The organism is Blautia acetigignens (genome assembly GCF_025566865.1).
In the GTDB taxonomy this organism is placed as follows: Bacteria; Bacillota; Clostridia; order Lachnospirales; family Lachnospiraceae; genus Blautia_A; species Blautia_A acetigignens.
Map to the genome: position 1 here is coordinate 203,369 of NZ_JAOQJM010000001.1, position 57,671 is coordinate 261,039.

43 protein-coding genes (1 of these 43 cut by a window edge) are annotated in these 57,671 nt (G+C 45.1%); 3 read left to right on the top strand and 40 right to left on the bottom strand.

The window, feature by feature from the left end:
• Window positions 1-246: 246 nt before the first annotated feature.
• From OCV70_RS00945 to OCV70_RS01040, 20 genes are all read right to left on the bottom strand, one after another.
• The gene (locus OCV70_RS00945; protein WP_173767287.1) at window positions 247-1,251 is read right to left on the bottom strand and encodes an ABC transporter ATP-binding protein; all 1,005 of its coding nucleotides are present in this window, start codon (window positions 1,249-1,251) and stop codon (window positions 247-249) included.
• On the bottom strand, window positions 1,244-2,440 hold the full coding sequence (locus tag OCV70_RS00950; protein ID WP_173767285.1) for an ABC transporter ATP-binding protein: 1,197 nt from the start codon (window positions 2,438-2,440) through the stop codon (window positions 1,244-1,246). The genes OCV70_RS00945 and OCV70_RS00950 overlap by 8 nt, the downstream gene beginning before the upstream one ends.
• An 8-nt stretch (window positions 2,441-2,448) precedes the next feature.
• Window positions 2,449-4,191, bottom strand: a complete 1,743-nt coding sequence (locus tag OCV70_RS00955; RefSeq protein ID WP_243176586.1) for an ABC transporter permease — start codon at window positions 4,189-4,191, stop codon at window positions 2,449-2,451.
• Between the two features lie 10 nt (window positions 4,192-4,201).
• On the bottom strand, window positions 4,202-5,188 hold the full coding sequence (locus tag OCV70_RS00960) for an ABC transporter permease (RefSeq protein ID WP_173767283.1): 987 nt from the start codon (window positions 5,186-5,188) through the stop codon (window positions 4,202-4,204).
• Between the two features lie 252 nt (window positions 5,189-5,440).
• Window positions 5,441-7,702, bottom strand: a complete 2,262-nt coding sequence (locus OCV70_RS00965) for an ABC transporter substrate-binding protein (RefSeq protein WP_173767281.1) — start codon at window positions 7,700-7,702, stop codon at window positions 5,441-5,443.
• Window positions 7,703-7,868: 166 nt separating this feature from the next.
• Window positions 7,869-8,441 carry a hypothetical protein gene (locus tag OCV70_RS00970; RefSeq protein ID WP_262579004.1) on the bottom strand — a complete coding sequence of 191 codons (573 nt, stop codon included), beginning with the start codon at window positions 8,439-8,441 and terminating at the stop codon, window positions 7,869-7,871.
• A 75-nt stretch (window positions 8,442-8,516) separates the two neighbouring features.
• On the bottom strand, window positions 8,517-10,196 hold the full coding sequence (locus OCV70_RS00975; RefSeq protein WP_173767279.1) for a M3 family oligoendopeptidase: 1,680 nt from the start codon (window positions 10,194-10,196) through the stop codon (window positions 8,517-8,519).
• A gap of 196 nt (window positions 10,197-10,392) precedes the next feature.
• Window positions 10,393-11,691 (bottom strand): trigger factor, encoded by a 1,299-nt coding sequence (locus OCV70_RS00980; RefSeq protein ID WP_173767277.1) that lies wholly within the window; start codon window positions 11,689-11,691, stop codon window positions 10,393-10,395.
• Window positions 11,692-11,913: 222 nt separating this feature from the next.
• A complete protein-coding gene (locus tag OCV70_RS00985; protein WP_021925727.1) occupies window positions 11,914-12,906 on the bottom strand; it encodes an ABC transporter permease in 993 nt (330 codons plus the stop codon).
• Window positions 12,907-14,004 (bottom strand): ABC transporter permease, encoded by a 1,098-nt coding sequence (locus OCV70_RS00990; protein WP_021925726.1) that lies wholly within the window; start codon window positions 14,002-14,004, stop codon window positions 12,907-12,909. It lies immediately after the preceding gene.
• Window positions 14,005-15,537: an ABC transporter ATP-binding protein gene (locus OCV70_RS00995; RefSeq protein WP_117850666.1), complete on the bottom strand. Its 1,533-nt coding sequence runs from the start codon at window positions 15,535-15,537 to the stop codon at window positions 14,005-14,007.
• 118 nt (window positions 15,538-15,655) lie between these two features.
• Entirely contained in the window at window positions 15,656-16,960 is a 1,305-nt protein-coding gene (locus OCV70_RS01000; RefSeq protein WP_244096248.1) for a BMP family ABC transporter substrate-binding protein, read from the bottom strand.
• 121 nt (window positions 16,961-17,081) lie between these two features.
• Window positions 17,082-18,065, bottom strand: a complete 984-nt coding sequence (locus OCV70_RS01005) for an AraC family transcriptional regulator (protein WP_117850671.1) — start codon at window positions 18,063-18,065, stop codon at window positions 17,082-17,084.
• Between the two features lie 150 nt (window positions 18,066-18,215).
• A complete protein-coding gene (locus OCV70_RS01010; RefSeq protein ID WP_173767273.1) occupies window positions 18,216-20,240 on the bottom strand; it encodes a beta-galactosidase in 2,025 nt (674 codons plus the stop codon).
• Between the two features lie 13 nt (window positions 20,241-20,253).
• Window positions 20,254-23,385 (bottom strand): beta-galactosidase, LacZ type, encoded by a 3,132-nt coding sequence (gene lacZ / locus OCV70_RS01015; RefSeq protein ID WP_173767271.1) that lies wholly within the window; start codon window positions 23,383-23,385, stop codon window positions 20,254-20,256.
• Between the two features lie 162 nt (window positions 23,386-23,547).
• A complete protein-coding gene (locus OCV70_RS01020) occupies window positions 23,548-24,375 on the bottom strand; it encodes a carbohydrate ABC transporter permease (protein ID WP_021925720.1) in 828 nt (275 codons plus the stop codon).
• The gene (locus OCV70_RS01025) at window positions 24,368-25,267 is read right to left on the bottom strand and encodes a carbohydrate ABC transporter permease (RefSeq protein ID WP_173767269.1); all 900 of its coding nucleotides are present in this window, start codon (window positions 25,265-25,267) and stop codon (window positions 24,368-24,370) included. Before OCV70_RS01025 ends, OCV70_RS01020 begins: the two co-directional genes overlap by 8 nt.
• A 171-nt stretch (window positions 25,268-25,438) precedes the next feature.
• Window positions 25,439-26,725 carry an ABC transporter substrate-binding protein gene (locus OCV70_RS01030; RefSeq protein WP_262579012.1) on the bottom strand — a complete coding sequence of 429 codons (1,287 nt, stop codon included), beginning with the start codon at window positions 26,723-26,725 and terminating at the stop codon, window positions 25,439-25,441.
• Between the two features lie 288 nt (window positions 26,726-27,013).
• Window positions 27,014-27,526: a hypothetical protein gene (locus OCV70_RS01035; protein WP_021925718.1), complete on the bottom strand. Its 513-nt coding sequence runs from the start codon at window positions 27,524-27,526 to the stop codon at window positions 27,014-27,016.
• Window position 27,527: 1 nt separating this feature from the next.
• A complete protein-coding gene (locus OCV70_RS01040; protein WP_262579015.1) occupies window positions 27,528-28,460 on the bottom strand; it encodes an AraC family transcriptional regulator in 933 nt (310 codons plus the stop codon).
• A gap of 129 nt (window positions 28,461-28,589) precedes the next feature.
• On the opposite strand from OCV70_RS01040, the gene OCV70_RS01045 reads away from it, so the two are divergent.
• Window positions 28,590-28,970 carry a DUF3783 domain-containing protein gene (locus OCV70_RS01045; RefSeq protein WP_173767264.1) on the top strand — a complete coding sequence of 127 codons (381 nt, stop codon included), beginning with the start codon at window positions 28,590-28,592 and terminating at the stop codon, window positions 28,968-28,970.
• A gap of 104 nt (window positions 28,971-29,074) precedes the next feature.
• Here the strand turns inward: OCV70_RS01045 and OCV70_RS01050 are convergent, their stop codons facing one another.
• The 4 genes from OCV70_RS01050 to OCV70_RS01065 form a co-directional block, all read right to left on the bottom strand.
• Window positions 29,075-30,097 (bottom strand): substrate-binding domain-containing protein, encoded by a 1,023-nt coding sequence (locus OCV70_RS01050; protein ID WP_117850689.1) that lies wholly within the window; start codon window positions 30,095-30,097, stop codon window positions 29,075-29,077.
• Window positions 30,098-30,257: 160 nt separating this feature from the next.
• Window positions 30,258-31,262, bottom strand: a complete 1,005-nt coding sequence (locus tag OCV70_RS01055) for an ABC transporter permease (RefSeq protein ID WP_117850691.1) — start codon at window positions 31,260-31,262, stop codon at window positions 30,258-30,260.
• A gap of 2 nt (window positions 31,263-31,264) precedes the next feature.
• Window positions 31,265-32,260 (bottom strand): ABC transporter permease, encoded by a 996-nt coding sequence (locus OCV70_RS01060; RefSeq protein WP_117850694.1) that lies wholly within the window; start codon window positions 32,258-32,260, stop codon window positions 31,265-31,267.
• The gene (locus tag OCV70_RS01065; protein WP_117850696.1) at window positions 32,260-33,771 is read right to left on the bottom strand and encodes a sugar ABC transporter ATP-binding protein; all 1,512 of its coding nucleotides are present in this window, start codon (window positions 33,769-33,771) and stop codon (window positions 32,260-32,262) included. Before OCV70_RS01065 ends, OCV70_RS01060 begins: the two co-directional genes overlap by 1 nt.
• A 226-nt stretch (window positions 33,772-33,997) precedes the next feature.
• On the opposite strand from OCV70_RS01065, the gene OCV70_RS01070 reads away from it, so the two are divergent.
• Entirely contained in the window at window positions 33,998-35,545 is a 1,548-nt protein-coding gene (locus OCV70_RS01070) for a response regulator transcription factor (RefSeq protein WP_021924773.1), read from the top strand.
• Window positions 35,546-35,563: 18 nt separating this feature from the next.
• The gene (locus OCV70_RS01075) at window positions 35,564-37,417 is read left to right on the top strand and encodes a sensor histidine kinase (RefSeq protein ID WP_021924772.1); all 1,854 of its coding nucleotides are present in this window, start codon (window positions 35,564-35,566) and stop codon (window positions 37,415-37,417) included.
• Window positions 37,418-37,547: 130 nt separating this feature from the next.
• On the opposite strand, the gene OCV70_RS01080 is transcribed toward OCV70_RS01075, so the two are convergent.
• The 16 genes from OCV70_RS01080 to OCV70_RS01155 all read right to left on the bottom strand — a co-directional run.
• Window positions 37,548-38,966, bottom strand: coding sequence for an arabinose isomerase (locus OCV70_RS01080; protein ID WP_117850701.1), 1,419 nt, complete (start codon window positions 38,964-38,966; stop codon window positions 37,548-37,550).
• A gap of 138 nt (window positions 38,967-39,104) precedes the next feature.
• On the bottom strand, window positions 39,105-40,508 hold the full coding sequence (gene rhaB, locus OCV70_RS01085) for a rhamnulokinase (RefSeq protein ID WP_173767261.1): 1,404 nt from the start codon (window positions 40,506-40,508) through the stop codon (window positions 39,105-39,107).
• A 338-nt stretch (window positions 40,509-40,846) separates the two neighbouring features.
• Window positions 40,847-41,959, bottom strand: a complete 1,113-nt coding sequence (locus OCV70_RS01090) for a substrate-binding domain-containing protein (RefSeq protein ID WP_186900730.1) — start codon at window positions 41,957-41,959, stop codon at window positions 40,847-40,849.
• Window positions 41,960-42,093: 134 nt separating this feature from the next.
• On the bottom strand, window positions 42,094-43,071 hold the full coding sequence (locus tag OCV70_RS01095) for an ABC transporter permease (RefSeq protein ID WP_117850709.1): 978 nt from the start codon (window positions 43,069-43,071) through the stop codon (window positions 42,094-42,096).
• A gap of 10 nt (window positions 43,072-43,081) precedes the next feature.
• The gene (locus OCV70_RS01100) at window positions 43,082-44,593 is read right to left on the bottom strand and encodes a sugar ABC transporter ATP-binding protein (RefSeq protein ID WP_117850711.1); all 1,512 of its coding nucleotides are present in this window, start codon (window positions 44,591-44,593) and stop codon (window positions 43,082-43,084) included.
• 20 nt (window positions 44,594-44,613) lie between these two features.
• On the bottom strand, window positions 44,614-45,591 hold the full coding sequence (locus OCV70_RS01105; RefSeq protein WP_262579022.1) for an ABC transporter permease: 978 nt from the start codon (window positions 45,589-45,591) through the stop codon (window positions 44,614-44,616).
• 218 nt (window positions 45,592-45,809) lie between these two features.
• Window positions 45,810-46,802: a substrate-binding domain-containing protein gene (locus tag OCV70_RS01110; protein WP_021926672.1), complete on the bottom strand. Its 993-nt coding sequence runs from the start codon at window positions 46,800-46,802 to the stop codon at window positions 45,810-45,812.
• Window positions 46,789-48,600, bottom strand: a complete 1,812-nt coding sequence (locus OCV70_RS01115; protein WP_021926671.1) for a sensor histidine kinase — start codon at window positions 48,598-48,600, stop codon at window positions 46,789-46,791. Before OCV70_RS01115 ends, OCV70_RS01110 begins: the two co-directional genes overlap by 14 nt.
• Window positions 48,601-48,614: 14 nt before the next feature.
• Window positions 48,615-49,634 (bottom strand): FAD:protein FMN transferase, encoded by a 1,020-nt coding sequence (locus OCV70_RS01120; protein ID WP_186900728.1) that lies wholly within the window; start codon window positions 49,632-49,634, stop codon window positions 48,615-48,617.
• Window positions 49,631-51,253 (bottom strand): response regulator, encoded by a 1,623-nt coding sequence (locus tag OCV70_RS01125; protein ID WP_195587185.1) that lies wholly within the window; start codon window positions 51,251-51,253, stop codon window positions 49,631-49,633. The genes OCV70_RS01120 and OCV70_RS01125 overlap by 4 nt, the downstream gene beginning before the upstream one ends.
• 365 nt (window positions 51,254-51,618) lie before the next feature.
• The gene (locus tag OCV70_RS01130) at window positions 51,619-52,629 is read right to left on the bottom strand and encodes an aldo/keto reductase (protein ID WP_021926668.1); all 1,011 of its coding nucleotides are present in this window, start codon (window positions 52,627-52,629) and stop codon (window positions 51,619-51,621) included.
• A gap of 44 nt (window positions 52,630-52,673) precedes the next feature.
• Window positions 52,674-53,603, bottom strand: coding sequence for a 1-phosphofructokinase (pfkB, locus tag OCV70_RS01135; RefSeq protein WP_021926667.1), 930 nt, complete (start codon window positions 53,601-53,603; stop codon window positions 52,674-52,676).
• 4 nt (window positions 53,604-53,607) lie between these two features.
• The gene (locus OCV70_RS01140) at window positions 53,608-54,657 is read right to left on the bottom strand and encodes a galactitol-1-phosphate 5-dehydrogenase (RefSeq protein WP_117850720.1); all 1,050 of its coding nucleotides are present in this window, start codon (window positions 54,655-54,657) and stop codon (window positions 53,608-53,610) included.
• 14 nt (window positions 54,658-54,671) lie between these two features.
• Window positions 54,672-56,186 carry a xylulokinase gene (gene xylB, locus OCV70_RS01145; protein ID WP_262579026.1) on the bottom strand — a complete coding sequence of 505 codons (1,515 nt, stop codon included), beginning with the start codon at window positions 56,184-56,186 and terminating at the stop codon, window positions 54,672-54,674.
• The gene (locus tag OCV70_RS01150; protein WP_173767253.1) at window positions 56,183-57,190 is read right to left on the bottom strand and encodes a LacI family DNA-binding transcriptional regulator; all 1,008 of its coding nucleotides are present in this window, start codon (window positions 57,188-57,190) and stop codon (window positions 56,183-56,185) included. The genes xylB and OCV70_RS01150 overlap by 4 nt, the downstream gene beginning before the upstream one ends.
• 11 nt (window positions 57,191-57,201) lie before the next feature.
• On the bottom strand, window positions 57,202-57,671 hold the 3' portion of the coding sequence (locus tag OCV70_RS01155) for a class II fructose-bisphosphate aldolase (protein WP_021926663.1). Its footprint extends 379 nt past the window's final position; only the last 470 of its 849 coding nucleotides appear in the window; the start codon falls outside the window, past its right edge — the gene reads right to left on this strand; its stop codon occupies window positions 57,202-57,204.

The window sequence follows — 57,671 nt, forward strand, 5'->3', positions numbered from 1 at the left end:
ACACCTGTTACTCCTAAGCAGGTCATTTCAGGAGCGCTTTTAACGGAAACGAGATCCACTGCCTACGAAGACTTAACATCGAAGGCTCTCCTGAGATGTTTAGTCGCAGTTGGCAGTTAGCTCGTTGGAGTGTTGCGACGACCTGCGATGAATATACATTGCAAACTCACGTCCTGTAAACGATTGCCTCACTAAATCCCGCTTAAATTAATTACAGGCCAGGAGAATCCCCAGCCTGTGTTATATTTAATCGTATAAGTGACAGCGCACCTTATGCCCATTACCCATATCTTTCACCTCGGGTACCTGTGTCTTACAGATTTCCATGCATTTACGGCATCTGGTATGGAACTTACATCCCTTAGGCGGATTAGCCGGAGAAGGAATATTACCCTCCAGAATGATACGGTTTCTCTTCAGATCCGGATCTGGCATTGGAATTGCAGAGAACAAAGCCTCTGTATACGGATGAAGAGGATTTGCAAAAATATCTGCTGTAGTACCAGTCTCCACAAGACCTCCTAAGTACATAACACCGATGGTATCGGAAATATGCTCTACAACGGAAAGGTCATGAGAAATGAACAGATAAGTCAGATTTCTCTTCTCCTGAAGCTCCTTTAACAGGTTGATGATCTGTGCCTGTACAGAAACGTCAAGTGCAGAAACAGGCTCATCACACACAACAAACTCCGGATTCAATGCAAGCGCTCTCGCAATACAGATACGCTGTCTCTGTCCACCTGAAAACTCATGAGGATAACGATCCTTATGATAGGACTGAAGACCACAGTCATCCATAATCTTAGTTACATAATCTGCATACTCAGACTTCGGTACCAGATTGTGCTCTCTTACTGCCTCTCCAATAATCTCACCAACCGGAAGTCTTGGAGAAAGGGAAGAATAAGGATCCTGGAAAATGATCTGCATCTTAGTACGCATATCACGCATTTCCTTGCGGGAAAGACCATATACATCCTTTCCATTGAAAAGTACCTGTCCGTCTGTCTTTTCAATCAGTCTTAAGATGGTACGTCCTGTTGTGGATTTACCACATCCGGACTCTCCTACAAGACCCATTGTTGTTCCTCGTTTTAAAGTAAAGGAAACATCATCAACTGCCTTTACGGCACCAACCTGCTTACCGAACATTCCACCCTTGATCGGGAAATATTTCTTAAGATGGGATACCTCCAGAATGTTATCGGACTGCTTATTTTTATTCTCTGCTGTCTTATTCTCACTCATGAGCATTTCCCCCCTCTCCCGGATGAACAGTTGCCAGCCATCCTGCTTCTGGACGGTCAGCATAACGATAACAGCTTACTTCATGTGTCGGACTTAACTTCACAACCCCTGGATAGCTTCCCTGGCATTTATCACAGCTAAGCTCGCAGCGGTCGCGGAAGTAACAGTAATCCGGCATGTCAATTGGATTCGGAACCTTACCCGGAATACTGTAAAGCTTGTCAACCTTCTTACCAACAACCGGTTTGGAACGCATAAGTCCAATGGTATATGGATGAGACGGATGATTGAAAATCTCACTTGCTGTACCTTTCTCAACCACACGGCCGGCATACATAACAACTACATAGTCTGCCATTTCTGCGATAACACCAAGGTCGTGAGTAATCAGCATAATGGAAGAATTGATCTTATCTTTCAGATTACGCATCAAATCCAGAATCTGAGCCTGAATAGTAACATCAAGAGCTGTAGTTGGCTCATCTGCAATGATCAGTCTTGGATTACATGCAAGACCGATTGCGATGCATACACGCTGACGCATACCACCGGAAAGTTCATGGGGATACATCTTATAAACGCCCTCACTGTTGGCAATTCCAACCAGCTCCAGCATTTCAATGGTTCTTGCTTTTATCTGTTCCTTACTCATATCCGGATTGTGAAGCTTGGTAATCTCATCTACCTGCTCACCAATACGGAATACCGGATTCAGTGCAGTCATAGGCTCCTGGAAAATCATGGAAAGCTCATTTCCACGAAGCTTCTGCATCACACTTGTAGGAGTATTTACAATATTATAAGCCTTATCGCCTGTATTAAAACGGATTTCTCCTTCTACAGTCTGTCCCTGAGGACGTTGTACCAGCTGCATCAGAGAAAGGCTTGTTACAGATTTTCCGCAGCCGGATTCTCCAACGACACCAACTGTTTTTCCCTGTGGAATTTCAAAACTTACACCGTCAACAGCTTTAACAGTTCCGATATCTGTAAAGAAATAAGTATGAACATTGTCAAACTCAACTACGTTTTCCGGGTTCTTCATAGTAGTAATATATTCTGACTCCGGAATATTCTTTCTGTTTCTCTTCTTCTCTATCTCACTGGTGATTTTTCGATTCTCTTTGGAAATTCTTTTGGTTTCCTTAGCTGAGATATAGTTTGCGTTTTTCTTACCAAATAATGCCATATTCGCACCTACCGTTTCATTTTCGGGTCGAATGCGTCACGAAGACCATCACCCACAAAGTTAAAGCCAAGAACGGTCAGCAGGATTAAGAATCCGGCCGGGATCCATACGAACCAGAAGTTGGTCAATACGTATACATCATTTACCGCATTTACAATATTACCCCAGGAAGCGTATGGGAATTTAACACCGATTCCAAGGAAGCTAAGAGTTGCCTCCATCAGGATAACATCACCAAGTCCCATTGTTGCAATAACGATCAGCTGCGGAATAACGTTCGGAATCAGGTGACGGAAAATACGTCTTGAAATACGAACACCGGTAGCTTCTGTTGCAACCATAAATTCCTGCTCACGAAGAGACAGAATCTGTCCTCGAACCATTCGTGCAATTCCAGGCCATCCTACAATACCAAGGATCGCACAAAGTGCATAAATTCGAATTCGCGGATCAATCTTGTAATAATCCATAACGGAACCAATGATAATGTACAGCGGCATCGCCGGAATACAGATTACAACGTCAACCACACGCATAAGAATGGTGTCTACCCATCCTCCGAAATAACCGGAAATACCACCGATAAGAATACCGATAATACCCTCAATAATGATAACAACGAATCCGATCATAAGGGAAATACGTCCGCCATACATCAGCCTGGTCAACATATCCATACCATTTCCATCAGTTCCTGCCCAGTGCTTTTTGCTCGGAGCAGAATAGGTATCATTTACAGTAGTCGCTTTCTGGCTTCTTACAACATACTGTGTATTCTTAGTCTGAAGCTGATAGGTTTCTTCTTCACCAGCCTCATTAATAGCCGTAAAGGTAGTGGCTTTATCAGCAATTGCCTGCTCAACCGCCTCTTTAAAGGAAAGAGAAAGGAATACACCGTTTGCCTGAGGAGATACCAGAAGATTGGAAATAGTAGCGTAGACTTCTCCATCCTTTACAACCTCTGTGGATGTCTCTTCCTCTGTTGTATTCAGCTCATATTTAGTGCCATCATATTCAAATGAAGTCTCTCCGGCTTCAATTGCATCAAGCACTGCCTGCTTGAACTGGAAGCCAAGATCTGCATCCTTTGCTGCTGCGCTAAATACCTTCTTAGTTGCAAATGCAACCTCACCGGAAATAGTAATCTGGTTCTCACGTCCCGCTTTCTCAATGGTATAAGTAATGCCATCTACTTCAAATGTATTCTCATCATTTGCGACGGCCTCTTCATAGCCCTCTTTGATTTCGTCTGTTACTTCTGTGTTTCCAACCTGCTTATAGGTAGATTTACCTTTCAGGGTAAGAACTGTTGCTACTGATTCTGAAGAATAAATTGCCCAATAATCTTCACCCTTCTGCTCCAGTCCATAGGTTACATCATTTGCCTCAAAGGAATCATTTCCCTTGTTTGTGGCAAGAATAAATTTCTGCTGTCCCTGTGCAGGAAATTCATCACCATTTGCTGTTTCAAAAATATAAGATTTATTATAGGTAGCTCCTGCATAATCCTTCCATACATGGTCTGTTTTACGGAAGACCTGGCTCTCGCCGTAGGGACTTACCATACCGCCTATAAACGAAAATATAAACATTGTTACCAGAATTACAAGTCCTGCCACTGCCAGCTTATTGCGGAAGAATCTTTTCGCAACAAGCATTCCAGGGGAAAGGATTTTTACACGCTGCTCATCATCCAGTGCCTTGGAGGTACTGACATGATTGTCTTTTTTCTTTGTTGAATCTGTACTCATGTTTTTCCTCCTAATTTACTCGTACCCTTGGATCTGCCACAGCATAGAGAATATCTGCGATCAGATTGCCGGTTAATGTCAGAAACGCCAGGAATACCATATAGAACATGGTAAACGGAATATCTCCCTGAGTCAGTGCCTGATAGGATGTATATCCGATTCCCGGAATCTGGAACAGAGTCTCTGTGATCATCGCTCCACCAAACAGATTGGGAAGTGTACTTCCGAGAATAGTGATGATCGGGATCAGCGTATTACGGAAAGCATGATGGGAAACTACTTTTTTCTCTGAAACACCTTTCGCTCTGGCAGTGCGGATATAGTCTGCATTCAGAACCTCCAGCATATTAGTTCTTGTATAACGCATAAGGGAACCAACACTTACGATGGTCAGCGTAATGACAGGAAGAATCATGTGCTGTGCCATATCAAGCACCTTACCTACACTTCCGTAGGACTCATGCATACGGCTTACAATACCATACAGGTCAACCCATTTTAAATTAATAGAGAAAATCCATTTCAGAATAGTGGCAAAGAAAAAGGAAGGCAGGGAAATACCAATCAGTGCAAAAACGGTAACTGCATAATCGACCCTGCTATACTGTTTCGTTGCCGATATAATACCCAAAGGTATGGCAATAATTATTTCCAACAGGAATGCGGCCAATGCCAGCGCAAAGGAATACCAGATAACGCTGGAAAATTTCTTTGTTACAGGCTGATGGAAAATCCAGGATTCTCCAAACTCACCATGAATAGCTTTTCCGAGCCATACAAAATATCCTTCCAGGACCGGCTTATCCAGACCATACGAAGCATTCAGCTCAGCAACCAGCTCATCATAGGGCTTAGCACCCTGTTTCATTGACATGTCACGGGCTCTTCCTTCTACATAAGAAGTAGGAAGGGCTCTCTCAATTGAATAGATAATCATGGAAACGAAGAATAGGATCATCGCTCCCAAAAGTACACGACGTACAATAAACTTCTTCATTCTTAAATTTGTCCTTTCCAGTATCAGGCAAGAAATCTGACTTTTCGTTCTTACTGGCAGTGTGTCCTGCCGGTTCTGTCCGTCTGCCGATTACAGCCGGTATACTGTGCAGTCGCCTGGCCACATATCAACGGCCTTCTCTTTTACCGGGCACGGATTCTACCGTAACCCAAGGCATACTGCCAGTAAGGCAGTGGGTCCCCTTATCAAGGTGGACCCACTGCGCTAACAGGTCATTTTTCTTTTATACCTTTAGTTCATTTCGATATTAGTGATATCGTTATACCATGAATAGAATGTGGTAACGTCTTTTGTAAAGGTATCTGCATTGATACGCTCAGGGCTGTAAATAACGCAGTTCTGTCTCTGATAGATCGGAATCTCAACTGCCCAGTCAAGAATAATATCCAGGCACTGTTTGTAAACAGATTTTCTGTATTCCTGATCAGCTGTAGAACGGGCATCAATAATATCTTGATCCAGTGTTTCATCATTAATGTGGTAGTAATTGCTCTTTACACTTGCGCTGTGGTAAACCTGATACATATCAGGATCCACTGTTGCCTGCCATGCAGCTGCCCACATTTCTGCAGTACCTGCATTTAAAGCATCCCACATAATATTGGAGTCTGTAACATCGTTGATGTCAAGTGTAAATCCGATGGACTCAAGAGCTGCCTTTGCATCTGTAAGAATTGCAAAGCTTGGGTGATCTCCACTTCCATCAGCACCGATGATGATCTCATAGCTCATCTTTGCACCTTCCGGAGCTGCTGTTACTTTGCCGTTTTCTACAGTGTATCCGGCTGCCTCGAAGAAGCCAAGAGCTGCCTGTGTTGCTGCTGCAAACTTCTCATCATCTGTCATATCATCTGTGTAAAGCGGATTTCCATCAACATCTACAGAGTAAGCCACCTGATAATCTGCATCAGATTTCTGAGGAGCTGCCCAGGATGTATTGGAGATCGGATAGTTGATTACGGAAGCAGCATCTCCATAGTAAGAGTCAATTGCTACATCACGATATACAGCAAGTACAGTTGTAAGTGCTTTTCTTAAATTCTTGGAAGCATCAGATCCTGGCTCTCCGCCAACATTGATTGTGTTTGCGTTAAGACCAATGTATCCATATCCAAGGTTGTCTGTTGCGTTAACGATGATCTTATCACCGCTGAGTTCATCATTTCCGTTGATGCTCTTAATCTGATCAAATGCAGATTTGCTTCCGGATGGATCGGAAAGGTCGATTGTACCCTGCTCAACACCGGCAATCTTATCTGCATCGGAAGTCTCACGCCACTGGAGGTACTTAGTCTTAGGAGCACCCTTGTAGTAGTTCTCGTTTGCTTCCATGTATACAGTCTTGTTCTCATATTTCACAAATTTGTACGGACCTGCGCCAAGTGGCTGGTTGGATTTATCACGTACAGCAGAGAGGTCTCCTCTTGTGAAACCGAACTGGTTGTTATCATAATCATAGAGAGATGCATCTCCATAATAGTGCATTGGCTCAACGATTACACCAAGCTGATAAATTGTAGTTGCCTCGAAACCATCTGTGGTAACCTCAACCTCGTAATCACCAAGCTTCTTAATACCTTCGATATTAGCAACTTCCTCACCCTCACCTGCAGCAGTTTTCTGCTCTACCAGGTACTCGGAAGCGATTGTTGCTGCATCTTCATCGAAGAATGCTTCATCGCCATATGCAGCTGCAAGTGCAAGATAATCCTTGCCATACTGATCTGCGATTTCATTAATGATAGTATCCTGATCCTTGCCATCTACAGAATAGTTCTCATCTTTTGCGTAAAGCATTGCGAAGAACTCATCTCCGTTTGCAACGCCGTAATCATCTGCATAATCTTCCCATGCAGTCTGAGCCCACTCATACTCAGATGTAAGAAGCGGAACCATCAGCTCATCTTTCACTCTTGCAGCAACTTCATCTGGCATATCTGCAAGTGTATTCGCAACATCTTCATCTGTGATGGAATCTGCTGCTGTGGAATTCAGACGGTAATTTTTCATACCTTTGATATTGGTGGAATAGAATGTTGCATTTCCATCATAATCTGTATCAGAAAGTACATAATATGTGAAAATCAGGTCATCTGCGGTAAGAGGCTCACCGTCAGAAAATGTTACATCCTCACGAAGTTTGAAATTGTATACAGTCTCATCCTCGCCCTCTGTAACAGTTACATCGGAAAGTCCTGTGTAAGTATAATCCGTTCCGTTATACTCACGTGTCTCGCCTTCGATACCATTATAAATAATGGCACCTGTACGGTCACTTCCGAACAGATACTCACCTACATTCTCTGCGATCTGCTGATCCGGAACTGCCTCGTGGAATAATCCGCTGAATTTCTCGGAGAAGTTAGTCTGTCCAATAACAAGTGGTGTATCGGAAGAACCTCCCTCAGCCTCTTCAGCAAAAACAGGTACGCTCACTGTTGATGCTGCCATGACACCTGTTAATAACAGGGCCATTAACTTCTTCTTGCTCATATCTTATCCTCCTTTGATAAATTTTATTGTAACTATCCATTAAGGACAGCCACTGCTACAACCCCTCTGGTGTTGTTCTGCGCTCTTCTATTTTATCATGTTTTACTGCTTACGCAATAGTTAATGACTGGAATTTTGTCCATTTTTGTCAAAAACCGAAAAATTCTTATTCAAAAATTGTGAATTTCGCTTTAGTTCGACAACTTTGTACAGTAGCAACACTTCCCAGTGTTAAAGTTATAGCACTAACCACCTCGAATAATAGCTCCCTGGTTAACACAAGATCTGTGGGCTTCAAAAGTATCAGAATCAAGTCTGCCACACATGTAAAAAATGCAAATCCGACAATTGCGATGCTGCATCTTACCGGACGGCGTATTCCTTTTTCGTATTGTGCACGGGTCATATGGCCCACATGTTCCTCCGGAATCACCACCTGGGATGTCTGCCCTTTCCCCTCCTGATTTCTGCAAAAGAGGAGAAGGGACACCCCTCCCATGATTCCATAGGAAATGGGAAAAATCATCGTCACGAAAGGAATCAGCACCCAGAAAACACGGCTTCCTGCATTATTTATCATAAGTCCTGCCACATATACAATCATAGCCGCAATCATCAGACCTGTATAGCTCCATGCATATTGCTTCAGTTCCTTAGCCTCTGCTTTGGTGCTGTGCCATTTCCCGGTATATTCAAATTGTTTCCCGTTCTGACGGTAATCATTCCCATATTTCTTCACAAATACGCCTCACATTTCTTCTGGTTTCTCAGAAAATCTCAATTTGGTGCAGCGAAAATTAAGCATCTGCTATATTCACTGTACCAGCTTCTTATCAAGCTCAGTTACGATTTTCTGGATACAACCCTCTTCAAAAGGAACAGTAAGTCCGACCTGCTTCAGCATGGACGGATAAAAATCACTTGCAGAAAGCTCACAAAGCTTCATATATGCAGCCCATGTATCAGCCTGGTCTTTCTCCATACGAATCTTAAACTGGAATGCACAAAGCTGTGCAAGCACATAATCAATATAATAGAACGGCATCTCAAAGATGTGATGCTGTCTCTGCCAGTATGCGCCATCCTCCAGGAACTTGCAGCCTGTGCCATCCAGGTACGGACGGTACTCTTCCTCCAGCTTGTTCCATGCGTCGCGACGCTCCTTGGGGGTAAGCTCCGGATTGCCGTATACAATATGCTGGAATTCATCTACCATTGTTCCGTAAGGAATAAAGTCGATGGCATCCTCCAGATGCATCTTGCGGTAGTCATCCCCTCTTTCACCAAAGAACAGTTCGATCCATGGCTCTGCAAAAAATTCCATGGACATAGAGTGGATTTCTGCGGTCTCCATGGTCAGATAACGTGAATGGTCAGTAATCGGATCCTTACAGGAAACATAATTCTGGAATGCATGTCCACATTCATGTGTGATAACATCCACATCTCCGCTGGTTCCGTTAAAATTAGCAAAAATAAACGGTACACCATAATCCGGAAGTTCTGTCATATATCCGCCTGTAGCCTTATTTTTGCGGCCGAAAACATCAAACAGCTCATTCTCCATCATCATATTAAAGAAATCTCTTGTCTCATCGGACATCTCAGAATACATTTTACGTCCGCTTTCAAGAATTTCCTCCGGTGTTCCTGTAGGTGCCGGATCTCCCTGTGGGAAATATACCCCCATATCATAGTAACGAAGAGCCTCTACTCCAAGACGCGCCTGGCGATTCTTATGCATCTTCGCTGCAAGAGGTACAAACACGGTCTTAATCTGATCACGAAGCTTCTGAATGTCCTCTTTGGTGTAAGAATTACGGTTCATACGGCAATAGCCCATATCAATATAATTCTCAAATCCAAGCATCTGTGCCTGTTTGGTACGGTTCTTCACCATAAGGTCATAGATTTCGTCAATCTCCGGCTGATTCTTCTCGAAGAATTCAGAGAAAGCATCCCATGCCTTCTTACGTGTGTCACGGTCAGATGAACGCATATATTTGCGCATAAGGGAAAGGTTCAGTTCCTCACCTTCCCACATGATCTTCGCGGAAGCGATCAGCTTACTGTAGCGGGAAGCCAGTGCATTCTCCTCCTGCATCAGCGGGATCAGGCTCTCATTAAAGCTTTTCATTTCCAGCTCCATGGACTTAAAGGCTACCGGTCCGATCTTCTCTTCCATATACTGACGGTATGGTGTGGCAAAAAGCACCTTCGTATACTCATTTGTCACTGCGTTCAGCTCCGGAAGCTTCTCATCATAGTAACTCTTCTCACCATCATAAAATTCATCTGTCACATCTCCATCCCTGCGGATATGTGCAATTGTGTAAAGAGTTTTTACGTGATCCATCAGCTTATTAAATTCCTGATGGAGTTCAAACTGCTCTTCCCCGCTCTTTGCCTGGGAAGCTTTCTGGATGATTTCCTTTCCCTGAGCGATTACTGCCGGAAAATCAACGCGGCTGTAAGGCATTTCTGAAAACTTCATCTCGTTCCTCCTTTTTCACACGATAAAGTAATAATTGGGCAAATCTACTTTGTCCATACAATAAATGGGCGGACAAACTCTCTGAATCACATCTCCAGATTGCTGTCCGTCCATTGTCGCGTATCAATTACTATATCATATATATCACAAAATTAAAAGACTAAAAATTATTAAAAAAGGTTAAAATATACAACTGTTACTCGCCGATTCCCTCTTCACCCTCTTCTACCATTTCCATATCATCAATATTTTCGGCATCATCAGACTCTTCATCTCCATAGGTATCTGCTGTATATGGAACCTCTGTTACCTTTGCCTGCTCCATGAGAAGTCCGGTAACCTTGCTTTCATAAAGGGCATTCACAATGGTCTCTCTTTTATATAAGGCTTCAAAATCTGCTGCAGTTTCACCATAGTATGCAGCGTATTCTTTTACATAATCTACATATTCCTCTTCCGTAACCTCTACATTATTTGCCTGTACATATGCAGCAATAAACAGCCTGCGGTTTACAAGATTTTTGGCTTCTTCTTCAATATCGGACTCGGAAACGCCGAACATTTCCAGAACGTCGCTTACTTCCTCCCCATCTTCCATGAACATGGTGTAGCCGGAAAGCACTTCCTCCTTGCAGGATTCAAACAGGGCATCCGGATACTCGCCTGTAAACTCTGTTTTTGCCACGCAGGCCGTGATCAGCTCCTCTTCCGCATCATAGGTGCTCTGCTCGTCATAGCTCTGCTGCAGGTTTTCCTTTACGGCTGCTTCGTAGTCTGCCTTGGTGTCGTAGTCTGTGTTGTTCTTTACGTAATCGTCGTTGTACTCTGGCGTGTTGGATTTGGTGACATCCGTTACTTCTACTTTGAAGTCCACGGTTTTGCCCTGCCAGTCCTCCTGCCAGGTATCATCCCCGTATGTGACGGAAAAATCAAGCTGATCCCCAGCAGAAACGCCTGTCAGCTTCTCATCAAACTCAGCGCCGTATTCTTCCTGTCCGAGAATGATAAAGGTTTCTTCCTCATCCCCGGCCTCGCCGTCAACTGTAGCAGTTAAATTCATATATACAATATTGCCATCCTCAGAAGGTGCATTTGTAGACTCTTCCTCGCTGTAGCTCTCCAGTTCTTCCTGAATTTCCTCCTGCACCATGTCATCTGTGATCTCATAGGTGTACTTGGTCACTTCCACATCGCTGTAATCACCAATGGTAACGTAATCGGAAGCATTTTTCACAAGATAATCAGATGGAGTGATGGGATCCAGTGCTGTCTCTTCTGTATCATCCACGGCATCGATTTCCTCATTGCTCTCCAGATCCTGGGAAAATTCCGGGTCCAGCTCAGACAGCTCATCGTCATCCATAGATGCTGCTGCAGAATCGTCCTGGGCATCCTGTGTGTTCTGTGTATCTGTATTGTCTGTGGAAGCTTTCCCCCCGCATCCTGCCAGTACTACCATTGCTGCCAGGGCAGCAAGAACATATCTTTTCTTCATAATTTATATTCCTTTCTGATCTCATTTGCCTGTGTCAGTTAAAGATAATATAACATTTTTGCAATATTTTGTAAACATTTTTGAACGAGGACACCTTTTTTTCACAAACTGTTAACTCCTGACTTTCGCCTTCCTGCCACACATAATTCCATGGGTTTGTACATAAAAGAATCCCCCATGCAGATGCCAGAAACATCTGCACAGAGGATTTCCAAAAATCTCTTATCTTTCCTCTCGGAAGTAGGAAAGTCCCAGACTTTCCGGAGGCTGATTTTCTTTTTTCTTGCGGAAGCTTACCACGATCAGAACCACGATAGTAACCACATACGGAACCATCTGGATCAGATCGGTAATATAGCTTGCCACCTTAATTCCAAGAATACTCGGAAGGAACTGATACAGCCAGTAGAGCATTCCAAACAGGTAAGCACCCCAGATTGCATTCAGCGGCTTCCAAGTAGTGAAAATTACAAGCGCAACAGCCAGCCAGCCAAGAGCTTCAATCTGTCCTGTAGTTGCCCAGATTCCCTGGTTGTAATCCAGTACATAATACAGGCCGCCAATACCGGAAAGACCTGCACCAATACAGGTTGCCAGATATTTATACTTTGTAACATTAATACCTGCTGCATCTGCTGTTCCCGGATTTTCTCCTACTGCACGAAGATTCAGACCTACTCTTGTTTTGTTCAGTATATAGTGAAGTACAATGGCAATAATAATTGCCGCATACACCAGAAAGCCATAAGGAAATACCGTTTTACTGATAATTCCAAGCTTCGTTGACAGGAACGGAATCTTCTTTGAAAAAGATGCATAGGCAAGAGGTGCCGCTGTATAGCTTGCACCATTTAAAATAAATACACCGAAAAAGTTGGCAACACCCATACCAAAGGTTGTAAGAGCAAGACCGGTTACGTTCTGGTTTGCACGTAAGGTAATGGTCAGGAAGCTGAAGATCAGCCCACCGAGCATAGATGCCGCAATTGCTGCTGTAAGTGCCAGAAGCACACATATCCATCCTTTTGGGTCTGCAGCATTTTTCTCATAGAAATAAGAGCTGGCAAAGCCGGCAAAACCGCCAAGGTACATAATTCCCGGAACACCAAGATTCAGGTTTCCGGATTTCTCAGTAGTAATTTCTCCCATGGAGCCAAACATAATGATGGTTCCAAATGGAATTGCCCTGATGATCCACGCAATCAGATTACTCATTTAGTGCACCTCCTTTTTGGAACCCCGGAAGATCATCTTGTAATTAATAAAGAATTCACTTCCCAGAATAAAGAACAGGATAATTCCTTCGATAATACTTGCTGCATAATCATTCAGACTGTATGCAGAAGCAATTTCTGATGCGCCCTTGGAAAGGAAGATCAGCAAAAATGAAATCAATGCCATATAAAAAGTATTGAATTTTGCAAGCCATGCAACAATAATAGCAGTAAATCCGTTTCCACCGGCAGATGTGGTGGAAATTGTCTGATCTCTTCCGGCTACGATCAGGAATCCTACCAGACCGCAGATTGCACCGGAAATGATCATAGTACGGATGGTGACCCATTTTACGTTGATTCCGGCATATCTTGCAGTATTTTCGGATTCACCTACTACTGTGATCTCATAACCCTGTTTGGAATATTTCAGATAGAAAAACATCACAAACATCAGAATTACAACAATAAGAATATTGATGTTGTATCTCTGACCCATAAACTGCGGAAACCATCCGGCCTGTGTGGACATGTTCAGTTTTCCAAGACTGGAGGCCTTTCCTCTGAGAATGTTCGTCATACATGCAACAATACTTGTCGCAACGTAATTCATCATCAGGGTGAAAAGAGTCTCGTTGGTATTCCAATATGCTTTAAATACTGCCGGAATAAATCCCCAAAGACCGCCAGCGATCACACTTGTAAGAAACATTACCAGAAAAAGCACCGGTGTAGGAAGGCTTCCTCCGAATTTTACCATAATCATAGCTGTCGCAAGACCGCCTACAAGCACCTGACCTTCTGCACCAATATTCCAGAAGCGCATTTTAAACGCAGGCGCAAGGGCAATACCAATGCAAAGCAGGGTTACCAGATCTCGCATTGCCCAGGAAAAACGAATGCTTGTCATAAAGGTTCCGTTTAACATAACTCCGTATACAGACAGCGGATTTAATCCGGTTACACTATAAATAAAAATAGCATCTACGACCAGTGCCAGAATAATGGCAGCTGCCCGAACCCATACCTTATAGCCAAAGCTGCTTCTGTCACGCTTAATAATTCGGATCAAGGGCTCTTTTGTTTTTACTTCGCTCATTTATTTTCCCTCCTTCCGAAGATTTGTCATAAGAAGTCCCACTTCTTCCTTGGTAGTAGTTCTGGCATCCAGAATGCCGTTCTCCTTACCTCCGCAAAGCACAAGAATACGGTCGCACAAATCAATAAGAACGTCCAGATCTTCACCAACGTAGACAACTGCAACTCCTTCTTTTTTCTCTTCATCCAGAAGATTATAAATTGTGTAGGAGGTATTGATATCAAGACCTCTTACCGCATATGCAGTCATCAGTACAGTAGGTGCCTCTGCAATCTCACGGCCCACCAGAACCTTCTGCACATTTCCGCCGGACAGACGGGATACAGGAGTATTCAGGCTTGGAGTTACAACCTCCAGCTCCTCTTTTACCTTTTCTGCCATTTTTCTTGGAGTACGCATATCTGTAATCGGGGATGAGCCTTTTCCATAGCTTTTAAGAAGCATATTTCCGGTCATACCCATAGAGCCTACCAGTCCCATGCCAAGACGATCCTCCGGAACAAATGCAAGGTGAACGCCTGCATCGCGGATCTTTTTTGGTGTTTTACCAACCAGCTGAATAGGCTGATCTTCTTTGCCGCGCTCATAGAACTCAATGCTGCTTCCCTGCGCTGTGATCTGAAGTCCTGCAATGGCTTCCAGAAGCTCCTTCTGGCCATTTCCGGAAATACCTGCGATTCCCAGGACTTCTCCTCCGTAAACATCAAAGCTTACGTCATCCAGTATCTTGATTTCCTCGCGATTATATACAGTCAGATGAGATATTTCCAGACGTTTCACAGGATTCACAGGTGCGGAACGGGCAATGTTCAGTTCTACCTTTTTGCCTACCATCATCTCTGTCAGAGAATTCTCTGTAGCTTCACTGGTGTTTACTGTACCTATATATTCGCCTTTTCTGAGAATTGCAACCTGATCAGAAATCTCTAATACTTCATGAAGCTTGTGTGTGATGATAATAACAGATTTGTTATCTGCCTTCATATTACGGATTACTTCAAAGAGACGTTCTGTTTCCTGAGGTGTAAGCACTGCAGTAGGCTCATCCAGAATCAGGATGTTCGCGCCTCGGTAAAGTACCTTTACAATCTCCAGAGTCTGTTTCTGAGACACACTCATCTCATAGACCTTCTGGTTCAGATCCAGGTCAAAATGATATCTGTCACAAATAGCCTGTGCTTTTTTCCGAACCTCTTTCAGATCGAATTTCTGTTTTTTGTCAAGTCCAAGAGCAATATTTTCTGTGGCACTGAATACATCGATCAGCTTAAAATGCTGGTGGATCATACCGATTCCCAGATCATAAGCATCTTTTGGTGAGCGGATCTCGACTCTCTTCCCATCAACAAGGATTTCCCCTGAATCCGGAAAATAGATACCGGAGATCATATTCATAAGGGTAGTCTTACCGCTTCCGTTTTCTCCCAGGAGGGAGAGGATCTCGCCTTTTTTTACATCAAGGCTTACATTTTTGTTGGCAACAACTTTTCCAAATGTTTTGGTAACATTTTTTAACTGAATTGCATATTCCAAAGTGTTGTGCCTCCCTTCCCTTTTTCATTAAGAAAAGGGGAGCCATTTTTACAGCTCCCCTTTTGGATTCATCTAATTCTTAGCTGTCAGAAACAGCATTTCACAAAAGATCTGTCAGTTATTCAACTGCCTCTGCATCCTCTGTGATTCCGTCAATACGAAGTGTAAAGTATGGAGCACTTCTGAATGTGGACTCTGCAAAATGTCCGTCCTGAATTGCCTCAACTGTCTCGCCCTGGTATACAACAGTTGCAGGATCAGTTGTGTAATCCATGAAGGAAAGATCAACCGGTGCAGAAGTAACCTCTTCGCCGCCAACAGTAAATGTAGAAGTATCAAATACCTGAAGAGAACCATCTTTAAGCTTGCTCTCAATGTCAGCAACATAATCTGCTGTACCTTCTGCGCAGGACTCACCAAGCTCTGTAATACCTACTGCATCATCATTATATCCTGCAGACCAATCCTGCTCAAGATCACCGCCGCCCATTACAGTTGCAATAGCATGTTTGTAATATACAGCCCAGTTATTGGTTGCAGAAGTAAGTGCTGCTGTAGGAGCAGTTGCGATCATATCAATGTTGTATCCTACAGAGTAGCAGATCTTTCCATCATCATGAAGCTTCTGTGTAGCTGCAGGAGCACCTGTGGAGTCTGCATGCTGTCCAATGATAACACTGCCGTTTGCAATAAGTGCCTCAGCTGCTGCACCCTCTTTGTCAATATCAAACCAGGAGTTTGTGTACTTAACTTCCATTACAACATTCGGAACTACGCTCTTAACACCAAGGTAGAATGCAGTGTAGCCTGAAACAACCTCTGCATAGCTGAAAGCTCCAACATAACCAATCTTAACATTGCCATCTGCGTCAAAGCTGTCTGGCTGAGTTTCAGCTGTAAGAGTACCATCTTCCATAATCTCTTTCAGCTTCAGACCAGCTACAACACCGGATACATAACGGGATTCATAAATGTTTGTGAATGCGTTCTTGAAGTTCTCAAGACCGCTGATTGCTGCAAAATCACCTGTCATAGAAACGAAGGTTACATCTGGATACTCCTGTGCAGCCTGTACCAGATAAGTCTGATGTCCGTAGCTGTTTCCGATTACCAGTGAGCATCCCTGTCCAACAAGGTCAATTGCTGCGTCATAACAGCTGGAGTCTTCCGGAACTTTATATTTCCAGATGATCTGGCTGTCATCAAGTCCAAGCTCTGCAGCAGCTTCCTTAACGCCTGCAATATGAGCTGCAGAATATCCTTCTGTCTCATCACCTACAAGGATAACGCCCATTTTGAAGTTCGGGTCAGCTTCTACATTGTCTTCGTCAGCGGCATAAACAACAGAAGCGAAGGCAGTCATTGTGAGTACCATCACTGCTGCAAGAAGAAGGCTGACAACTTTTTTACACATTTTGTTCATTTTACTTCCTCCTTGATATTTTTATTTGCTTTCATTTTTTTTTTTTTCTAATTAGATGTCAACCTTTTGCAACTAATTTAAAAAATTTTTTTGAACAAATTATAAATTTTTTTGGATTTTTTTATAAACGCACCTGGTCGCTTTTTTTATTTTCCAGACGAAAGGCTCTTGGCGTTACATGATAGCGTTCTTTAAACACCCGGTGAAAATAACTGTTATTCTCATACCCAACTGCTGCGATCACATCACTGATGGGAAGATCTGTATCGCACATCAGTTCCACCGCCTTGCTGAGTCGTTTTCTCTGCAGCAGCTCTTTAAAATTATAGCCCGTAGTTTTCTTGATCATTTTACTAAGCACATGCATAGGAAGGTGAAGCATTTCGCAAAGCTCAGTAAGGGTAGCAGTGCGGTATTTCTGCTCAATATAATCCAGCGTAGTCATGGAAATCATATTCTCATACTGATTTGGCAGACGCATTTCCACACACTGCACAGAGTCCAGAAGATAAAGGAAAATAAGCCCCATTGTGGTCTGATTGATCCGATTCTGGTTTCCCCGGCCTGTCACAAGGGAATAAATCATATTCTCCAGAAGATTCTGGATCTGCAGCACCTCTGACACCTTAAAATGAAGGTATTCTCCTCGCTGGTTATCTCGGCGGAGCACATTCACCAGAAAATTCGCCAGCACATTGTTGTTGCCCGCCATCGTATATGCCACATCAAAAAATTCCGGAAGAATCATAAAATTAATCGCAATGTCATTTCTTTTTGCTGCCAGGATTTCATGATGGGTGAACTGATTCAGAAAAAGAAGTTCCCCTTTTCGCACAATTACCTGTTTTCCATCTATAATATTGGTAAGGGATCCCTCACAGACATAAAGAACCTCCACATAATTATGCCGATGGAGAGGAAAATGAATAAATCGTGTGTGGGTACGCACCGCGATCAGCTTTCCCTCCTCCAGCATCTTGCTGCTGTCAACAGTAAAATCCTTTCCTGATGTATAAAGGTCTCTATCTACTTCAGCCTCTCCGTTCAGGATCCGTTTCTCTTCTTCTGTAATTTCCCTAAGCTTTTCCAAAAGTTCTTTTTGCACAGGGTACCTCCTGACTGTATTCTAAAACGTTCAACGCAAAAGTCCGTTTTTCCCATTATACAGTCAAAAAGAAGCCAGTGTCAAAAAATCTTTTCGCACTGGCTTCTTATTTTCAGGAGAGGATTGGTCTCCTGCATCTTATTTCATTTTTTATTTGCTTCGTTTCAGTATTCTGGTTTCCAGAGGCGCAAGAACTTCCTTCTCTGTTCCGTAGAGCACTTCATAACCAGCCGGAACCGGGACTGCTTTTGGCTCTCTTGCAAAGTTCTGGATAAACAGATACTGGTATGCTTCATTTTCACGCAGGGTAACGGAAACGCCTGCTGGAACGAATTCCAGAGGAGCCTGTACACCCGCTTCTTTTACAGTGCGTCCGTAGAAGTCTTCATAGAAGGCCTGCTCCATATCCGCGCATACATAGTATACGTGACCCTTTCCATATGCCTTGTGTGTCAGAACTGGTCTGCCTGCGTAGAAATCTTTGCCGTAGCGCATCAGCACTTCGGCATCAGAAACCTTCACAAGCTCACACAGATTTTTGCAGGTGTAAGTACCTGTTATTCCAAGGTGATTGCCGTTTTCCGGGATGCCGAAATTCTCTTCCCAGTCATAAAGGGCGTCAATTTCTTCTGTGCGAAGGCCTACTGCCTCCATCAGACCGTAAGGAGTTCCCCCAAGTAAACACTTATCTGTGCCGTCCACAAGTCCGGACCAGTAGGTAAGCACCAGCGTTCCGCCGTTTTCAGCAAATGTACGCAGCTGCTTCTCGTAGCCATCCAGGAACATATAAGCCATCGGCGCTGCCACGATCTTGTAATCAGAAAGGTCGTGCTCCATGGAAATCACATCCACATTCAGACCCTGCTCCCGCAGTGCACGGTACTGCTTCTGTACTGCTTCTGTATAAAACATATTCTCGTTTCTCGGACCCTGTACATCCTGTATTGCCCAGTTGTTCTCTCTGTCGTAAAGGACAGCCGCCGGAGCCTTCATCTGGCTGCCGCATACTTCCTGAAGCTTCACAAGTGCCTCGCCTACTTCTGTCACTTCTTTAAACACACGGGTATCATCACCGCCGTAGTGGTCGATCACAGCCCCATGGAATTTCTCAGAAGCACCCTGGCTCTGATGCAGCTGGAAGTACAGCACACTGTCAGATCCATGAGCCACAGCCTGCAAAGAGGCTGCCAGCATCATGCCTGGCTTTTTCAGCTTATTGATAGGCTTCCAGTTGGTAGCGGAGGGGCAGGATTCCATAAGAAGGAAGGGCTGCTTCTTGATGCTGCGCATAAGGTCATGCTGCATGCCTGCATCAATGGCAGTAAGATATTCCTCTTTTTTGTGCCAGCCCGGGTAGTTGTCCCAGGACACAACATCCAGAACGTCACGGAATTTCTTATAATCCAGTCCATTGTAATCGTACATCAGATTGGCTGTTACCGGAAGCTCTGAACCGCCTTCACGGATTGCAGATATCTCTTCTTTGATAAAGTCGAGGGTGCGGTCTGTGACAAAGCGTTTCCAGTCCAGATTCAGGGCATGCAAAGCATCCTCTCCTTTGGGTGATGGCGCCTCAATCTGGTCAAAGCTGTTGTAAGTATGGCTCCAGAAAGTGGTGCACCAACTGGAATTCAGCTTCTCAATGGTTCCGTATTTCTCCTTCAGCCATTCCCGGAATTTCTGCTGACACAGCGGGCAGTAGCACTCTCCGCCGAATTCATTGGAAATATGCCACAGGATCACCCCTGGATGGCTGCCAAGTCTCTGGGAAAGCAGCTTATCTATTGCATGAACCTTCTCCCTGTATACAGGGGAGGTGTAGCAGTGATTATGCCTGCCTCCAAAAAATCTTCTGGTACGGTCCGGATCCATGCGAAGGACTTCCGGGTATTTGTCTGCCATCCACTTTGGCCTTGCACCGGATGGTGTGGCAAGGATGGTATAGATTCCCTCTTTGTATAAATTATCAATGATCTGCTCCAGCCAGTCCAGATTGTATTTTCCCTCTTCCGGTTCCAGCACAGCCCAGGAAAAAATCCCTACAGACACAGTATTGATATGGGCTTCTTTGAAATATTCAATATCTTTCTGCAAAATATCCGGACGATCCAGCCACTGTTCCGGATTGTAATCACCACCATGTAAAAAATGGCCGTATTCTATTTTTTTTGCCATCGCCATCTCCCTCTCAGATCCCCTTAAATACAAATGAGAATTCCATTGGCTTACCTGCATCCAGCAGATATTCTTCATGAGTACGTGCGCCCCAGCTGTCATCTCCTCCGATTCCCATCTGGCCTTTTGCCACACGGACTACGGTGTAGTGAACTTCCGGAAGCTCGTAAGGATGCATTGCATTTTCCATTTCATGCGGGGTATAGGGAAGGGCTGAGAACATCATCGGGCCGTTTTCCTGATCCATCTCAAAGAGCATTCCCCTGCCCTTGCGGTCTGTGATCTTCGCCCATCTTACCTCTTCCTTGGAGCCGCACTCCTGGGGAACCATATATCTTGCAATATTATCTTTTACCAGGTTGCTGTAGATGCCAAGCTTAGCACCTTTCTTGCGGTCTGCGTAGGTCTCTGCCTCTCCAAGTCCGTACCAGCTTACATGGTCATAATCTGCATTAAACTTGAAGATCACACCGAACTCCGGCATGTCGCCAAGCTCCTTCACAGGATCATAGGAAAGGGTAGTGCGTACTCTTCCGTCTCCGTAAACCTCGTAAGCAAGAGTGCACTCTGCCGCCGGGGTTGTAGGAAGGAAATAGGTGTAGGATACTTTTACAGAATGTTCCTTCTCTTCCACCTTGGGTTCATTTCCCGGTCCGTAGGCTGCGCCTCTGTATTCCTTGTGGTTTACATACATGCTGGCAATTTTCCACTGTGCGTAGCGCATTGCCATCAGATTTCCACAGTCATTGTCTGTTGGCGCACGCCAGAAGTTAGGCTTCGGAATTGCCTCGATCATTTCTTTACCTGCGTATTTATAGGATACCAGTCCGCCGTTGAGTACGGAGAAAAGTACTTCAAACTCTGCACCTCTGACACCGATGTTGTGGATGCTGTGAATGACCTGAAGAGGTGCTGTGCATGGCTTCACAGGTGCTTCTACTTTGTATACGTACTGGCCGAAGGCTACCTCGTGACCAGCCTTTGCCCATGGCTTATCCTCTTTCAGATGGAAGGATACGGTTACGGTATACTCGCCTGCTTTTTCCTCTTTCTTAAATGGAAGGGCATATTCTTTCTGGCTTAAAGGCTCTACTGCAGTCTCCATGACAGCTGTACGCACAACCTTTCCATCTTTCTGAAGCGTTGCCTTGCAGTCAAAGATATTGGTATTTACAAACAGGTTCTTGTTGATAACCTTCACGGTTTCTTCTGTTACCTGTGCCGTAATGTTCTGGTAATTAAACTTCACTTCCTGCATCTTCGGAGACGCATCACGGCTGCCGCCGTAGGCAATTCCGTTGCCGCTGAAATTATAGTCAGTAGGACGCTCACCGAAGTCTCCGCCGTAGGCCTGGAATTCTTTGCCGTAACGGTCTTTTTTGTAAATGGACTGGTCAATATAGTCCCAGATGAAACCACCCTGGTATTTCGGCTCGGTGTCGGTAAGGTCTGTATATTTATGCATGGCTCCGCAGGAATTTCCCATTGCGTGGGTGTATTCACAGCAGATAAATGGCTTGGAATCATCCTTTGCAAGGAAGTCCTTGATTGCCTCTACGGACGGATACATCTGGCTTTCCATATCGCTGGTGGCATTGTATCTGCGGTCATGGCAAACCCCTTCGTAATGTACCAGACGGGTAGGATCTGTGTTTCGGAAAAACTGGGACATTTCAAAAATGTCCTTGCCGCCGAAGGACTCATTTCCGCAGGACCAGATGAGAATTGCCGCATGGTTCTTGTCTCTCTGGTACATGGAATTGGCACGATCCAGCATCATAGCCTGCCACTCCGGCTTGTCGTGAGGAACTACATAGGTATAGTCCTTAGTAAATTCTGCCACATCCCAGGAGCCATGGCTCTCCAGGTTAGTCTCGTCGATCATGTAAATGCCGAACTCATCGCAAAGCCGGTAGATCATAGATGCGTCCGGGTAATGGCAGGTACGGATGGCATTGATATTGTTCTGCTTCATGGTAGTCAGATCCTTACGAAGCTCTGCCTCAGATACGCATCTTCCTGTGACGGAGCTGAACTCATGGCGGTTCACGCCTTTGAATACAATTCGCTTGCCGTTTAAGGTCATGATTCCGTCTTTCATTTCGAAGCGGCGGAAACCGATTTTCTGCGGGATGACTTCCTGAAGAGTACCGTTTTCATCGGAAACTTCCAGAACCAAATCGTAAAGCTGGGGATCTTCTGCACTCCAGAGAATGGGATTCTCTACGGTCCATGTGAAAATGTCCAAAGAATCAGCCTGTGCAGCTGCACCTTTGCCGTCATCATTGTTCTTTGCATCTGCATCCATATTCCTGCTGCCTGATTCTGCTGCCACCGCTCCCAGACTCTTACTGTCTTCCAGCACCGTCTGTCCGTCTTTTGAAAGAACAATATGTACGCTTCCTTTTCCCCATGCAATTGTTTTAATCTCAAATTCTGCCTTCTTTAATGTCTCATCTGGAATCGCGCGAATCTGCAGATCATACACATGTACATCCGGCACCGTATAAAGATAAACCTCTCTGTAAATGCCAGAGAAACGGTAGAAATCCTGATCCTCGCACCAGCTGCTTGCTGTCCACTTAAACACCTGGGCTGCCAGCTTGTTTTCCCCACCTTTCACATAATCAGTGAGTTCAAATTCGGACGGGGTGAAAGAATCCTCGCTGTATCCCACAAACTTTCCATTCAGCCACAGGGCAATTCCGCTCTCTGCGCCCTGGAAGGAAATGAAAAGACGTTTTCCTTTCATCTGCTCCGGCACTTCGAAATATTTCACATAGCTTGCCACTGGATTGAAATGCTCCGGGATTTCTCCAGGATGGATGTCTTCATGGCCTTCCCATGGGTACTGCACGTTGGCATACTGGGGAGCGTCGTAGCCTTCCATCTGAATGTGTGCAGGTACGCGGATATCATCCCAGTCCCTGCAGGAATACTCTTCCTTTTCAAAGCCCTTTACTGTACTTTCATAGTTGCGGGCATAATGGAATTTCCAGATGCCGTTCAGGCTGTGGCGAAAAGAAGTCTCCTCCAGAGAAGCTTCCTCTGGATTGGCGTAACTGATGTGGTCGGAATGGGCATCCATTCTTCCGTCCTTAAAATATTCCGGATTCTTTACTAATGAATAATCAAATTCCTTCATATACGATCCTTTCTGTTTCTTCAATAAAAATTTCTAAGTTCCTATTATACTCACATAAGAGTTTATTTCCATGAAATTTATTAAGATAAATATATAAATATTTGCGCTTATTCAACAAAAGGGCGCCGCAGACAAATCGCAGCACCCTCTCATTTTCCAAACTTATTTTACCGCACCGGTAATACCTTCTGCAAACTGTTTCTGCAGTACGAAGAATACAACCATAGTCGGAATGGAACAGAATAATACGCCGCACATCAGCATACCGTAATCCGTCACATAACCTGTGATCAGGTTGGCGATCAGCATCGGCATTGTGATGGCTTTGTTATCTGTCATAATTACCTTCGGCCATAAGTATGCATTCCAGGCATTCATAAAGGTAATAACAGCGGCTGCTGCGTAGGTTGATTTCATGGTTGGAATAAACATCTGGAAGAAGATCCGGACTTCACTTAATCCGTCAATACGTGCAGCTTCGATAATATCTACTGGGAATGCACGGGCATTCTGTCGGAACATCATGATCATAAACGGTGTGGAAATGATCGGAAGGATGAAACCGATGGAGGTATTCAGAAGCTTTGCCTTTGAAAACATCTTGAATAACGGAACCATTGTAGCAACCTGGGGAACCATCATGGCAAGAAGCAGAATGGAAAACAGTCTGTCTTTTCCTTTGTCATGATAAACTTCAAATCCGTATCCTGCGATGGAGCAGATCAGAAGGCAGATCACAGTGGTCAGGATCGCATACAGGAAAGAGTTTCCAAGCGCTCTCCAAAGGGGCTGCTGTGAAGTCAGATTGTTAAAGTTCTCCATAAAATGACTTCCCGGAATAATGCGTCCTCGTGATACATCTGTGGAAGTATTGGTAGCTGCGGAAATCATCCAGTACAGCGGGAATACGGAGAAAAATGATACAATGATCAGAAAAATATATGTAGGAATCAGTCTTCTCTGGATTGCAGATTTGTTTTTCTTAGTCACGAGTATCACCTACTTTCAAGTTGATAAATGCCAGAATCGCTACCATGATAAAGATAATAAAGGACATTGCTGCTGCATATCCAAAGTTCGGCACGTTGACAAAACAGGTATTGTAAACATAATGTGACATTGTAATGGTACTGTTTGCAGGACCGCCCTTTGTCAGGTTCATAGACTCATCGAACAGCTGTAAGGTACCGTTGATGGACATAATGAATGTCATGATAATGGTTGGCTTCAAAAGCGGTACTGTAATTTTCCAGAAGGTTTTCCATCCGTTTGCACCGTCGATCTTGGCTGCCTCGTATACAGAATATTCAATGTTCTGAAGACCTGCCAGGTAGAATACCATGTTGTATCCGGTCCATCTCCAGATCAGCGCGATAATGATTACGATCTTTGCGCTGGTAGCGTTTCCAAGGAAGTTATATCCTGAGGACAGGATTCCCAGTTTCATCAGAACACTGTTGATCAGACCGTCTGTTGCAAACATAGAACGGAAGATCAAAGAATAGGAAACCAGTGAAGTAGCACATGGCAGGAATACACATGTACGGAAAAATCCCTTGAACTTCAAATCCTTGTTGTTCAGAAGCTGTGCAAGCAGGATTGCCAGCACCAGCATGATCGGAACCTGAATGATCAGATACAGGAATGTGTTTGCAATGGACTGCTGGAATACTTTATCTGCAAGAATACGTTTGTAGTTGCTGAAGATCGGATCTGCAAAACGCATATTTGCGCCGGCACCAGTCTGCAGGGAAATGATGAATGCACGAATCATGGGATAAAAGCTCATGATTGCGATCATAATAGAAGCGGGTGCCAGGAAGATCCATCCGGCTGCCTTCTGCTTGGTAGCCAGGGTCATACCTTTTCTCTTGGAATTCACAGGAACTCCTCCTTTCAAGTCATGTGTACCGACAAATGATCTGGGAAAATTTGCCGCTGCACTTTCATTTAATGCCCATATTTTAGTATAGAAAACGGAGGACCACTTAGCAGTCCCCCGCCTCCCTAAAAATTATTTCTTATTCAGTCTGAAATCACTTCGCAAGAAAGATTACTCAGTCATCTTGAATGCCAGTGTATCCTGTGCTTCCTGAAGAGCGTCTTCTTTAGAAGTTCCGTTTACGATATTTACAACAGCTGTGTTGACACACTCTCTTGCCTCATAGTGGTATGGAGTCTTTGTGAACTCCGGAATATGAGAGGAGTACTCTACGATTGTTGAGAATATTGGCTGTCCGCCAAAGAACTCGTTTGGCTCGTTGTAAACATCAGACTCACCAGCTGGCAGGTAGCAGGAAATAGCACCTGTCTCCGGAAGGATTGCATCATATAAATCTGTGCTGGAACCAAATGTGCTTGCAAGGAAGTCCTCAGCAAGCTCTACGTTCTTGCAGTTAGAGGTAATGTACCAAGAAGATCCACCGTTGTTTGCATAGTTTGTAGCTGTGTCAACACCGTCAACCTTAGGCATTGTGGTGATTCCCCATAAGCCCTTCTGATCCTCTGTGGACATCAGAGTAGCTGTGATCCAGTTACCATTTACGATACCAGCAGCCTCGCCGCTTGTGATGGTGGAGATGTACTCATCCCAGTTGTTTACAAGTTTTACAACGTCATTCTGTACCAACTCTGTGTAAAGGTCGATACATTTCTCAGCTGTCTCATTGCCAACGATATAAGCTTCACCGTCTTCGTTTACGAAGTTTGCACCGCAGGACTGGATCATCATCATAAGTGTATCGCCGCCTGTTGCTTCGCTTGTAAGAAGGTATTTGCCTGTTTTCTCATGAACGTCTTTACCGATTTCTTCGAATCTGGACCATGTGATGTCTGTAAGGTCATCCAGTGTATATCCAGCTTCCTCAAGGATATCTGTACGATAGCATGCAATAACTGCACCGTTATCAAACGGAACACCGTAATGTGTATCATCTACCATGGAATAGGACTGTTTCAGAGCTCCGAAATCATCCCAGTTGATATCCATATCTTTCAGATCTGTGAAAGCATCCGGATAAGCTTTCAGGAATTTCTGATAGCTGTTGTCCTGCATAAGAACGATGTCAGGAAGAGTGCTGTAGTCACCTGCATTCGCTGCTGTGGTAAGCTTGGTCTGGCAGTCATCAGAAGAGGTCTCGATAATATCTACTGAGAATCCCTCATGGTCGGCTGCATACTGGTCAGCTGCGATCTGCATGGATTTAATATTGAAGTTCTGGTCCCATGCCCATACAGTTAAGGTGTTGTCGCTCTCTTCTGCAGATACAACTGTTGCGCCAGCTGCCATGGAAGCTACCATTGCACCTGTGAGTAATACGGTAAGTACTTTTTTCTTCATAGAAATATCCTCCCTTAATAAATTGTTTCTTCGTATTTCTTATGAATGCATTATAACATCCGTATGCCCTTTGATGTATGCAATACCGCTCATATAATGTGCATTTTCGACCATTATGTGTGTTTTTAACTTTTTTACTGTTCGTTCATTTTTCTATATATTTTCGTCATCTTAACGAATTCCGTCGTTTATTTACACCAGATAAAACATAAAAAAATGTATTTTCTGTACTTTTTCACAAATTTATGTGTCCATTTTGTGAATATGTTACATTCTTTTCTTTTTAAATTATGCAAAAAAGACTTTCCGCGGATACTTGGTTTTGATGGTATGGAGCATCTCCTGGGTAAGATCCAAAAGGAGTTTGATCTTGCGTCCGTCCTCCTTTATGATCATGGTGTAATAAGGCGTATCCTCTTCATAGGAGGTGTAATCATATTTCTTCAGATGCTCGGTTCCGCCGTTCTTTTTGTACTTTGCCACTGCCTGATGCCAGTGTGGGGCGATCATCTCAAGCTCTCTTAAATCCAGCTCATGGGCAGTCTTTCTATACTTGTTTCCGTAGATCACGTCAATGGTAAGGGTATCGTTTTCCAGCGTGTACTCATAATCCCTCTGGCAGAAGGTTCCGTAAATAAAATACAGACCTGCCAGACAAAAGCCGGCCAGCATAAATGCCTGGGAGATGGTAATTCCCATCAGTACAAATACCACTGCAAAGAATACCATTGTCTTTTTTAAAACTCCGGAGAGCTTCTTTTTCTTTCTTGTCACCTGTTCTACTATTTTGTAATCGTACATTCTACCATCCTTTCTCTGAGTGAATATCAAATTTCAGCAGCTGCTGTTCATAATTTTCCGGACGCTTCCGCCACTCTGCCGGGGACATTCCCATAAGCTGGCGGAAATTCCGGTTAAATGTGGAATTAGTTGTGAAACCGCATTTGTAGGCAATACCAGAAATGGGCTCGTCTGTCTTTTTCAGGATTTCACATGCAGTCTGGATCCTTACTTTGTTGATGTACTCCAGCGGGCTCATGTGCATGTAAGAAGTGAAAACCCTGCGGAAATGAGTCTCGCTGATGTGGCTTGCCTTTGCCAGGTCCCCAATTCGGATATCCTCCATATAATACTGAGATATGTAGTCGATGGAACGGGCGATCATGTTGGTAATCTTTCCTTTTTTCTCAATATTCTCTTCCTGGGAAGAACGGTTCAGCCTTGCCACCTCTGCCAGTAGCGCCAGAAGGATTCCCTTGGCTTCTTCCAGGTAAAATTCCTCACCACCACGCATAATATCCAGGATCTTAAGAATCTTATCAGAAAGGCTTTTGTATTCACACTCTTTTAGGCAGAAGGCTTTGGAATAGATACGCTGGACCATCTTCTTTGCGCGCAGAGGAGTTCCCGCCGCATTCGCCAGAAAGCCTTCCACATCAATAAACAAATACTCCCATTTGCTGATATTTCCGATATCGCTGGTAGTGGTGTGGGGAAAATTGGGCGGGATGATTGTAAACTCCCGGCCTGCGAAACGCACAGTCTCCTCGCCCAGTACCAGTTCTCCTGCTCCGCTGTAGCAGTAGCCGATTTCCAGGTAATTGTGGAAATGAAGGAAGTCCACATCCCTTCCGTAATTCTGTTCCCACTTTTCACCAAGAAGGGAAAGAATGGGGCTGCCATCCTGCATCTGGTAATAGCGGAATTCCATTTTCATTTTTCGTTTCTTCGCCATATGGTCTCCTTTGAAGTTCGTCTTGCTTTACTATATCATAATTCATGTTTCCATTCATACTTTTCTTGTAAAAAATACATTTTTCTGCTATGCTCTTTTTATATTTTACACGCTAAAGGAGATTTCGCCATGTCCGAAGCACAGATTTTACTATACAATTTCAAAGATGAAAACCGCCTGCGCCAGATCCGCAGATATTTGAACAGACAGAAGATTTCCCTGCGGATGGTGCAACCGTCAGAGTACCTGGAGAGCCTTGGATTTTTGTTTGAGATTCCGGGATTTGCGAAGAATTCGGTGTTTAACCTGGGACAGAATTTCCAGGAGGAAATGATGGTTCTGAACGGCTTTTCCAGCCAGCAGCTGGATGAATTTCTGGCCTTCTTTAAAGAAAACAGCCTCCCGCCCGTAGCGTTAAAGGCTGTGCTTACCCCGGTAACCATGCACTGGGATTCTATGAAGCTCCATGAGGAACTGATGAGGGAACATGCAGCCACACATGCTCGTTGATAACGCCAGAATACAAATCCAGGACAGAATCCCCAAGACGTGAAAAAGCCCTGCACGCGGCAGGGCTCTTTCTTTACCATTTAATCTTATTTTAGACTGTCTGATTAGTACAGTTTAGCCATCTCTTCGATGTTGTCTGGGTTGAACTGAAGAGGAGCACCAAGAACAACTTCTGTGCCGCCGTCATCAGCTTCTGTGATTGTGTAGTCCCCAAGGTCACCAGCTGTGAAGGTCTCATCAAGAGCACCTGTGATATCCTCGTTGACCAGAGCGATTGTTGTCAGAGCGGAAAGTTTTCCAAGGCCCTGCATATCCCACAGATAGAAGTATGGGCAGGAATGCTCATCATCAGCACCTGTGTACTCAAGCATCTCAGATGGAAGTCCAAGACCTGTTAATTTGCAAGCAGATCCGTTGTCCTGAAGGTATTTAGCAGCTGCTGCGATACCAACTGTTGTAGGTGCGCAGATAACTTTCAGATCTGGATATTTCTCAAGAAGAGCTGCTGTCTGGTCTGTAGATTTCTGTGGCTCGTCATCGCCGTATGCAACTTCTACAAGCTCAAGGTTTGCATAAGTGTCATCGCTTTCCATGATGTTCTTCATAGCATCAATCCATGCATTCTGGTTAGCTGCCTGAGATGTAGCAGAAAGGATTGCGAACTGTCCTTCTCCGCCAGCGATATCAAGAACTGCATCCAGAAGAGCCTGTCCTACAGCAACGGTACCAGCCTGGTTGATGAAGATCTGACGGCTGTCTGGGTTTGTTGCAGAGTCGAAGCAGGAGATCTTGATTCCTTCGTCCATAGCTTCCTGTAATTTAGCCTGAAGAGCGTTTACGTCGTTTGCGGAGATACAGATTGCATCATAGTCCTGAGAAATCAGGTTGTCAAGAACTTTGATCTGAGCATCTGCTGTAGCTGCCTCTGGGTAAACAGTATCAACTGTAGCACCCTCTGCCTCAGCTGTCTCTACGAAAGAAGCTGCTGCGATTTCGAAGAATGCGTTACCAGCGGATTTACCAACCAGTGCGATTTTCTTTCCGTCAGCTGTACCAGCCATAGCCGGAACTGCGGATCCGAGGATCATTGCTCCACAAAGAACTGCGCTTACGATTTTTTTGTTCATAGTTTTTTCCTCCCATGGAAATAATATAGTTTTTATTTGCAACTGCCCCGCCCTTCCGCGGGTGCAGTTAACAAGCATGTAAAATAAAATTGTATTACTTTTTTAAGGTTAAGGTATTAAGGAATTTTATTGGTATAAGTTAGGTGTTTCACTGCAAAAATTATTTTGCCATTTTTGCTTTTTTCTGGATTTCTTTTACAATGTTTGGAAGTCCAACTGCACCGATCAGAAGCACACCGATGATCAGCAGGATAACCTGTGGATGAATGTTTCTCTGTCCAAGACCAACACGAAGGCAAACGATGATAAATGCTGAGATCAGACCGCCGACGATATTACCTTTACCACCTGTGGAGGAGATTCCTCCGAATACTGCCATTGCGATGGCATCCATCTCGAATCCATTACCAGTTGTGGTGTTTGCTCCAAATGAGGAAGAGATCAGGAACAGCGCACACAGACCGGAAATCGTTCCCATCAGGGTGTAGATAATGAAACGGATCTTCTGTACATGGATTCCTGAGTAGTAAGCTGCAAGGCGGTTGGTACCGATTGCATATACTCTGCGTCCGAAAGTACATTTGCCAAGGATGACTGCTGCAATGATTCCAAGGATCAGAACCAGGAAAAGGATGTAAGGAATACGTCCTACTTTTCCGCCAAGTGCAGAGAAGCCTTCTGTATTAGTTACGGAAATACTTCCGCCGTTTCCAAGAACGATTTCTGCGATACCTCTGAAGATGATCTGTGTTGCAAGTGTTACGATCATCGGAGGCAGTTCCTCAAACTGTGTAAGAACGAATGCGTTTACTGCACCGCATGCAGTTCCAACAAGAAGAGCCGCAAGGATTACTACGATAAATGGTGCACCTGTATTGGATACGATACAAGCCATTGTTGCGGAGAGACACACGATAGATCCAACGGAAATATCAATCTCGCCAAGTACCAGAATGTATGCCATCGGCAGCATCAAGAAGATTTCTGCCAGATAAACAGGCATCTGACGGAGCAAGCTCTTCAAATTATAGAACTCTGAAAAGTTTGCACAGAAAATATTTACTGCAATAAACAGGAGTACCAGAATGCCTTCCCAGCTGAAGATCATCTGTTTTACGGGGCTTTTCGGCACGTTGTTAATACTTCTTCCAGATTTTCCAGCCATGATTACATCTCCCTTCCCTTTAATGCGTTTTTGTCAGCTGTACGCTGTAAAACAATGTTTACAACAACTACGACAAGAATGATAACACCCTTGATCGTGTTCAGCCACAGCTGATCGAAGAATGGGATCAGCGGAAGTGCTTTTGCGATTGTTGCAAGGATTAAAGAACCAAGTAATGCACCAAGTACAGTACCGCGTCCACCGCTCATGCTTACACCGCCGATAACACAGGCTGCGATAACATCCATCTCACCGCCCTGCTGCATATCAGGCATTGCGGAAGCGTAAATAGAAACCTGAAGGGCTCCACCAAGACCAGCAAGAAGACCCATGATGGTGTAAACAAGAAGCTTAATGTTCTTTACATTGATACCTGAAACCTCAGCTGCACTTGGGTTGCTTCCTACTGCGTAGATTCTTCTTCCAAGTGTTGTCCACTTCATGAATACGAAGAATACTGCATAGCAGAAGATGATCACCCAGATTACAAGGCTCATTCCCAGGAATTTTGTTGTTGCAAAATCTTTAAATTTACCAAGGGCTGCTGCACTTGCCCACTCACCGTTGTGGGAAACAAGATATCCCATTGCACGGTAGATGTACATGAAGCCCATTGTTGCGATGATCGGAGGAACGTCAGCTCTGGAGATTACAAGACCTACCAAGAAGCCGCATGCGATTCCGATTGCCAGTGCGATCACAAATGCCAGGAAAGTACTGGAAATGTGGTCATATTTCAGAAGCATACCAATTGACATACCGGTCAGTGCCAGTGTAGACATGATGGAAATATCGATTCCGCCTACCAGCATAACGCACAGCATACCAAGTGACATTACCATTGTTACGGCGTTGTTTTTCAGCATATCCGTCAGAGACTTAAATGTAAGGAATGACGGGCTGATGATTGTAATTACTACGAAAAGCAGAACCAGGATCACTGCAAGCAGTGCTTCACGGGAACCTGTCAGCTTTTTCATGAAAGATTTCTTTTCCATTATTTAGCTGCCCCCTTTCCTGATGTACCTTTCTCCATAGCCAGCTCAAGGATCATCTCCTGAGTTGCTTCTCCGCGGTCAAGCTCACCAGTCTTGCGTCCGTTGCACATTACAACGATTCGGTCAGCCATTCCAAGGATCTCAGGCATTTCAGAAGAAATCAGGATGATCGCGTAGCCTTTCTTTGCAAGGTCACCCATGATTGCATAAATCTCAGCCTTAGCACCAACGTCAACACCCTTGGTCGGCTCGTCCATGATGACAACCTTCATTTCCTGGCTAAGCGCCTTGGCAACTACAACCTTCTGCTGGTTACCACCTGACAGAGAGCTTGCAGGCTGGAAAATATCCACTGCCTTGGTATCAACTTCTTCCAGAAGCTTCTTGGCAAGATCTCTTTCTGTCTTCTCGTCATTGAAGCCTTTCTTTGCATATTTGCTGATGGTCGGAAGGGTTACATTTCTTCCAAGTCCCCAGCTCATGATCAGACCTTCCTTCTGACGATCCTCAGGAAGAAGGATGATTCCTTTCTCCATTGCCTCAGATGGCTGTTTGATATGTACTTCCTTACCTTCCAGATAAACCTTTCCTTCATCTGGTCTGGTGATTCCACAGACGCTTTCCACAACCTCTGTACGACCTGCGCCAACAAGACCTGTAAGGCCAACGATCTCGCCGGCATGTACATTGAAGGAAACATCTTTGAAATATCCGGTACGGGATAAATGCTCGATACGAAGCATCTCATCACCAATCTTAACTTCCGGTTTCGGGAACAGATCCTTGATCTCACGGCCAACCATGGCTTTGATCAGGTCTGCATTGGTGATTCCATCTACATCATAGGTACCGATGTACTGGGAGTCACGGAATACGGTAACTCGGCTTGCCAGACGGTACATATCCTCAAAACGATGGGAAATGAAGATAATGGAAACTCCTTTTTCTCTTAACTGATCTACGATTCTGTAGAGTTCCTCGGATTCTCTCTTTGTAAGAGATGCGGTAGGCTCATCCAGGATGACGATCTTTGCATTTGTGGATAATGCCTTGGCGATCTCGACCATCTGCTGCTGGGCAACACTTAAGGTTCCCATCTCAGCTGTAGAATCGAAGTCTGCATTCAGCTGTTTCAGAAGCTTGTTGGCTTCCTCATTCATTGCTTTCCACTGGATCATGTGATTCTTCTTGATCTCATGTCCCATAAAAATATTCTCGGCCACGGTTAAGTGTGGATAGGATGTTGGGTGCTGGTAAACAGCTGCGATTCCTGCTTCCTGTGCATCCTTAGGTCCTTTGAAATCCACTTTCTGGCCAAACAGGTACATTTCGCCCTCTTCTGCTTTATGTACACCGGTAATTACTTTAATGAAGGTAGATTTACCTGCACCGTTTTCGCCCATCAGTGCGTGAACTTCGCCAGGCTTTAACTGGAACTGTACGTTGTTCAGTGCTTTAACGCCGGGGAAAATTTTCGTAATGCCTTTTAATTCAAGAACATATTCAGACACGGCTTTTTCTCCTCCCTTTCTTGATCTGGTTCTATTCTATCATTAGGCAATTTGTTTGGAAATGGGAAAATATTTTGAAACAGGGTAAAATATTTTCCACTTAATGGGTAAAATTTTCCACTGACAAATGAATTTTCCACAAAACCAGGCGGTTTGCGTCTCGTATTTTAGATATAATTGTGATATGATAGATACATGCATTTTCACCCTTTAAAGGAGTTTTATCATGAAATTACTAATCGTAGATGACGAAGAGCTGACCCGTGTGGGTGTGATTTCTTCTATAAACTGGCAGTCTATCGGAATCGATGAAGTACTTCAGGCGGATGACGGCATGAACGGCCTGGAAATGGCACGCATGCATAAGCCGGATATTATCCTGTGCGATGTGCGCATGCCCCGACTTGACGGGATCCAGATGTTAGAGCAGCTGGAAACCATTCTTCCCGATGTGGTTCCTGTTTTTATGAGCGGATACTCAGATAAGGAATATTTGAAGGCTGCCATTAAGTTAAAGGCAGTCAACTATATTGAGAAGCCTCTGGATCCTCTGGAAATCCAGGATGCTGTGATCGAGGCCAGGGATCTTTGCCTGGAAAGAAAGCGGACCAGACACAACGAATCCATCCATTCCATGGAAAATGCCTCCCGCCTGGCCCTTTTGCTTACCCAGCCTTACGCTCAAGCAAAAGAAAACATTGACCAGCTGCTGGCAGAGCTTTCCCTTTCCATAAGCCCATCTACCAGCTTTACTGCCATTGTTCTGAAAACAGAAACGGAAGAAGAACTTCCTATTAATGAAGCTGGTGCCATGTACATGTCTGTGCGGGAATTTCTGAAAACTTTCCATATAGATTGTATTTTTGCGGAAAAGCGCGTGCAGTATATGGTTTATTTCCTGTTTGGCCCGGCTCCCGGTCCTGCCGCCAGGAAAAGCATTGAGGAGTTCTTCTGCAAGCTTTATTCCCGCTATTCCCGCTTCTGCATTGCGGCAGGGGACACCCTGACTGGCATTTCCAAAGCCTATCAGTCCTATACCTCCGCGGTCATCCTTCTGCAGAACAGCTTCTTTTTCCCGGCCGGAACCTTCCTGTCTCCATTCCATGAAGCACCGTCTGCCTGGAACAAGCCGGAGCTTCCTGCCCATCCGGAGCATGAGCTTCTTACCCTCCTCACAGCCAAGGACCAGGAAGGGACTACCCTTTTTCTGGATAAGCTTATGGAATACTTTGGACGCAACCAGAATATTCTTCCCAATCAGGCAAAGGATCTGTATTACAAGCTTTTCCGTTCCCTGGAGGAAGCGGCGCGGCAGCTGAAGCTGACCCTTTCTGACAAACAGGAAAACCTGATTGATGCCCTTGAGAAAATTTTCTCATTTGGCGAACTCCATCAGAAGCTGGTCCGCAAAACAGAGGCCTTTTTCCAGGCAGTGGACAATACAGCGGAAGAAAACTCCACAATTTTCATGATCAAAGATTACATTAGCCAGAAGTACATGAACGAGACCTTGTCTGTGAAGGATATCAGCGACCATGTATTTTTGTCCACTTCCTATGTGTGTACCTTCTTTAAAAATGAGACTGGACAGACTTTGAATCAGTATCTTACGGAGTTCCGCATGGAAAAAGCCAAGCAGCTGCTCTCCGACCCCAGATATAAGATTGCAGACATCTCTTCCCAGGTAGGCTACAGCGATGGCAATTACTTCGGAAAGAGCTTCAAGAAGTATACCGGATTTTCCCCCTCTGAGTACAGAGAGAAAATGGGCTGACAGAAAGGGGGATGAACTTTGCGGACAATCAAGCAATGGTACCAGGATTTGAACCTACAGTCCAAGTTCACCCTGGTACTTCTTGTGATCGTGGCAATTCCTGCAATTGCCATTATTTTCTTTTTCTATGGAAATGCCTATGACATGGTGGTCTCCTATACCATCCGCCAGGAACAGGACCGCTCTGCACAGACGGCGCCGCTGATCGAGGAATCTCTCCAGAAGATCCTGGATGTGAGCACGGAGATCTCTTCTCTGGATTTTTACCAGACTCTTTTCAAAAATGCCATAACCGATTCCTTTTCGGATCTGGCGGAGTCTGAGGACGCAGCGGATTTTTCAGACCGGATCAGGCAGCTGACCCAGGACACACCTGTGACCAATGTAAAAATTTATATGGAGGTTCCAAAGGAAGCCTCAGCTGATGTGGATGCGTTTTTGAATTCTGATCATCTGAAGGATACCTTCCTTTCCCTGGAACAGGCCAAGGGAACCTACTGGTACGGAATTTTCAGAGGAACCCGGGCAGCCCAGCTGTTCTGCCCTTCCTTTTATCTTGGTGCACAGGAAAAGAAAGCATACGGAGACCAGGCCTACATTACCCATGCTTCCGTGATCTATGACAGCGGAACCTATGATGCTTACATAGCGGTTTACTACTCCGGCTATGATTTCAACCAGATTTTGTCGGAAAATCTCACTCTGGACGGCAGCGTTTCCTATATTATGAATGAGCGAAACAACCTGGTATCTGCTTCCAGCGATTCCCTTGCCGGAATATACTGGCTGGATTACGACAAGATCATGGAATCCTATATGTCTTCCAACAGCTATGTGGAGCAGGAAATCCTTGGAAAGACAGTTTATGTTGGATTTTACCGGATCCGGCAGCCCGGATGGTTTATGGTGACGGTCCTTCCTTCCCAGCCGCTGATCACGCAGAGCAATATTCTGGTGCTTCAGTTCCTGGCTATTTATATTGCAGTGCTGGCCCTGGCCTTTTTCCTGGCAAGCACCCTGTCCAAATCTATTACCGGACGAATTTCTTCTGTCATCAGCCAGATGCGTACGGTACGGCACGGGCCGCCAGTTCCCATGGACAGCCCGGATGCCCACGATGAGATTGGTGATCTGATCGACACCTACAACTATATGACCCGCAAGATGAACCAGCTGATGGAAAAGCAGGCACAGGCTGCGGAGGATCTTCGCATTGCGGAGTTTAATTCCCTGCAGGCACAGATCAATCCCCATTTTCTTTACAACACCATGGATATGATCAACTGGATGGCGCATCAGGGACGTACTTCCGAGGTGTGCAACGCGGTGCAGAGCCTTTCCCGTTTTTATAAGCTGACCTTAAGCCGCAAGAAGGGAATCAGCACCATTGCCAAAGAAGAAGAACATGTTTCCATCTATGTGCATCTGCAGAACATGCGTTATCACGACAGTATTTCCTTTATTTCGGATATTCCGGATGAGCTGATGGAGTACCAGATTCCCAAGCTTACCCTGCAGCCGGTTGTGGAAAACGCAGTGCTTCACGGTATTCTGGAGACGCCAACCAAGTCCGGTACCATTGTTCTTACCGGATGGATGGAGGATAAGGATGTGGTGCTTCTCATTTCTGACGATGGTGTGGGAATTGCACCGGATAAGCTGCCTGTGATTCTTTCCGGTGAGGGAACCAGCGTTTCCGGAGGAACCAATATTGCCATCTACAATACGCACAGACGGCTTCAGGTTCTCTATGGAGACCAGTACGGACTTTCCTATTCCAGCAAGCTTGGATCTGGAACAGAAGTGCAGATTCGTTTTCCTGCAAAAAGGGATGGGATTTCAGAGAAACAAATAAATACAGAGACGAAATGATAACTGCCCTGGGAAAAAGCTTCCAGGGCAATTTTTTTCAGGACAGCAAAAGAGAGAGTCCGCAGGCTCTCCCTTTCGCTGAATATGAATATGTGTACAAAACCATATGATGGTCTTATTTTTACCGCAATTATCTTGTTACGATATCAACCGGAATGTTGAAGATCTTGGCAACTTTCAGAAGAGTATCGATATGTCTTCCTGTTGCAGCAGCCATATGATGTGTCGGGCCTGCTTCGCTCCAACGGTTTACGAACTCTCTTGCGCCGCATGTGAAACGTGTTCTCATGTTGGTATCACCGAAGGAAAGGATCGGTCCTTCCTCGTTGATGCCCTCAGCAACAACGAATTTGAAATGTCCGTCAGCATCCTGTGTAATTGCAAGATAGGTAACCGGGCCTGTGTATGGATAGAACTGTGTCAGATATCCGCCGCCTGTTTTGCCGTGGAATACTGGTACGATCTTCATGGTAGGCTTCTTGTCGGAGATGTCAGCATCACCGCTTCCGGAATGACCGATAATGCAGATGTCATCGTTGAAGTCAATGGAGTACATCTCGGAAAGCTGGCCGGTACCGGAAATTGTTTTCAGAATACTCATTGCCATAGCAACCTTCATGTCGCCCTCAACAGCACATGCAGTACCCTGTTTGATCAGCATGGAGAATGCCGGGATCAGCATACTGTCAAGAACACCAGCCTTGCCCTGTGCAAATCCGTCGTAATGGGAAGCGATCATTCCAAGATGCTCGTCTTTTACCCATTTCTCAAATGCTACAACGTATTTGGCCATATCCCATACTTTCTCAATGGTTCCGCCGCCTTCGATATCAAAGGTATCAAGGATATCCTGAGCTTTTGCACGGATTGCATCCTCATCTGTGATATCATCAGCGATTGCCCACATCTTCTCCCAGTCGAACTGTTTGGTGTAGAGGAACATTCTGTTGTACAGGTTAGTCTCATCAATGTAAAGGTCCATCATACCTGGGTAAGGTCTTCCGATCTGTGCAATGTTGGTGTCACGGAATCTTCTTCTTACCTGAGCAGCCTTGCACCAGTCTTCGATCTCAGCCTGAACGCCTGGATCTCCGCCTTCTACAACACCTGTGATAACAGCGTGTCTCTTGCCGGCTCTCTCAAGGTCAGCAACAGCTTCTCCAACAGCACCGCAGGCATAGCCTTCACCAAGCCATGCAGCAATGTCTGTGTGATCATAATCCAGAGCTTTCAGCTTCTGAACGTTTACCAGAACAACCGGAACGTCAAGGTCACGGATTGCCGGCAGCATATTGTAGGATGTAGCGTAGGTCAGCATCTGAAGGAAAACAAGGTCAACGTCTGCTGCACGGAATTTATCTCCTGCAACCATAGACTGCTCTTTGGTTGTTACCATTCCTCCATCAATGATCTCTACAGTATCCGGAATTGTTTTCTTAAATGCTTCATACTGAGCTTCAAACTCAGGTACCAGTGACGGGAACTGAGGCAGATATGCTCCTAAAGCAATAGAAAATACACCAACTTTTGCTTTTGTGTTTACTAACATAGTAGTACCTCCTGTTTTATTTGATATATTGTACACCGGTGAGCAATTCACAGGTGCTATCATACATACACTTGTATATCCTGAAGCTTGTTTGAAAAAGGCTCTCTGCAGGATGTGCGTCACAATTTCTTTTTCTAATTAAGCCTGATATACCTTAATTCCAAAGGACTCATGAATTGTGGTACGAGCCTCTTCGATAGATTTGAACTCTTCTGCTTTTAACATCTGAGCGGTAATATTGCCGATCGCGGTTGCTTCTCCAGGACCTGCATGAACTTCCTTGCCAGTTGCCTTAGCTGTCAGCTCATTGAGGTAGCCTGCATTGGAGCCGCCGCCAACTACGTGGATACGGCTGTAGGTTCTGCCTGTCATCTCTTCCAGTTCCCTGGCTGTCTTTGCATAGCACTCAGCAAGGCTGGTGTAGATCACAGTTGCGATCTCGCCTAATGTCTCCGGCACCTTCTGTCCGGTTCTGCGGCAGTAATCCTTCACTTCCTCAGTCATGTTGTCAGGGGAAAGGAAGCACTCATCATTAGCATCTACTCTGGATGGGAAATCCTTGGCTTCCTCTGCCATCTGGCAGATCTCTGCGAATCCGTATTTGTCATCAAATTCATGACGAACGGACTGGATCATCCAAAGACCCATGATATTTTTCAGATAACGGAATCTTCCTGCATAGCCGCCCTCGTTGGTCAGGTTCATCTCACAGCTCTTCTTGGAGCAGTCTGCTTTCTCTCTCTCGATACCCATCAGAGACCATGTTCCGGAGCTGATGTAAATGAAATCGTCGTCATTTGCAGGAACTGCAAGAACTGCAGAACCGGTATCATGTGTAGCAGGTGCTACAACCTCTACGTCAAATCCAACCTCTGCTTTTACTTCCTCAGTGAAGTGTCCGATGCTTGTTCCCGGCATGATCAGCTTCTGGAACATTTTTCTCGGATATCCAAGCATATCGATCAGTTCGTAGTCCCAATCCTTTGTCTCAGGGCTAACCAGCTGTCCGGTAGTTGCCTCTGTGTACTCGCAGGTCTTCTGGCCTGTGAGGAGATAGTGGAAATAATCCGGTACGTGAAGCATAGTCTCAGCCTGCTCTAAGTACTCCGGATGTTTCTTCTTTACTGCCATCAGCTGATATACAGTGTTGAAGATTGCCTTCTGGATTCCGGTACGTGCGTAAAGATCCTCAAGAGAGATGATCTTGTAAACTTCCTCGTCCATTCCCTCTGTTCTGTGGTCACGATATCCAACGGTATTTCCAAGAACCTTGTCATCCTTGTCCATCAGTACGAAGTCAACGCCCCAGGTATCTACACCCATGCTTACCGGAATCTTGCCGATTTCTTTACATTTCTTAAGGCCATTTTTGATTTCCTTGAAAAGTCTGTCAAATTCCCAGCAAAGCTCTCCATCTTTCTTTACCATTCCGTTTTCAAAACGGTGAACCTCTTCAAGCTCCATCTTTCCGTTCTCAAGATGTCCCAGAATCAGTCGTCCGCTGGATGCTCCAATGTCTACTGCCAGATAATATTTTGCCATTTTATAAAACCTCCTAAATATGTATGTGTGCAGTTACTGTATACAGTAACATACTGCATGATTGTAAAGCGAATATTTGTACTTTGCTTTCCTGCTTGTTCATAAATGCAGTCTCATTCATATTTGATGATACCATAGTACTATATTCTTTATTAATATATAAGACCCTTGTTTGTCCAAAAAAGTGTCCTTATTTGCAAATGCTCTCAGTTTTTGCAGATAAAGCCACATATTTTTTCTTTAGCAGAAAACCCCCAGGGCATTGCCCCGGGGGTCTGTTTTATTCACAGTTCAAATGCCTGCAAACACTAGACGTTTCTTCGTCTCTTTATTTCTGATTAGTCATAAAGGTTTGGAGCGATGTCTTCTGCGTCGATGTTTGTAGCATCATACCAGTAACCAGCTGTAGGAACATCCTCAAGCTCCTGTCCGTTAGCTGCTGCTGTCAGAGCGTAGATTGCATAGTATCCCATCATCAGAGGAGACTGTGTAACTGCACCAAGGAATGTGCCATCTGTTACAGCTGCTTTAATGATAGAACCAGCATCGAAACCAACACCGATAACATCGCCGTTAGCTGCGTCAGAACCAAGAACGTTCAGGTTAGCGTTAGCTGCAAGAACTCCCTCTGCGGAAACCTGGTTGGAACCGAAGATAGCGATGCAGTTTTCCTGAGAAAGGATAGCCTGAGCCTCTGTGGAGCAAAGCTCTACAGTTGTCTGTGCCGGAACTGCAACCTGGATAACAACGTCTGCATCAGCTTCTGTAGCGTCAGCACCTGTTGCTGCGTTTACATAGAACTCATTACCTTTAACTGCTACTGTTTTTCCATCAGCTTTAACAAGCTCGATCATCTTATCGATGAATCCTGTACCACGCTGCTGGATGTTCTGAGCTGTAGCATCCTGGTTAACCTCACCGATGATAACCTGTCCCTCAGCATTTGCGATAACGTCTTTGATTGCCGGATACATATTCTCAGCAGCTACAGCACCAGCCTGTGCGTTGTCTGTGCAAACTTCGCAAACTACAGAGCCTTCTGGAGCATCTGTGATACCTGTATCAAATGTAACAACCGGGATTCCTTTGTCAACACATGTCTGAAGAGCTTCCTGTACAGAAGAGGTATCGCAAGCTGCAAGTCCTAAACCAACTGGGTTAGCTGCGATTGCTGTGTTAATCATGTTAACCTGGTCAGCGATATCGGACTCACTGTTCGGTCCCTGTGCGGTATAAGTTACGCCTAATTCTTCAGCAGCTTTGTCCATACCTTTCATAGCTGCTTCCCAGTATGTAGACTGGAAGGATTTAACCATCATTGGGAACTCATAAGCTTCGTTAGCTGTAAGACCATCAAACTGATCTTCCGGAGCTGCCATAACAGTTGTTGCTGCTAAACCAGATACCATTGCTGCACAGAGTACTAATGCCATAACTTTTTTTGCTTTCATTTCTACTTCCTCCTTGAAATAAATTATATAGTTTTTTATGATGATACGCCATTACACCTCTTTGACGCTTCACATCCATTATAAATGTTTCACTCAGACCAGCTGCCTTGCAGCTGGTCTCACATATTCAATTGTTATTTTGCGCTTTTCTTTTCTTTCAGAATATCGATCAGTACTGCAACGATCAGTACAAGACCTGTGATGATCTGCTGCCAGTTCGCCTGAAGACCAACATATGGAAGACCGGTCTTAAGCAGCATGATAACGAAAATACCAACTAAAGTTCCTACTACAGATCCGTAACCACCGGAAGCTGCAACACCACCAACGAATACACCGCCGATTGCATCCATCTCAAGTCCGGCACCTGTACCAGGCTGTACAGTAGGAGTTACTGCTGCATATGCGATAGCTGCAAGTCCTGTAAACAGACCGCATACAACATATACCATTACATGATAGAACTTAACATTGATTCCGGAAAGAGCTGCTGCTTCTTTGTTGGAACCGATTGCGATGGTGTAACGTCCGAATTTAGTATGGTTCAGAACGAACTCCATCAGGATTACCAGAAGAATCATCCACAGGAAACCGATTGGATAACGGGAAGCACTTCTTCCCTGACCAATTGTCAGCTTAAAGATAGAGTGGAACCATCCGCCTGGCTGATTCAGTGTAGGCCATGGTGTAGCACTGCAAAGAGAACCGGCACCACGGGTAATCATACAGGTACAAAGAGTAGCAAGGAATGGCGGCAGATTCATAATACCAATGAGAACACCATTCAATGTACCGATTAAAATTCCGAGTACAATACAAATCAGCATTGCTGCTAATACAGGAACATTGTTGTTTCTTATAAGAGTTCCGCCGATCAGCGCGTAGCATACCATACCAGTTCCGATTGACAGGTCTACACCACCGGTAATAAGCGGGAATGTAACACCGATTGCCATCAAAAGATCATAGTATGAGAAATCTAACATACTAAGGATTGTGGTATACTGTCTGAATTCCTTACTCATGAAGGAAAATACAGCAGACAGCGCAATGATAACCAGCAAAACAACAAATCTTTGATCACTTAAAATACTTTTTTTCTTCTTAGTCATGACGCCCTCCTTATTCGATATTCCGTGTAGCCTTATCCATGATGCGCTCCTGGGTTGCTTCGGAAATATCAATATTTCCTGTTACTTTACCTTCGCACATGATGATGATACGGTCACTCATTCGGAGAATCTCTGTCATTTCAGAAGAAATCATAATAATGGATTTTCCTTCTGCTGCAAGTTTACTCATTAATTTGTAAATCTCGTTCTTGGCGCCAACGTCAATACCTCTGGTTGGCTCATCGAAGATCAGGATTTCACTGTCACGGGTAAGCCATTTTGCAATAACTACCTTCTGCTGATTACCACCGGAAAGATTTACAACCAGCTGATCTGTGGTAGGTGTTTTTGTTGCAAGCTCTTTGACATACTTCTCTGTGACTTTTTTCTCTTTGGACTTATTGATGAATAAACCATTGCAGAACTCTTCCATTGTAGCCAGAGTAGTATTCTCTGTTACAGATTTCTGAACAACAACACCATATCTTCTTCTGTCCTCAGACAGATAACCAATACCATATTTAACTGCATCCTGTGGGCTGTTGATGGTAACCTCGCGAAGCTGTCCTGATTTATCCATAATGGAAATCGTACCGCTCTGCTTCGGATCAGCACCAAACAGTGCTCTTGCGGTCTCAGTACGTCCAGCACCCATAAGACCGGAGAAGCCAAGGATTTCACCTTTATGAAGCTCGAAGCTTACATCCTGAACCATCTTACCTGCGTTCAGATGCTCAACCTTAAGAACTACAGGTGCATCAGGAGCAACCATGCTGTGTTCCTTCGGATCTTCATAAATAACACGGCCAACCATCATATTGATGATATCTTCTTTTGAACTCTCAGCTGTGATCAGAGTTCCTACATAACCACCGTCTCGCATGACAGTTACACGGTCTGTAATAACCTTAATCTCATCCATACGATGTGAGATATATACGATACCAAGTCCCTTCTTACGAAGATCCTTGATGATCTCAAATAAATCTGCAATCTCTTTCTCAGTAAGAGCTGCGGAAGGCTCATCAAAGATGATAACCTCTGCTTTGTGGGAAATCGCTTTTGCGATCTCGCACATCTGCTGCTTACCAACGGTAAGGTTGCTCATTTTCTCTCTTGGATCAATTTCAATATTCAAATCCTGGAACAGCTTCTTGGAATCCTCGATCATCTTCTTGTCATCTACACGGATACCTTTTTTCGGCTCACGTCCGATAAAAATATTCTGTGCAACTGTCAGATCTCCGATCATATTCAATTCCTGATGTACGATTACAACTCCGGCATCCTGAGCTTCACGGGTATTGTGAAATTCTGTTTCTTTGCCTTTATATGTAATTGTTCCGGAATCCTTCTGATAAATACCGGTAAGCACCTTCATCAGTGTAGACTTTCCGGCTCCGTTCTCTCCCATAAGTGCATGTACTTCACCGCGTTTCACCTCGAAATTAACATGATCCAGGGCATGAACTCCAGGAAAGGACTTATCAATATCCTTCATAGTTAAAATAACTTCACCCATTGTCGAATCCTCCCTTATGATCAGTTCTTTCTGCGTCTTGCAGAAACGTCAGCGTAAACTGCTACAATAACAATGATACCAGTGATGATCATCTGCTGTCCTTTACCAAGACCAAATGCCATGATTCCCTGCTGAAGAAGAGAGATGATGAACACACCAATTACAGTACCGCCGATGGAAGCAAGTCCACCAACCATGGATGTACCACCCATTACACAGCCTGCAATTGCCTCGTTGTTATACTGATCGCCATATCCTGGCTGAACGGTTGTATAAGTTGCTACGAAGAACAGTGCTCCGATTCCTACCAGGAATCCGCAGATCATATAAGCAAGCATTCTCCATTTTCTGGTGTTAACACCGGAAAGACGAACTGCCTCACTGTTGGATCCAAGGCAAAGGATATAACGGCCAGGCTTTGTATTATAAAGAACCAATCCGCAAATCACAGCCATTGCAAGGAAAATCACAAGACCAACCGGGAATCCGTTATAAGAAGTAATATTACGGAACCATCCGTTCACCGGATCAGAACTCTGTGGCCAGCTGACTGACTGAGTTTTGGTAAATACAGAAGCAATACCTTTTGCAATGTTCATAGATGCCATGGAAACGATAAATGGCGGAACTGACATATAAGATACCAGCCAGCCATTGAAGGTACCAAATGCAAGACCGATAAGTACGCAAAGTACCATAGCAGCCGCACAGGGAACTCCATAAGATGTCATGCAGTAACCGGAAACCAGTGCACAGCAGAACATAACCGGTCCAATGGAGAAATCGATTCCTCCTGTCGCAATTACAAATGTTACTCCAAGTGATAAGAAGCCCAGGAAGTATACATAGTTCAAGGTGGACTTGATACTGTCGCCAACCGGGAATTTACTTCCGAGTACTGCCTTGAAAACTACGAACATGAGAACCAGAATACATACAAGCAGGATTCTGTTCAGGCCGAGCTTTTTCACAATTGGATTTTGTTTTAACTTTTCCAACTTTTCACCCTCCTTAAGTTTTTGCTGCCGTCCACTTTTTCATAAGCTTTACGAACCTTATCTGTGAGCAGCAACGTTTTCGCACTCTCTGCGTTTTCTATATAATAACGTGAATCCTGCACAATTGTAATAGAATATTTTACAGAAAAAGGTTAAATATTTACGGTATGGCCATAAATATTTAACCTTTTACGGAAAATATGAACAGTTATACTATTTTAATCTGCCCCTAATACATTGAAAGGAAAAATCAACTTTTCGATTTCACTGGAATACATATTTTCCGGTGTTACCAGCTGGCAGCCGGAATTTACATTCTCATCATATGGTTTTCCTTTAAGCATGCGCACAGTCTCCATTACGCCCAGATATCCCATTTTAAAAGCTTTCTGGACCACAATTCCCTTGAAAACACCTTTTTCCATAAGCTGAACTGCTTCCTGGGAGCTGTCCACACCCACCACCTGAATTTCCCCCTCTTTTCCGCACTTTTGCACCGCTCTTGCCGCGCCGACAGCAGAGTACTCATTCATGCCGGCAACCATCTCCAGATCCGGATACTTTTCTATGAGAGCCTCTGTAAGCTGAGATGCCTTATCAAACAGAGAATTGCAGTATACCACTTCCACCACATTCTTATTGTAATCTCCAAGCCCTTCCCGAAATCCCTGTTCTCTTTCTACAGCAGTAGATACGCCCTTTACATGACTGACAATGGCAATCCTGGAATTCTCATTCAGAAGAGTCCTTGCATATTCTCCAAGAAGCTTTCCGGCTTCCAGATTATCTGTAGCAACTGTCATATCCTGAATATTGCTTTCTGTGTAGGAATCTATAAATGTGATCTTAATTCCTTTTTCCTTTGCTTCCTGCAAAAGCTCATCGGATGCATCAAAACTGGACGGAGAAAATAAAATAGCATCTGGATTCTCTTCAATGGCCTCTGCCAGAAACTCATTCTGGCGCTCCACATCCTGCTCCCGCTCCGGTGCCAGAATGGTAAGGGAGGCTCCGCATTCCTGAGCCGCCATCCTTGTGCCGGAAATTAAGGAGGTCCAGAAGTCATTGGTTCCGTCTTCAGTCTTGGGAATATAGATCAGGGACCATTTTTTATTGTTGTTTTTCTGCCGGACATACAGCATCGCCCCGGAAGCAAGACAGACAGTCAGTGCGATGCAAAACAGCAAAATCCATTGTTTACGCTTCTTCATCATGTTCCTCCTGCTCCATGGGAATTACCACTGTGACCGTAGTTCCTTTGCCCTTCTCACTCTTATAGCGCAGACCATAATCCTTTCCATAGTACATGGAGAGCCTTCTCTGCACATTGTACACTCCCACTCCATTGGAACGATAATTTACTTTATGCTTCTCAAAAATATGTTTTAAGGTCTCCTCATCCATTCCTACGCCGTCATCGGAAACCTCAAGCACTGCCTCCTGACCTCTCTGGTATCCGGTTACCCGAAGTATTCCCTTTGTCTCCTTGTATTTCAGGCCATGATAAATGGCATTCTCCACAATGGGCTGCAGTGTTAGCTTCACAATGTGGGTATTCATAATAGAAGGATCTACGTGAATCTCGAATTCCAGCTTATCCTTGTAGCGCATTTTCTGGATGGTCAGGTAGCTTTTTACATACTGGATTTCCTGGCCGATGAGAACAGTCTCATCCTCATTGCTGATGCTCTGGCGCAAAAGCCTTGCCAGAGAAGCCGTCATAAGCACAACATCTTCATATTTCTTTCCCTCTGCCATCCAGATAATAGAATCCAATGTGTTATACAAAAAATGAGGGTTGATCTGGGACTGAAGAGCTTTCAGCTCACTCTTTCGCTTCTGCTCCTGTTCATGTACGTTCTGTGCCATCAGGTCCTCGATCTTGTGTGTCATTACATTAAAGGATGTGGTCAGGCTGCCAATCTCATTCTTAGAAGGAATCACGACATCTGCTGCCTTAAAGTCTCCTTCCTGCACCTTCTCCATGGAATCACGAAGCTTCTGGATGGGAAGGGTAATGCTTCTGGCTACAAAGCTTGAAATCAGCATGGCAATGGCAATCAGCACAATTGCAGTCATGACGTAAATATTGTTGGCTTCCCTGCTGCTCTTTAACAGCTCTGCCATATTCATGCAGCCTACAACAGTCCAGCCTGTAATGTCAGAATGGGAAAAAGTATAAACCTTCTCATCATCCCCCTCGCCTGTGACCACGGTATCAGAATCCGCATTCATAACAATATCGATGTTCTCTGTCTGCAGCTCATTGTAAAGCTGCTGCTGGCTGGGATGATAAACAATGTTTCCGTCCTGATCCAGAATAAACACGTATCCCTTGTCACCAATGCTGTTCTGGTCACACAGCTCACTGATGGCGCTGTAATTCAAGTCAATAAATACCACACCGTCACTGTTCCCTGTGCCGTAGAAATTATGGACCTCCCGGCTTAAGGTGATCACCCACGGGCGCTGCCCCTTGATCACATGCTGCACATGGGAAGAAGTGAGATTATACTGATTGTAATTGTCCACTGCATTTGTGTACCATTCCTGTGTAGACAGATCCAGATCCGGGTTAATGGCCTGGTAGCCGCTGTTTATCAGCATAACCCCGTCTTTTTGAACGATTCCAATATTGCAGATATCTCCGCGGCCCTTCAGAATGGTGCTGAACTGTTCCAGAAGACGTTTTTTGTGGCCTTCCTTTACTGCATCGTCTTCCCCTATTTTCTGATACAAAAGCTGGTAGGCATCCTGGCTCTTGGCAATAACAGAATCGATATTGTCCATGTAAGTAATGTAAGAATCAATGTTCTGGTTCAGCTGTTTGATAATGGTCTGGGTGTAGATTGCGGAATTCTCATAAATCGCAGAATTGGTGTATCTTACGGAAACAAAAGTAGCCACGATCACGGCACAAAGAACCAGAACAGAGACTGCTGCAAATATGGTGCTCTGAATACTCTTGAATCCTATGGCGAAGTTTGTATTTCTGTTCTTTTTATTCATGGATCTCTCCCTGCTTACTCAATCGTCTCCCAGTTCTTGTCTGACTGAAAACTGTCCTGAAGCTTCTTCGAGACGTGAATCTGTTCATCTGCAGTAATCAAAATCACATCAAATTCATCCTGGTGCTGCTCCCAGAACTGAACCGCCTTATCATAGCCCATAATATAAAGGGCTGTAGAAAGTCCGTCTGCAAGCGTTCCATCCGGGGACACAATAGTCACGGATAAAAGATCGTTCTCTACCGGATATCCAGTCCTCGGATCTATAATATGGATGTAGGTCCTGCCATCTTCCTCAAAATACCGCTCATAGCCGCCGGAGGTTACAACCGCTTCATTCTGCACCTGAAGAACCCCTGCATAATCCTGCTGGCTGCCCTTGGGATCACGAATTCCCACTCTCCAGCTGCTGCCATCTGGCTTCGTCCCTATAGCCTGGATATTTCCGCCCAGGGACACCATCGCAGAAGAAACTCCATATCCCTGAAAAATTTCGGTCAGTTTTTCTCCTGTATAGCCCTTGGCAATTCCTCCAAGATCAATCTGCTGGCCTTCTCCAAGAGTTACGGTATTGCCGCTTATTTCTACCGTTCCTCCATCCACATCAGGAAGAAGGTTCTCAATCTCTTCCCCGGATGGAACATGATACTCCCCAGTAGGAAAGCCCCAAAGCTCCATGAGAGGATAAATCGTATCGTCAAAAAGGCCGTCTGTCTCCTGGAAGATTTCTTTCCCGCGCTGGATAATCTCTGCCAGATCATCTGAAACCTCAAGACTGCCCCGCTGATTCAGGGCATATACCTGGCTTTCTTCATTTTGTGCTGATAAAAGTGCATCCAGTCTCTGCACTTCCTTTGCTGCCTTTTCTACTGCCTGCTGACCGCCCCTGCCATATGCGGTAAACTCCATATAAGTGTCCATGGCAAACAGCTGTTTCTGGTATTTTTCATTTTTGCTGTAATTCTGATACAAGCCTGCCGCTGCGATCAGTGTACATACGCACACGCCAGCTATCATCACCAAACGTTTTTTCATACAGATCTTTTTTCCCTTGCATATTCTGTCGGTGTCTTGCCTGTCATTTTCTTAAAGGAAATACTGAAATAATGAGGGTCGGAAAATCCTACCATCTCTGCAATCTCATAGTTCTTCAAGGTTGTCTGCTCCAGAAGCTCCTTGGTCTTCTCCATTCGGATGCGGCTGAGAAATTCCAGGAACGTTCCGCCTGTGGCTTCCTTAAAAATAGTACTGAAATAGCTGGTACTGATGTTCAGGTAGGAACAGATATCATTCAGGCTTAATTCCTGTTCCATATAATGTGCGCGGATGTATTCCATTGCAAGCACGGCCTGCTTCTGTCCGCTGGAGCTGTTCATGGAGGAACATCTCTCAAATACTTCATGCACATAATTCTCGGCCAGTAAAAAAGCCTCATCAAAGGTCTTCTGTTCGGTCACCTTGCCCATCAACAGCTCTCTTTTGTGAAACAGGTCTTCACCGCCAGAGGTCACAGACTCCCAGCAGCTTCCCGCATGACGCAGGATCATCTGAAGGCACACACATGCCTGGCTTTTGTCTGCTCTTGCATTTTTAATTTTTTCTTTCATGTCAGACAGGGCATGGTTTACTGCCTGAAGATTCCCATTTCGGATTCCATTTGTCATTTCATTTAATGACTGCTGTAGGGAAAGGCTTCTTTCCTCTTTTTGTTCTTCTGTGTCAATCAGAAGATTACCGCCTAACAGGTAACGGAGTCCAATTGCATTCTCTGCCTGCTCGTGGGAATGGATCAGCTCTTCTGGATTTTTAACCCAGCCTCCAATTCCGGCAGAAACCTCGATTCCAATTACTTCTTTTACTTTATTCTGAATTTCTTCACAGATTTCATGGGTTTCCTGGGAAAATCCCCTGCAATGATCTCCCATAAAGAGAATGCACACCCGGTTATTGCCTTCCTGATATGCAATTCCAGCTCCTCTTCCGGTTACGATTTCATCTGCCACATTAAACAGAACAAATGCCATCAGGGCACTTTCCTGCCGTTTCTCCATATCAATCTCATGAATCTCAGAAAACAGATCCATATCAAATACAGCTACCCGGTAGGAGGAGCTGTCCATGTAAATCCCCATCTTTGCCAGTTCATCCAGGCTTTTCTGAACATCTCTGGTACAGCCAACCAGTGCCTCAATGGCTTTGGAGCGGATCACGAGGGCATTCTTATGGTAGTCCTGAGAGGTTTTGGTCAGAGATTCTAATTTCTCCTTCTCTTTGCGTTGCTGGTCAACCTTCTCCTTCATTTTACCGATGACTTCCCGAAGCTCCATGGCGGTAACCGGCTTGAGCATATATTCACTTACATTATACTGGATTGCCTTCTTGGCATACTCAAATTCCCCGAAACCGCTGAAGATCACAATCACAATTTCCGGATAATTATCGTGGAGAAAATGACTTAATTCCATGCCATCCATATATGGCATGAGAATATCGGTAAGAACAATATCCACCGGATGAGTCTTCACAAAATCAGCGGCCTGCTTCCCGTTCTCGCAGTCCCCCACCAGTTCGCAATCCATGGATTTCCAATCAATATTCTCCTTAATCGCATCTCGTACCAGGATTTCATCATCAACAAGTAAAATTCGATACATAGTTTTTGCTTTCCCTTTCTGTCTGTTATTCGTATGTATCTGATCGGCTCCCCCCGGTGCCGGTCTGTACCATATTTCCTCAAAACATTTACCAAATATCATATTATCACATGCCATATCATTATGCAAACCAAACAACTAAGAGTATGTGAAATTCACAGAAAACCCGAGAATTAAGTTTGCGTAGCAAGCGCTGCTTCTTGCGCATTACACAAGAAGATTTGTCTTTCCTGGCATCGAGAAACGTGCTATTGGGCAGCAAAAGCTGCAAAGTTGTCCCTTGCTTCAAGGACTTTGCAGCTTTTGTATGAAATCTTATTGTTTTCCTAGAGTGTGTTTGAAAAAGGCTTTCTGCAAGATGTGCGTTATTTCACAATAACGCCGTCCTCATCCCACAGGTCGTGCCAGTCTTTGGCGCCTTCCCACAGGAATACATGACCCTTGATCAGACGGTTGTTCTTATCTAAGGAACGGATTGTCTCCATCTCCGCATCTGTCAGCGGATCTTCTGTTACGCACTTCAGGTTCATAGTGTAGTTCTTCTCCTTCAAAGAGAACGGAATCGGAGAAATGCCTCTCTGTACTGCCCATTTGATGCAGATTACTGCCGGATGAACGCCATGTGCCTCAGCAATTGCCTTCAGTTCTGGCAGCTCAATATCTGCAATATCCTCTGGCATCTTGTCACGCTCCGGACGCTCCGGGGAACCGATTGGACAGAATCCAACTACTTCAATGCCCTGTTTCTGGCAGTACTCAAACAGCTCTGGCTGCTGGAAGCATGGATGAAGCTCCATCTCAATTGCGGCTGGCTTAATTCTGCAAAGAGGAAGAACTGCCTCAAGCTTCGGAATGGTCATATTAGACATACCAATGTGCTTGGTCAGGCCCATGTCTACCAGACGCTCCATCTGACGCCAGGTCTTCATGAAACGCTCTACTGTAAATGGCTTGGAATCAGGGTTTCTGGAATCCACATCGCAGTGAGGTGCATGATAGTTCGGGAATGGCCAGTGAACATAGTACATATCCAGATAATCCAGCTTCAGGTCCTTCAGTGTCTTAGCGCAGGCAATCAGTACATCTCCATCACCATGCATGTCATTCCATACCTTGGATGCGATGAACAGATCTTCTCTTTTTACAACACCTTCTGCAAACGCGTCAGCAAAAACCTGTCCGATCATATCCTCGTTGCCATAGCAGGCAGCGCAGTCAAAGGAACGGTAACCTACACGGATTGCGCCAGCCACTGCTGCGGAAACAGCATCTGCATCTGCATGGTCACTTCCAAATGTTCCCATTCCTACTGCTGGCAACTTCGCGCCAGTATAAAGTGTTCTCTGCGGAACAATTGCCGGATCGATCATTGTCATCTTTTTATCCTCCTTAACATTTCGCACATTTTTTATATTTATTATTACAGTCTGGTAATCTCAATCTGAGGCAGCAGCTTCTCCATATCTTCCATTACGAAAAATCCGGTCTCTTCTCTCATGGCTGCTGCCGCGGAGATTGCGCTTGCAAGACGCAGGGTCTCCTCTAACGGGAGTCCCTTGGACAAACCAAGGGCAAAGCCTGCGATCATGGAATCGCCGCATCCTACTGTATTCACTGCATCTATTTTCGGAACACGGGCACGGAAAATTCCATCATCTCCCACTGCAAGGGATCCGTCTGCACCAAGGGAAACAGCCACGATCTTCACGCCTCTCTCGTGGATTGCCCTGGCAGCTTCGATAATCTCGGAAATATCATCACAGCGTTTGCCCGTAAGCATACGGATTTCATCAATATTTGGCTTAATCATGGTAGGAATAGCCTCAATTCCCATCTCAAGAAGCTTGCCGCTGGTGTCCAGGATCACTGGAATTCCAGCATCCTTCACAATTTTTACAAGGCGCTGATATGCAGTTCCGTCCAGTCCCTTGGGAACACTTCCCGACATGGCTACTACCTTGGCTTCCTGAACCAGCTGGCGAAACTTCGCCTCAAAACCAGCGAAATCCTCCTCTGTCAAAGTGAATCCAGGTTCCAGGAATTCGGTCTGTACCTGATTCACTTCATCCCAGATATTGATGCAGGATCTGCTCTCAGCATCCACATGGTAAAAAGCACTCCTGATTCCAAAAGGCTTCAGTGCATCCTCAATATAGGCACCAGCGTGGCCCCCCGCAAATCCGGTAGCCACTACCTCTGCTCCATAGATGGAAGCTGGCTTGGACACATTCAGTCCCTTGCCGCCCGGTACATAGGTGCACTCTTTCACACGATTTACCTCGCCGGTGCGAAAGCCCTCTACTACATAGCGCTTATCAATTGCAGCATTTAATGTTACTGTCAGTATCATATGCTCAGTCCTCGTTCATCAGAAGAATCTTGCCTTTTACAAGACCTGGTGTCTTATAAAGCTGGAAGGCTTCCTGCGCCTGGCTCATAGGCATCTTGCGATAGATAAATCCCGGGTCAAATTTCAACTGTCCGGTTGCAAAATAGTGTGCGGTAAGATCCCACTCCTTGCCCGGGAATGGAGAACTGTAGGACATCCAGGAACCGGTCAGCTTGAATTCCTTACGGTTCATGTTCTCCCACTGCTTCGGTGTAAAGGTAAGGTCAGCATGAGGAGTACCGATAAAGCATACATGAGCCTTATTGGCAGCCAGTTCAAATGCCATATGCATGGTAGGAACCTGTCCTGCTGTCTCAAATACGTAACCATAGCCCTTACCGCCAGTAATTGCCATAGCCTCTTCCATATAGTTCTCTTTGGTGGTATCGATTACAGCGTCTGCACCCATACGTTTCGCAAGGTCAAGACGCTCCTGGCTGATATCAAACACTACAACCTTCTTGGAACCGAAAATCTTCGCCCACTGCATAGTGAAGATTCCGATGGTGCCGCATCCTAAAATTGCCACACACTGTCCGCCCTGATAATCATTCTGAAGAAGTCCGTGAAGGGCAACAGTAGAAGGTTCAAACATAGCTCCCTGCTCATAGGAAATAGATGGATCAAATGGAATGGCATTCTGCTCTGGAATTACTACATAATCCGCATTGCTTCCCTGCTGTCTGGAGCCGATAAAGCTGTAATGCTTGCACAGGGAGAAGTTTCCGTTCTGGCAGTCATCACATTTCATACAAGGAAGAAGAGGTGCACCGGATACACGGTCGCCTACTTTTACTTTGGTAACGCCCTCTCCAACCTCTACAACGTCTCCTGAGAATTCATGTCCCAGAACGATAGGATAGAAATGAACGCCGTGATTCAGTACACGCGGCACATCGGATCCGCAGATACCGGAAGCTTTTACTTTAATTTTGACCCAGCCTGGCTTTGCCTGTGGCTCTTCCACTTCCTGATACTGAACATCCTCATTTGCAACTACAGCTGCTGCTTTCATCTTAAAATACCTCCTTACTGCCGCACCATCATATGTTTCAGAGAGTCATAAAGTTCTCTGTATGTACGGTATGCCTTGTCATAAACTTCTTTCCTGGAAGGATCCGGCTGTTGACGTCTTGTCTCCTTGACCGTCAGGGAAACCGCTTCCTCATAATCTTTATAAAATCCAACACCTACTCCTGCAAGAATCGCAGCCCCTAAAGTAGACGCGGTGTCAGAAGCAGGCACTACTACATCCTTGCCTGTTATATCTGCCTTAATCTGGGTCCAGAGAAGGGAATTGGCAGATCCGCCCATTGCACGGAGCACCTTCACTTGAGCCCCAGCCTTCTCTGCCACTTCCAGATTGTGACGAAGGGAAAATGCAACGCCCTCCATACAGGCCCTTACCATATGTCCCTTGGTCTTGGAAAAATCAAGGCCATAGAAAACACCCTTGGCATATGGGTTCCAGATTGGGGAACGCTCTCCGGACATATAAGGAAGGAATACCACACCTTCACTTCCGGCTGGTACTTCCTGTGCAATCTGGTTGAGCTGGTCAAGGGAAGACTTGCCTGTCTCTTCCTTGCGGCTTCTCTCAAAATCTGCGAACTCCCGCTCGAACCAGCGCATAACCCCGCCGCCTCCGGTGGTGCCTCCCTGAAGGAGCCACTTTCCCGGCACTACATGAAATCCCAGGATCAGGCTTGGGTCTGCCTTGTAGGTATCCGTGCAGATACTCATGCCGCCTGCCTGTCCGCCCTGCTCCTGTGTCTCACCAGGATGGATCACGCCAGCTCCAAGTGTACCGCACGCTGCATCAAGACCGCCGGCTACTATCGGAGTGCCTGCTGCAAGTCCGCACTGGGCTGCTGCCTTCTCATTTACCGTTCCTACTACCTGATCGCAGGGAACGATTTCCGGAAGAAATTCCATTGGAATTCCCAGCTTCTCACACATCTGCGCATCCCATGTACCAGTGCGCATATCAAAACAATGCAGTCCGTATCCCTGGGAAAGATCCTGTGTCACTGCACCGGTCAGCCTGTAGGCAATAAAGCTGTTGGACTGAAGAATCTTGTAGATTCTGCTGTATACTTCAGGCATGTTCTCCTTATACCACAGAATCTTCGCTGTAGCATAGGAAGGCTGAAGGGAATTACCAGCAACTTCAAAAATATTCTCGCTGCCAATTTCATTATTGAGTCTGTCACAAATCTCCTGTGCCCGGGTGTCCATCCAGATTGGTGTATCTGTCAGCACATTTCCATCCTTGTCAATGGCTATGGCTGACCAGCTCTGTCCGTCGATTCCCACTCCTGCAATCTGCTCCGGGGAAATTTCTCCTTTGCTTAAGCATTCCTTTATGGCACCGCACACAGCCTGCCACCATTCCTCCGGATTCTGCTGAACCCATCCCTCCCTGGGATAATACACAGGATAGTCTCCATTTGCGTAAGCCATTACCTGTCCGTTTCTGTCAAACACAGCCACCTTACAGGCACTGGTTCCAATATCAATTCCTAATAAATAGTTCTTGCTCATCCTTGTCTCCTTATGGATTTCCCCATAAAAATATCGGTCTGAAGCTTCCGCACCACTGGCTCCTGAAGTTCTTCCTTTCCCTCAAGGCGTGCCAGCATCAGCTGGGCCGTCTCGCGGGCAATCTTCTCTGTGGGCTGGGATACAATGGTAAGTGCCGGGCGACAGGCCCGGGCAAAAGGAAGATTGTCAAAGCCCACCATGGAAATCTCCTCTGGCAGGGATACTCCCATCTCATTCAATCCGATCACAGCTCCCATAGTCATCTCGTAATTAGTGACAAAAACTGCGGTCATATCCGGATTCTCCTTCACCAGGGCTTCCACAGCCTGAACGCCGCCCTGAATGGTGTAATCCCCGTGACAGATCAGCTTCTCATCAACAGGAATGCCGTGCTTCTTCAGTGCCTTGATATATCCAAGCATACGCTGTCTGGCAGTATAGATCTCATCCGGACCGCCGATCAGCCCAATCTTATGATGCTCCTGCTCCACCAGCATGGTAACTGCCTTCTCAGCAGCCATCTCATTATCTACCAGCACACAGTCACAGGAAAGTCCCTGGATCATACGGTCAATAAGCACGATGGGCTTCCCAGTTCTCTGAAACTCTTTCAGATGGGAACCTGTCATATCCACAGGCATATTGATGATTCCGTCCACGCGCTTCCTGGTAAGAAAGTCCACAGCTTCCCTCTCCAGGTTCTTATCGGTCCTGCAGTCACAGACAATGGCTGCATATCCATGACTGCGCAGAATATCCTCCATGCCGCTGATGATCTCGGCGCAGAATACGTTATTCAGCTCCGGGATCACCACCCCCACTGTCTTCGTGGCATTAGTCTTCAGTCCGCGGGCAACCTCATTCACTTCATAGTGTAATTCTTCGATGGCTTCTTCGATTTTGATGCGGTTCTTCTCCCTTACATTACCCCCGTTAAAATAAGAGGAGATCGTTGCCAAACCAAGACCTGTCCGTCTGGCAATGTCTTTCATCGTCGCTGCCATAGGGCTGCCTCTTATTCAGCTTTGCCGTCACAGCCGCAAACCTTCATACGGGCCATTACAAGCTCTTTCACAGCTGCAATTCCAGCCTTGCCGTATGCCTTCGGGTCAAATACCTTCTCATCTTCCAGTGTCTCTCTTACTGCCTTGGAGTATGCTGCACGAAGCTCTGTAGCAAAGTTCACCTTGCAGATTCCTCTCTTGACACAATCCATTACGTCCTCATCGCTAAGTCCGGAAGCACCATGAAGAACTAACGGAATATCTACGACCTTACGGATCTCGCTTAAACGCTCCTTATCAAGGACTGGTGTTCCTACATAGAATCCGTGAGCAGTACCGATTGCAACTGCAAGAGAGGTAACACCTGTACGCTCTGCAAATTCCTTTGCTTCCTGCGGATCTGTATTGGTATCTGCTACAGCAACCAGATCGTCTTCCTTACCGCCAACCTTGCCAAGCTCTGCCTCGCATGGAATTCCCA

What these genes read in the sequence shown, in the direction of transcription:
- OCV70_RS01140 (WP_117850720.1), bottom strand. Translation starts at nt 54,657, where the DNA reads ATGAAAGCAGCAGCTGTAGTTGCAAATGAGGATGTTCAGTATCAGGAA.
- OCV70_RS01090 (WP_186900730.1), bottom strand. Translation starts at nt 41,959, where the DNA reads ATGAAAGCAAAAAAAGTTATGGCATTAGTACTCTGTGCAGCAATGGTA.
- OCV70_RS01045 (WP_173767264.1), top strand. Translation starts at nt 28,590, where the DNA reads ATGTCCGAAGCACAGATTTTACTATACAATTTCAAAGATGAAAACCGC.
- OCV70_RS01095 (WP_117850709.1), bottom strand. Translation starts at nt 43,071, where the DNA reads ATGACTAAGAAGAAAAAAAGTATTTTAAGTGATCAAAGATTTGTTGTT.
- rhaB (WP_173767261.1), bottom strand. Translation starts at nt 40,508, where the DNA reads ATGGCAAAATATTATCTGGCAGTAGACATTGGAGCATCCAGCGGACGA.
- OCV70_RS01050 (WP_117850689.1), bottom strand. Translation starts at nt 30,097, where the DNA reads ATGAACAAAAAAATCGTAAGCGCAGTTCTTTGTGGAGCAATGATCCTC.
- OCV70_RS00960 (WP_173767283.1), bottom strand. Translation starts at nt 5,188, where the DNA reads ATGAAGAAGTTTATTGTACGTCGTGTACTTTTGGGAGCGATGATCCTA.
- OCV70_RS01120 (WP_186900728.1), bottom strand. Translation starts at nt 49,634, where the DNA reads ATGAAAAAACGTTTGGTGATGATAGCTGGCGTGTGCGTATGTACACTG.
- OCV70_RS01060 (WP_117850694.1), bottom strand. Translation starts at nt 32,260, where the DNA reads ATGGAAAAGAAATCTTTCATGAAAAAGCTGACAGGTTCCCGTGAAGCA.
- pfkB (WP_021926667.1), bottom strand. Translation starts at nt 53,603, where the DNA reads ATGATACTGACAGTAACATTAAATGCTGCAATTGATAAGCGCTATGTA.
- OCV70_RS00980 (WP_173767277.1), bottom strand. Translation starts at nt 11,691, where the DNA reads ATGAAGAAAAGATATGTTCTTGCTGCCCTGGCAGCAATGGTAGTACTG.
- xylB (WP_262579026.1), bottom strand. Translation starts at nt 56,186, where the DNA reads ATGAGCAAGAACTATTTATTAGGAATTGATATTGGAACCAGTGCCTGT.
- OCV70_RS01040 (WP_262579015.1), bottom strand. Translation starts at nt 28,460, where the DNA reads ATGGCGAAGAAACGAAAAATGAAAATGGAATTCCGCTATTACCAGATG.
- OCV70_RS00955 (WP_243176586.1), bottom strand. Translation starts at nt 4,191, where the DNA reads ATGAGTACAGATTCAACAAAGAAAAAAGACAATCATGTCAGTACCTCC.
- OCV70_RS01010 (WP_173767273.1), bottom strand. Translation starts at nt 20,240, where the DNA reads ATGGCAAAAAAAATAGAATACGGCCATTTTTTACATGGTGGTGATTAC.
- OCV70_RS01100 (WP_117850711.1), bottom strand. Translation starts at nt 44,593, where the DNA reads ATGGGTGAAGTTATTTTAACTATGAAGGATATTGATAAGTCCTTTCCT.
- OCV70_RS00965 (WP_173767281.1), bottom strand. Translation starts at nt 7,702, where the DNA reads ATGAGCAAGAAGAAGTTAATGGCCCTGTTATTAACAGGTGTCATGGCA.
- OCV70_RS01125 (WP_195587185.1), bottom strand. Translation starts at nt 51,253, where the DNA reads ATGTATCGAATTTTACTTGTTGATGATGAAATCCTGGTACGAGATGCG.
- OCV70_RS01115 (WP_021926671.1), bottom strand. Translation starts at nt 48,600, where the DNA reads ATGAATAAAAAGAACAGAAATACAAACTTCGCCATAGGATTCAAGAGT.
- OCV70_RS00950 (WP_173767285.1), bottom strand. Translation starts at nt 2,440, where the DNA reads ATGGCATTATTTGGTAAGAAAAACGCAAACTATATCTCAGCTAAGGAA.
- OCV70_RS01035 (WP_021925718.1), bottom strand. Translation starts at nt 27,526, where the DNA reads ATGTACGATTACAAAATAGTAGAACAGGTGACAAGAAAGAAAAAGAAG.
- OCV70_RS01055 (WP_117850691.1), bottom strand. Translation starts at nt 31,262, where the DNA reads ATGGCTGGAAAATCTGGAAGAAGTATTAACAACGTGCCGAAAAGCCCC.
- OCV70_RS01080 (WP_117850701.1), bottom strand. Translation starts at nt 38,966, where the DNA reads ATGTTAGTAAACACAAAAGCAAAAGTTGGTGTATTTTCTATTGCTTTA.
- lacZ (WP_173767271.1), bottom strand. Translation starts at nt 23,385, where the DNA reads ATGAAGGAATTTGATTATTCATTAGTAAAGAATCCGGAATATTTTAAG.
- OCV70_RS00985 (WP_021925727.1), bottom strand. Translation starts at nt 12,906, where the DNA reads ATGAGTAATCTGATTGCGTGGATCATCAGGGCAATTCCATTTGGAACC.
- OCV70_RS00945 (WP_173767287.1), bottom strand. Translation starts at nt 1,251, where the DNA reads ATGAGTGAGAATAAGACAGCAGAGAATAAAAATAAGCAGTCCGATAAC.
- OCV70_RS00975 (WP_173767279.1), bottom strand. Translation starts at nt 10,196, where the DNA reads ATGAAGTTTTCAGAAATGCCTTACAGCCGCGTTGATTTTCCGGCAGTA.
- OCV70_RS00990 (WP_021925726.1), bottom strand. Translation starts at nt 14,004, where the DNA reads ATGAGCGAAGTAAAAACAAAAGAGCCCTTGATCCGAATTATTAAGCGT.
- OCV70_RS01030 (WP_262579012.1), bottom strand. Translation starts at nt 26,725, where the DNA reads ATGAAGAAAAAAGTACTTACCGTATTACTCACAGGTGCAATGGTAGCT.
- OCV70_RS01000 (WP_244096248.1), bottom strand. Translation starts at nt 16,960, where the DNA reads ATGAACAAAATGTGTAAAAAAGTTGTCAGCCTTCTTCTTGCAGCAGTG.
- OCV70_RS01110 (WP_021926672.1), bottom strand. Translation starts at nt 46,802, where the DNA reads ATGAAGAAGCGTAAACAATGGATTTTGCTGTTTTGCATCGCACTGACT.
- OCV70_RS01070 (WP_021924773.1), top strand. Translation starts at nt 33,998, where the DNA reads ATGAAATTACTAATCGTAGATGACGAAGAGCTGACCCGTGTGGGTGTG.
- OCV70_RS01150 (WP_173767253.1), bottom strand. Translation starts at nt 57,190, where the DNA reads ATGGCAGCGACGATGAAAGACATTGCCAGACGGACAGGTCTTGGTTTG.
- OCV70_RS01130 (WP_021926668.1), bottom strand. Translation starts at nt 52,629, where the DNA reads ATGACAATGATCGATCCGGCAATTGTTCCGCAGAGAACACTTTATACT.